The 55,330-nt window shown below is 70.4% G+C and carries 61 protein-coding genes and 3 tRNA genes (2 of these 64 cut by a window edge); 10 read left to right on the forward strand and 54 right to left on the reverse strand.

The annotated features are described in order from the left end of the window. The 28 genes from secY to ABD946_RS22325 all read right to left on the reverse strand — a co-directional run. Window positions 1–449: the 5' end (the start) of a preprotein translocase subunit SecY gene (gene secY, locus ABD946_RS22190; protein ID WP_345286212.1), read on the reverse strand. 862 nt of this gene lie to the left of the window's left edge; 449 of the gene's 1,311 nt are visible here — the first part of the coding sequence; it begins with the start codon at window positions 447–449; its stop codon lies beyond the left edge, outside the window. Between the two features lie 310 nt (window positions 450–759). Continuing rightward, window positions 760–1,215, reverse strand: coding sequence for a 50S ribosomal protein L15 (gene rplO / locus ABD946_RS22195; RefSeq protein WP_345286214.1), 456 nt, complete (start codon window positions 1,213–1,215; stop codon window positions 760–762). 1 nt (window position 1,216) lies between these two features. Continuing rightward, complete coding sequence (gene rpmD / locus ABD946_RS22200) at window positions 1,217–1,399, reverse strand: 50S ribosomal protein L30 (protein ID WP_014136270.1); 183 nt, start codon at window positions 1,397–1,399, stop codon at window positions 1,217–1,219. Beyond that, a complete protein-coding gene (rpsE, locus tag ABD946_RS22205; RefSeq protein ID WP_345286217.1) occupies window positions 1,399–2,034 on the reverse strand; it encodes a 30S ribosomal protein S5 in 636 nt (211 codons plus the stop codon). Before rpsE ends, rpmD begins: the two co-directional genes overlap by 1 nt. 48 nt (window positions 2,035–2,082) lie before the next feature. Continuing rightward, window positions 2,083–2,466, reverse strand: coding sequence for a 50S ribosomal protein L18 (gene rplR / locus ABD946_RS22210; RefSeq protein WP_345286219.1), 384 nt, complete (start codon window positions 2,464–2,466; stop codon window positions 2,083–2,085). Window positions 2,467–2,469: 3 nt separating this feature from the next. After that, on the reverse strand, window positions 2,470–3,009 hold the full coding sequence (gene rplF / locus ABD946_RS22215) for a 50S ribosomal protein L6 (RefSeq protein ID WP_345286221.1): 540 nt from the start codon (window positions 3,007–3,009) through the stop codon (window positions 2,470–2,472). A gap of 22 nt (window positions 3,010–3,031) precedes the next feature. Next, window positions 3,032–3,439 carry a 30S ribosomal protein S8 gene (gene rpsH, locus ABD946_RS22220; protein WP_345286223.1) on the reverse strand — a complete coding sequence of 136 codons (408 nt, stop codon included), beginning with the start codon at window positions 3,437–3,439 and terminating at the stop codon, window positions 3,032–3,034. 269 nt (window positions 3,440–3,708) lie between these two features. Continuing rightward, on the reverse strand, window positions 3,709–3,894 hold the full coding sequence (locus tag ABD946_RS22225; protein ID WP_030055830.1) for a type Z 30S ribosomal protein S14: 186 nt from the start codon (window positions 3,892–3,894) through the stop codon (window positions 3,709–3,711). A gap of 4 nt (window positions 3,895–3,898) precedes the next feature. Continuing rightward, a complete protein-coding gene (gene rplE / locus ABD946_RS22230) occupies window positions 3,899–4,468 on the reverse strand; it encodes a 50S ribosomal protein L5 (RefSeq protein ID WP_345286227.1) in 570 nt (189 codons plus the stop codon). After that, window positions 4,468–4,779: a 50S ribosomal protein L24 gene (gene rplX / locus ABD946_RS22235; RefSeq protein WP_345286354.1), complete on the reverse strand. Its 312-nt coding sequence runs from the start codon at window positions 4,777–4,779 to the stop codon at window positions 4,468–4,470. Before rplX ends, rplE begins: the two co-directional genes overlap by 1 nt. Before the next feature lie 15 nt (window positions 4,780–4,794). Beyond that, the gene (gene rplN / locus ABD946_RS22240) at window positions 4,795–5,166 is read right to left on the reverse strand and encodes a 50S ribosomal protein L14 (RefSeq protein ID WP_014136277.1); all 372 of its coding nucleotides are present in this window, start codon (window positions 5,164–5,166) and stop codon (window positions 4,795–4,797) included. A 99-nt stretch (window positions 5,167–5,265) separates the two neighbouring features. Then, the gene (rpsQ, locus tag ABD946_RS22245; RefSeq protein ID WP_345286229.1) at window positions 5,266–5,538 is read right to left on the reverse strand and encodes a 30S ribosomal protein S17; all 273 of its coding nucleotides are present in this window, start codon (window positions 5,536–5,538) and stop codon (window positions 5,266–5,268) included. Next, window positions 5,538–5,762 (reverse strand): 50S ribosomal protein L29, encoded by a 225-nt coding sequence (gene rpmC / locus ABD946_RS22250; protein ID WP_345286356.1) that lies wholly within the window; start codon window positions 5,760–5,762, stop codon window positions 5,538–5,540. The genes rpsQ and rpmC overlap by 1 nt, the downstream gene beginning before the upstream one ends. Further along, window positions 5,759–6,178, reverse strand: a complete 420-nt coding sequence (gene rplP / locus ABD946_RS22255) for a 50S ribosomal protein L16 (protein ID WP_030232476.1) — start codon at window positions 6,176–6,178, stop codon at window positions 5,759–5,761. Before rplP ends, rpmC begins: the two co-directional genes overlap by 4 nt. A 4-nt stretch (window positions 6,179–6,182) precedes the next feature. After that, entirely contained in the window at window positions 6,183–7,010 is an 828-nt protein-coding gene (rpsC, locus tag ABD946_RS22260; protein WP_345286233.1) for a 30S ribosomal protein S3, read from the reverse strand. Continuing rightward, window positions 7,010–7,357: a 50S ribosomal protein L22 gene (rplV, locus tag ABD946_RS22265; RefSeq protein ID WP_057231334.1), complete on the reverse strand. Its 348-nt coding sequence runs from the start codon at window positions 7,355–7,357 to the stop codon at window positions 7,010–7,012. Before rplV ends, rpsC begins: the two co-directional genes overlap by 1 nt. A 61-nt stretch (window positions 7,358–7,418) precedes the next feature. Further along, window positions 7,419–7,700 (reverse strand): 30S ribosomal protein S19, encoded by a 282-nt coding sequence (rpsS, locus tag ABD946_RS22270; RefSeq protein ID WP_345286236.1) that lies wholly within the window; start codon window positions 7,698–7,700, stop codon window positions 7,419–7,421. An 11-nt stretch (window positions 7,701–7,711) separates the two neighbouring features. After that, complete coding sequence (gene rplB, locus ABD946_RS22275) at window positions 7,712–8,548, reverse strand: 50S ribosomal protein L2 (protein WP_345286238.1); 837 nt, start codon at window positions 8,546–8,548, stop codon at window positions 7,712–7,714. A gap of 37 nt (window positions 8,549–8,585) precedes the next feature. Beyond that, window positions 8,586–8,906: a 50S ribosomal protein L23 gene (gene rplW / locus ABD946_RS22280; RefSeq protein WP_380149358.1), complete on the reverse strand. Its 321-nt coding sequence runs from the start codon at window positions 8,904–8,906 to the stop codon at window positions 8,586–8,588. After that, a complete protein-coding gene (gene rplD / locus ABD946_RS22285) occupies window positions 8,906–9,583 on the reverse strand; it encodes a 50S ribosomal protein L4 (RefSeq protein ID WP_345286240.1) in 678 nt (225 codons plus the stop codon). Before rplD ends, rplW begins: the two co-directional genes overlap by 1 nt. Window position 9,584: 1 nt before the next feature. Beyond that, on the reverse strand, window positions 9,585–10,229 hold the full coding sequence (rplC, locus tag ABD946_RS22290; protein WP_345286242.1) for a 50S ribosomal protein L3: 645 nt from the start codon (window positions 10,227–10,229) through the stop codon (window positions 9,585–9,587). 14 nt (window positions 10,230–10,243) lie between these two features. Then, the gene (gene rpsJ / locus ABD946_RS22295; RefSeq protein WP_012785157.1) at window positions 10,244–10,552 is read right to left on the reverse strand and encodes a 30S ribosomal protein S10; all 309 of its coding nucleotides are present in this window, start codon (window positions 10,550–10,552) and stop codon (window positions 10,244–10,246) included. A 488-nt stretch (window positions 10,553–11,040) separates the two neighbouring features. Beyond that, window positions 11,041–12,021, reverse strand: coding sequence for a dTDP-glucose 4,6-dehydratase (gene rfbB / locus ABD946_RS22300; RefSeq protein WP_345286360.1), 981 nt, complete (start codon window positions 12,019–12,021; stop codon window positions 11,041–11,043). Between the two features lie 99 nt (window positions 12,022–12,120). After that, a complete protein-coding gene (gene tuf / locus ABD946_RS22305; RefSeq protein ID WP_345286245.1) occupies window positions 12,121–13,314 on the reverse strand; it encodes an elongation factor Tu in 1,194 nt (397 codons plus the stop codon). Between the two features lie 188 nt (window positions 13,315–13,502). Then, entirely contained in the window at window positions 13,503–15,608 is a 2,106-nt protein-coding gene (gene fusA / locus ABD946_RS22310; RefSeq protein WP_345286247.1) for an elongation factor G, read from the reverse strand. A 39-nt stretch (window positions 15,609–15,647) separates the two neighbouring features. Beyond that, complete coding sequence (rpsG, locus tag ABD946_RS22315; protein ID WP_030457432.1) at window positions 15,648–16,118, reverse strand: 30S ribosomal protein S7; 471 nt, start codon at window positions 16,116–16,118, stop codon at window positions 15,648–15,650. A 2-nt stretch (window positions 16,119–16,120) separates the two neighbouring features. Next, the gene (gene rpsL, locus ABD946_RS22320; RefSeq protein WP_014144289.1) at window positions 16,121–16,492 is read right to left on the reverse strand and encodes a 30S ribosomal protein S12; all 372 of its coding nucleotides are present in this window, start codon (window positions 16,490–16,492) and stop codon (window positions 16,121–16,123) included. Window positions 16,493–16,815: 323 nt separating this feature from the next. Beyond that, entirely contained in the window at window positions 16,816–17,355 is a 540-nt protein-coding gene (locus ABD946_RS22325) for a DUF1707 and DUF4190 domain-containing protein (protein ID WP_345286250.1), read from the reverse strand. 160 nt (window positions 17,356–17,515) lie between these two features. Here ABD946_RS22325 and ABD946_RS22330 point away from each other — a divergent pair, with 160 nt between their 5' ends. From ABD946_RS22330 to ABD946_RS22345, 4 genes are all read left to right on the forward strand, one after another. Continuing rightward, entirely contained in the window at window positions 17,516–18,277 is a 762-nt protein-coding gene (locus ABD946_RS22330; protein WP_345286251.1) for an ABC transporter ATP-binding protein, read from the forward strand. Then, window positions 18,274–19,863 carry a transporter gene (locus ABD946_RS22335; protein ID WP_345286253.1) on the forward strand — a complete coding sequence of 530 codons (1,590 nt, stop codon included), beginning with the start codon at window positions 18,274–18,276 and terminating at the stop codon, window positions 19,861–19,863. The genes ABD946_RS22330 and ABD946_RS22335 overlap by 4 nt, the downstream gene beginning before the upstream one ends. Before the next feature lie 126 nt (window positions 19,864–19,989). Further along, a complete protein-coding gene (locus tag ABD946_RS22340) occupies window positions 19,990–21,222 on the forward strand; it encodes a DUF2786 domain-containing protein (RefSeq protein WP_425558680.1) in 1,233 nt (410 codons plus the stop codon). A gap of 171 nt (window positions 21,223–21,393) precedes the next feature. After that, on the forward strand, window positions 21,394–21,669 hold the full coding sequence (locus ABD946_RS22345) for a hypothetical protein (protein ID WP_345286257.1): 276 nt from the start codon (window positions 21,394–21,396) through the stop codon (window positions 21,667–21,669). 13 nt (window positions 21,670–21,682) lie between these two features. Here the strand turns inward: ABD946_RS22345 and ABD946_RS22350 are convergent, their stop codons facing one another. From ABD946_RS22350 to ABD946_RS22365, 4 genes are all read right to left on the reverse strand, one after another. Then, window positions 21,683–22,570 (reverse strand): prohibitin family protein, encoded by an 888-nt coding sequence (locus ABD946_RS22350; protein ID WP_345286259.1) that lies wholly within the window; start codon window positions 22,568–22,570, stop codon window positions 21,683–21,685. A gap of 93 nt (window positions 22,571–22,663) precedes the next feature. Next, window positions 22,664–23,662, reverse strand: a complete 999-nt coding sequence (locus ABD946_RS22355) for an ADP-ribosylglycohydrolase family protein (protein WP_345286260.1) — start codon at window positions 23,660–23,662, stop codon at window positions 22,664–22,666. Window positions 23,663–23,676: 14 nt separating this feature from the next. Continuing rightward, window positions 23,677–24,912 (reverse strand): cytochrome P450, encoded by a 1,236-nt coding sequence (locus ABD946_RS22360; RefSeq protein WP_345286262.1) that lies wholly within the window; start codon window positions 24,910–24,912, stop codon window positions 23,677–23,679. 72 nt (window positions 24,913–24,984) lie between these two features. Further along, window positions 24,985–25,719 (reverse strand): SIR2 family NAD-dependent protein deacylase, encoded by a 735-nt coding sequence (locus ABD946_RS22365; protein WP_345286264.1) that lies wholly within the window; start codon window positions 25,717–25,719, stop codon window positions 24,985–24,987. 66 nt (window positions 25,720–25,785) lie between these two features. On the opposite strand from ABD946_RS22365, the gene ABD946_RS22370 reads away from it, so the two are divergent. Together ABD946_RS22370 and ABD946_RS22375 are read left to right on the forward strand one after the other, a co-directional pair. Then, the gene (locus ABD946_RS22370; RefSeq protein WP_345286265.1) at window positions 25,786–27,483 is read left to right on the forward strand and encodes a hypothetical protein; all 1,698 of its coding nucleotides are present in this window, start codon (window positions 25,786–25,788) and stop codon (window positions 27,481–27,483) included. Then, on the forward strand, window positions 27,483–28,352 hold the full coding sequence (locus ABD946_RS22375) for a helicase-associated domain-containing protein (protein WP_345286267.1): 870 nt from the start codon (window positions 27,483–27,485) through the stop codon (window positions 28,350–28,352). The genes ABD946_RS22370 and ABD946_RS22375 overlap by 1 nt, the downstream gene beginning before the upstream one ends. Here the strand turns inward: ABD946_RS22375 and ABD946_RS22380 are convergent. From ABD946_RS22380 to ABD946_RS22455, 16 genes are all read right to left on the reverse strand, one after another. Beyond that, window positions 28,336–29,772 carry a WGR domain-containing protein gene (locus ABD946_RS22380; protein WP_345286269.1) on the reverse strand — a complete coding sequence of 479 codons (1,437 nt, stop codon included), beginning with the start codon at window positions 29,770–29,772 and terminating at the stop codon, window positions 28,336–28,338. The genes ABD946_RS22375 and ABD946_RS22380 overlap by 17 nt on opposite strands. Window positions 29,773–29,820: 48 nt before the next feature. Beyond that, complete coding sequence (locus ABD946_RS22385; RefSeq protein ID WP_345286271.1) at window positions 29,821–30,372, reverse strand: hypothetical protein; 552 nt, start codon at window positions 30,370–30,372, stop codon at window positions 29,821–29,823. A gap of 122 nt (window positions 30,373–30,494) precedes the next feature. Next, window positions 30,495–31,169: a response regulator gene (locus ABD946_RS22390; RefSeq protein WP_345286273.1), complete on the reverse strand. Its 675-nt coding sequence runs from the start codon at window positions 31,167–31,169 to the stop codon at window positions 30,495–30,497. A gap of 13 nt (window positions 31,170–31,182) precedes the next feature. Further along, entirely contained in the window at window positions 31,183–32,385 is a 1,203-nt protein-coding gene (locus tag ABD946_RS22395) for a sensor histidine kinase (protein ID WP_345286275.1), read from the reverse strand. Window positions 32,386–32,395: 10 nt separating this feature from the next. Then, window positions 32,396–33,010, reverse strand: a complete 615-nt coding sequence (locus ABD946_RS22400; RefSeq protein WP_345286278.1) for a DUF4097 family beta strand repeat-containing protein — start codon at window positions 33,008–33,010, stop codon at window positions 32,396–32,398. Window positions 33,011–33,177: 167 nt separating this feature from the next. After that, the gene (locus ABD946_RS22405) at window positions 33,178–37,071 is read right to left on the reverse strand and encodes a DNA-directed RNA polymerase subunit beta' (protein ID WP_345286280.1); all 3,894 of its coding nucleotides are present in this window, start codon (window positions 37,069–37,071) and stop codon (window positions 33,178–33,180) included. A gap of 101 nt (window positions 37,072–37,172) precedes the next feature. Next, window positions 37,173–40,646: a DNA-directed RNA polymerase subunit beta gene (gene rpoB / locus ABD946_RS22410; protein ID WP_345286282.1), complete on the reverse strand. Its 3,474-nt coding sequence runs from the start codon at window positions 40,644–40,646 to the stop codon at window positions 37,173–37,175. Between the two features lie 602 nt (window positions 40,647–41,248). Continuing rightward, the gene (gene rplL / locus ABD946_RS22415; protein ID WP_345286284.1) at window positions 41,249–41,632 is read right to left on the reverse strand and encodes a 50S ribosomal protein L7/L12; all 384 of its coding nucleotides are present in this window, start codon (window positions 41,630–41,632) and stop codon (window positions 41,249–41,251) included. A gap of 90 nt (window positions 41,633–41,722) precedes the next feature. Further along, window positions 41,723–42,286 carry a 50S ribosomal protein L10 gene (gene rplJ / locus ABD946_RS22420; RefSeq protein WP_345286286.1) on the reverse strand — a complete coding sequence of 188 codons (564 nt, stop codon included), beginning with the start codon at window positions 42,284–42,286 and terminating at the stop codon, window positions 41,723–41,725. A gap of 288 nt (window positions 42,287–42,574) precedes the next feature. Then, window positions 42,575–43,393: an SCO4651 family lipoprotein gene (locus tag ABD946_RS22425; RefSeq protein WP_345286288.1), complete on the reverse strand. Its 819-nt coding sequence runs from the start codon at window positions 43,391–43,393 to the stop codon at window positions 42,575–42,577. A gap of 54 nt (window positions 43,394–43,447) precedes the next feature. Next, window positions 43,448–44,410: an SCO4651 family lipoprotein gene (locus ABD946_RS22430; RefSeq protein ID WP_345286290.1), complete on the reverse strand. Its 963-nt coding sequence runs from the start codon at window positions 44,408–44,410 to the stop codon at window positions 43,448–43,450. A gap of 131 nt (window positions 44,411–44,541) precedes the next feature. After that, complete coding sequence (gene rplA / locus ABD946_RS22435) at window positions 44,542–45,264, reverse strand: 50S ribosomal protein L1 (protein WP_345286292.1); 723 nt, start codon at window positions 45,262–45,264, stop codon at window positions 44,542–44,544. A gap of 76 nt (window positions 45,265–45,340) precedes the next feature. Next, window positions 45,341–45,775 carry a 50S ribosomal protein L11 gene (gene rplK / locus ABD946_RS22440; protein WP_345286294.1) on the reverse strand — a complete coding sequence of 145 codons (435 nt, stop codon included), beginning with the start codon at window positions 45,773–45,775 and terminating at the stop codon, window positions 45,341–45,343. Between the two features lie 162 nt (window positions 45,776–45,937). Beyond that, complete coding sequence (nusG, locus tag ABD946_RS22445; RefSeq protein ID WP_380149370.1) at window positions 45,938–46,888, reverse strand: transcription termination/antitermination protein NusG; 951 nt, start codon at window positions 46,886–46,888, stop codon at window positions 45,938–45,940. Between the two features lie 197 nt (window positions 46,889–47,085). Then, window positions 47,086–47,433, reverse strand: coding sequence for a preprotein translocase subunit SecE (secE, locus tag ABD946_RS22450; protein ID WP_380149372.1), 348 nt, complete (start codon window positions 47,431–47,433; stop codon window positions 47,086–47,088). A gap of 142 nt (window positions 47,434–47,575) precedes the next feature. Continuing rightward, window positions 47,576–47,648 (reverse strand) — tRNA-Trp (locus ABD946_RS22455). A gap of 241 nt (window positions 47,649–47,889) precedes the next feature. Here ABD946_RS22455 and ABD946_RS22460 point away from each other — a divergent pair. Together ABD946_RS22460 and ABD946_RS22465 are read left to right on the forward strand one after the other, a co-directional pair. Next, window positions 47,890–49,125 (forward strand): pyridoxal phosphate-dependent aminotransferase, encoded by a 1,236-nt coding sequence (locus tag ABD946_RS22460; protein ID WP_345286296.1) that lies wholly within the window; start codon window positions 47,890–47,892, stop codon window positions 49,123–49,125. Between the two features lie 96 nt (window positions 49,126–49,221). Continuing rightward, the gene (locus ABD946_RS22465; protein ID WP_345286298.1) at window positions 49,222–50,250 is read left to right on the forward strand and encodes an adenosine deaminase; all 1,029 of its coding nucleotides are present in this window, start codon (window positions 49,222–49,224) and stop codon (window positions 50,248–50,250) included. Window positions 50,251–50,328: 78 nt separating this feature from the next. Here ABD946_RS22465 and ABD946_RS22470 read toward each other — a convergent pair whose 3' ends face one another. From ABD946_RS22470 to ABD946_RS22495, 6 genes are all read right to left on the reverse strand, one after another. Continuing rightward, entirely contained in the window at window positions 50,329–51,369 is a 1,041-nt protein-coding gene (locus ABD946_RS22470) for a UDP-N-acetylmuramate dehydrogenase (protein ID WP_345286300.1), read from the reverse strand. Between the two features lie 21 nt (window positions 51,370–51,390). Continuing rightward, complete coding sequence (locus ABD946_RS22475; RefSeq protein ID WP_345286305.1) at window positions 51,391–51,813, reverse strand: MaoC family dehydratase; 423 nt, start codon at window positions 51,811–51,813, stop codon at window positions 51,391–51,393. A 5-nt stretch (window positions 51,814–51,818) separates the two neighbouring features. Then, window positions 51,819–52,289 carry an FAS1-like dehydratase domain-containing protein gene (locus tag ABD946_RS22480; protein ID WP_345286306.1) on the reverse strand — a complete coding sequence of 157 codons (471 nt, stop codon included), beginning with the start codon at window positions 52,287–52,289 and terminating at the stop codon, window positions 51,819–51,821. A 139-nt stretch (window positions 52,290–52,428) separates the two neighbouring features. Continuing rightward, on the reverse strand, window positions 52,429–52,593 hold the full coding sequence (gene rpmG / locus ABD946_RS22485; RefSeq protein ID WP_014144273.1) for a 50S ribosomal protein L33: 165 nt from the start codon (window positions 52,591–52,593) through the stop codon (window positions 52,429–52,431). An 82-nt stretch (window positions 52,594–52,675) separates the two neighbouring features. Continuing rightward, window positions 52,676–52,748: transfer RNA gene (locus tag ABD946_RS22490), tRNA-Met, on the reverse strand. A 46-nt stretch (window positions 52,749–52,794) separates the two neighbouring features. Further along, window positions 52,795–52,867 (reverse strand) — tRNA-Thr (locus tag ABD946_RS22495). A gap of 323 nt (window positions 52,868–53,190) precedes the next feature. Between ABD946_RS22495 and ABD946_RS22500 the strand changes: the two genes are divergently transcribed. Then, entirely contained in the window at window positions 53,191–54,552 is a 1,362-nt protein-coding gene (locus ABD946_RS22500) for an amidohydrolase family protein (RefSeq protein WP_345286308.1), read from the forward strand. Between the two features lie 319 nt (window positions 54,553–54,871). Continuing rightward, window positions 54,872–55,330: the 5' portion of a superoxide dismutase gene (locus ABD946_RS22505; RefSeq protein ID WP_345286309.1), read on the forward strand. Its footprint extends 144 nt past the window's final position; 459 of the gene's 603 nt are visible here — the first part of the coding sequence; its start codon is at window positions 54,872–54,874; its stop codon lies off the right edge, out of view.

The raw sequence follows: 55,330 nt of genomic DNA on the forward strand, positions 1-55,330 counted from the left end.
ACCTGGTTGGCGAGCGAGCAGCCCGAGAACAGGGCGCCGCTGGAGGCCGTCGCGACGATGCCGGTGCCCTGGAGCACGGCGAGCGCGATGGTCAGGTAGCGGGTGTACTGGGTGATCTTCGCGGTGCCGGCCTGGCCCTCCTTCTTCAGCGCCTCGAGCCGCGGGATGACCACGGTGAGGAGCTGGAGGATGATGCTGGCCGTGATGTACGGCATGATGCCGAGCGCGAAGATCGTCAGCTGGAGCAGCGCGCCACCGCTGAAGAGGTTCACCAGGCCGAACAGACCACTCTGCGACTGGTCCTTCAGACACTGGTTGACCGCGACGAAGTCGACGCCCGGTACGGGAACGTGGGCGCCCAGCCGGAACAGCACCATGATGCCCAGCGTGAACAGCAGCTTCTTGCGCAGGTCGGGCGTCTGGAACGCCCGCGCGAACGCACTGAGCACGGTGCCTCCTGCGCCTCCCGCACGTCGTCGGCGGAAGGGTCGGTCCTGAATGGGTGTGTGGGGATTGCAGCCCCCGTGGGCCCCGGGTTTCTCCGGACGGCACAGGCAAGCCTGGGCGCAGCCTACAAGGGAACTCCACGGACTCTAACAGTGCTCGGCCACCCGAAAGAAGCGCGTACCACCCCTCCCCCACGCACGGGGGACGGGATGCCCGTTTTGACACACAAAAGTCAGCGGAAAATCGGCCGGGAAAGCACGGAACCCCGTCCCTCCCGAAGGAGGAACGGGGTTCCGAGGAACGTCAGCGGGCTCAGATGAGCTCGGTGACCGAACCGCCGGCGGCGGTGATCTTCTCGGCGGCGGAGCCGGAGACGGCGTCGACCGTCACCTGCAGCGCGACCGCGATGTCGCCCTGGCCGAGGACCTTGACGAGCTCGTTCTTGCGAACGGCGCCCTTCGCGATCAGGTCGGCCACGGTGACCTCGCCACCGTTCGGGTAGAGCTCGGCCAGCTTGTCCAGGTTCACGACCTGGAACTGCTTGTGGGCCGGGTTCTTGAAGCCCTTCAGCTTCGGCAGGCGCATGTGGAGGGGCATCTGGCCACCCTCGAAGCGCTGCGGAACCTGGTAGCGGGCCTTGGTGCCCTTGGTGCCACGACCTGCGGTCTTACCCTTGGAACCCTCACCACGACCGACGCGGATCTTGTCGGTCTTGGCACCGGGGGCCGGGCGCAGGTTGTGGATCTTGATCGGCGAGTTGTCTGCCATTTCAGTCCACCTCCTCGACCGTGACGAGGTGACGAACGGTGTGGACCATGCCGCGGATCTCCGGGCGGTCCTCCTTCACCACGGTGTCGTTCAGCCGCTTGAGGCCGAGCGAGCGCAGGGTGTCACGGTGGTTCTGCTTGCTGCCGATGTACGACTTGGTCTGAGTGACCTTCAGGCGAGCCATCAGGCGCTCACCGCCGCAGCGGTACCGGCGGCACGGGCGCGCAGCAGCGCGGCCGGGGCCACGTCCTCCAGCGGCAGGCCACGACGGGCCGCGATCTCCTCGGGGCGCACGAGGCCCTTCAGAGCGGCAACCGTGGCGTGCACGATGTTGATGGCGTTGTCCGAGCCGAGCGACTTCGACAGGATGTCGTGAACGCCGGCGCACTCCAGGACGGCACGCACCGGGCCACCGGCGATAACACCGGTACCGGGGGACGCCGGCTTCAGGAGCACGACGCCGGCGGCCTTCTCACCCTGGATCGGGTGCGGGATGGTGCCCTGGATACGGGGGACCTTGAAGAAGTTCTTCTTGGCCTCCTCAACACCCTTGGCGATGGCGGCCGGAACCTCCTTCGCCTTCCCGTAACCGACACCCACGGTGCCGTCACCGTCGCCCACCACGACCAGCGCGGTGAAGCTGAAACGACGACCACCCTTGACAACCTTGGCGACACGGTTGATCGCGACGACGCGCTCGACGTAAGCAGTCTTCTCGACGGCGGGGGCGTTGCCCCGGTCGTCGCGCTTACGGTCACGCCGCTCGCCACCGCCGGTGCCGCCGCCGGCGCCGCTGCCGCGGCGCTGGGGTCCAGCCATTGGTATTACCTCTCTCGTTTACGTCCGTCGACTGGGTCGACGAGCGGCTTAGAAGTCGAGCCCGGCCTCGCGGGCCGCGTCCGCCAGGGCGGCGATGCGGCCGGCGTACCGGTTGCCCGCGCGGTCGAAGACGACCGACTCGATGCCGGCGGCCTTGGCGCGCTCGGCGACCAGGCTCCCGACCTTCTTGGCCAGCTCGGTCTTGTCGCCCTCGTTGCCCTTGATGGACACGTCGAGGGTGGACGCCGACGCCAGGGTGTGACCCTTGGCGTCGTCGATGACCTGGGCGACCATGTGACGGTTCGAGCGCGTCACAACGAGGCGCGGACGCACCTCGGTGCCGACGACGCGCTTGCGAACGCGGATCGCGCGGCGCTTGCGGGCGGCGTTCTTGTAGCCGTTGCCCTTGCCGATCTTGACAGAGACAGTCATGGCTTACTTACCACTCTTTCCGACCTTGCGGCGGATGACCTCGCCCGCGTACTTGACACCCTTGGCCTTGTACGGGTCGGGCTTCCGCAGCTTGCGGATCTTCGCGGCGACCTCGCCGACCTTCTGCTTGTCGGTGCCGTCCACGTGGAACTTGGTGGGCGACTCGACGACGAAGGAGATGCCCTCCGGCGCCTCGACCAGGATCGGGTGGCTGTAGCCGAGCTGGAACTCCATGTCGGAGCCCTTCGCGGCGACACGGTAACCAACACCGCTGATCTCGAGCGACTTGCGGTAGCCCGCGGTCACGCCGGTGATCATGTTCGCCACCAGCGTGCGGGAAAGGCCGTGGAGGGCCTTCGACTGACGCTCGTCGTTCGGGCGGGTGACGAGCAGCGTGCCGTCCTCGCCCTTGCCGATCTCGATCGGCGCGGCGACGACGTGGGTGAGGGTGCCCTTGGGGCCCTTCACCGAGACCGCCTGGCCATCGATGGTGACGTCCACGCCGGCGGGAACCGGGATGGGCAGCCGTCCAATGCGAGACATTGCTGTACCTCCGTTTCCCGAATTACCAGACGTAGGCGAGAACTTCTCCGCCTACGCCCTTCTTGGCAGCCTGCTTGTCCGTGAGGAGACCCGAGGACGTGGAGATGATCGCCACGCCCAGGCCGCCGAGGACCTTCGGCAGGTTGGTGGACTTTGCGTAAACGCGCAGACCCGGCTTGCTGATGCGCTTGATGCCGGCGATGGAGCGCTCACGGTTGGGGCCGAACTTGAGCTCGATGGTCAGCTTCTTGCTGACCTCGCCCTCAACCGGCTCCTCAACCTTGTAGGAGGAGATGTACCCCTCCTGCTGCAGGATCTCGGCGACGTGCGCCTTGAGCTTGCTGGCCGGCATCGCCACGGTGTCGTGGTACGCCGAGTTCGCGTTACGCAGACGCGTGAGCATGTCTGCGATGGGGTCGGTCATGGTCATGATGGCCTCAGGCCTCTCTCGCCGTGGTTTCTCCGCGCCAGGTCCCCCCGACGCACTCGTGGAGTGCGGCGGGGGCACAGACGCAGGGGACCTGCGACGTAGTAAGACTGGGTGCGAGCCCTCTCACAGAGGGTCGCGGACAGCACACAACTGACCGCGACAGGGGGCCCGACCCCACTACCTTACGGGATTCCGTACGGCTCCCCCAAAACGGGGGCGTGTGGGGTCGGGCACTCCTGCTGATTCGCTGGTGCGACTAAGGCTCTGGCTTACCAGGAGCTCTTGGTCACGCCCGGCAGCTCGCCGCGGTGCGCCATCTCACGGAGGCACACACGGCACAGGCCGAACTTGCGGTACACCGAGTGCGGACGGCCGCAGCGCTGGCAGCGGGTGTACGCACGCACGCCGAACTTCGGCTTGCGCTCGGACTTCGCGATGAGGGACTTCTTCGCCATTGGCTCACGCCTCCTTGAACGGGAAGCCCAGAGCGCGCAGGAGCGCCCGGCCCTCGTCGTCGTTCTGAGCGGTGGTCACGACGGTGATGTCCATACCGCGCTGACGGTCGACCTTGTCCTGGTCGATCTCGTGGAACATGACCTGCTCGGTCAGACCGAACGTGTAGTTGCCACGGCCGTCGAACTGCTTCGGCGAGAGGCCGCGGAAGTCACGGATACGCGGCAGGGCCAGCGACACCAGACGGTCCACGAACTCCCACATGCGGTCACCACGGAGGGTGACGTGGGTGCCGATCGGCTGGCCCTCGCGCAGCTTGAACTGCGCGATGGACTTACGGGCCTTCGTCACCGCCGGCTTCTGGCCGGTGATGGCGGTGAGGTCGCGGATCGCGCCCTCGATCAGCTTGCTGTCACGGGCAGCCTCGCCGACACCCATGTTGACCACGACCTTGACCAGGCCGGGGATCAGCATGACGTTCTCGTACTTGAACTGCTCCTGCAGCTGGCCCTTCACCTCGGAGTTGTAACGCTCCTTGAGGCGGGGGGCCACCTTCTCAACAGTCGTCTCAGACATCAGATGTCCTCACCGGTTCGCTTGGCAACGCGGATCTTGTTGCCCTCGTCGTCGAAGCGGTAACCAACGCGGGTGACGACCTTCTTGCCGTCCTTCTCCACGACCAGCTGGACGTTGGAGACGTGAACGGGAGCCTCGACGGTGACAATGCCACCCTGGGTGCCCGGACCCGGCTTGGTGTGCTTCTTGACCCGGTTCACACCCTCGACCAGGACCTTGTTCTCGGCGGGGATGGCCTGGATGACCTTGCCCTGCTTGCCCTTGTCCTTGCCGGTGATGACCTGAACCAGGTCACCCTTCTTGATCTTCATGCTGTTCGCCATGGGTTAGAGCACCTCCGGCGCCAGCGAGATGATCTTCATGAACTTCTTGTCGCGCAGCTCGCGGCCCACCGGGCCGAAGATGCGGGTGCCACGGGGGTCACCATCGGCGTTCTTCAGAACGACGGCGGCGTTCTCGTCGAAGCGGATGTACGAGCCATCCGGACGACGACGCTCCTTGACGGTGCGGACGACGACGCACTTGACGACGTCACCCTTCTTCACCGAACCGCCGGGGATCGCGTCCTTGACGGTGGCGACGATGACGTCCCCGATACCGGCGTAGCGGCGACCGGAGCCACCGAGAACACGGATGCAAAGGATCTCCTTGGCACCGGTGTTGTCGGCGACGCGCAGTCGCGACTCCTGCTGGATCACAGCTTTCTCCTGATCGTCAACGAAGGTCGACGGGCCGGCCGCTGCTCACCCGGTCGTCTTGCGACACCAGGCACATACGGCCGTACCACATCGGCTTCGTTACTTGGCCTTCTCGAGGATCTCGACGACGCGCCAGCGCTTCGTCGCGGACAGCGGGCGGGTCTCCATGAGGAGGACCCGGTCGCCGATGCCGCAGGCGTTCGCCTCGTCGTGCGCCTTCAGCTTGTTCGTACGGCGGATGACCTTGCCGTACAGCGCGTGCTTGACGCGGTCCTCGACGGCGACGACGACGGTCTTGTCCATCTTGTCGCTGACGACGAGACCCTCACGGGTCTTGCGGAAGCTGCGCGTCTCGTTGGTGTTCTCAGTCATCAGGCGTTCTCCACCGTCTCGATGCCCAGCTCGCGCTCGCGCATCAGGGTGTAGATCCGCGCGATGTCCTTACGGACGAGCTTGAGCCGTCCGTGGTTGTCGAGCTGCCCGGTCGCCGCCTGGAAGCGGAGGTTGAACAGCTCCTCCTTCGCCTCACGGAGCTTGGCGACGAGAGCCTCGTTGTCCAGCTCGCGAAGCTCTGCAGCCTTCGTGGCCGACATCAGCTCTCACCGTCCTCGCGCCGGACGATCCGGCACTTCATCGGCAGCTTGTGCGCGGCGCGGGTGAGCGCCTCGCGAGCCACCTTCTCGTTCGGGTACGACAGCTCGAACATGACCCGACCCGGGTGCACGTTCGCGATCCACCACTCCGGCGAACCCTTACCGGAACCCATGCGGGTCTCGGCCGGCTTCTTGGTCAGCGGACGGTCCGGGTAGATGTTGATCCAGACCTTGCCGCCACGGCGGATGTGACGGGTGATCGCGATACGAGCGGACTCGATCTGACGGTTCGTCACGTAGGCCGGGGTGACGGCCTGGATGCCGAACTGGCCGAACGCCAGCTCGGTGCCACCCTTGGCAGCGCCACGGCGCTTCGGGTGGTGCTGCTTGCGGTGCTTGACCCGACGGGGGATCAGCATGAGGTCAGGCCTCCGTTCCGGTGCTCTCGGCAGCCGGCGCCTCGGTCACCGCGGCCGGAGCCTCGGTGTTCGCGGGACGACGACCGCCACGGGCGCCACGCTCGCCGCCACGGCCACCGCGCTCGCCGCCACGCGCGGGGCGGGCGTCGTTGCGGGCCGGACGGTTGCCCGAGCGGGCAGCGGCGTTCTCAGCGCGGACCTCGGCGATGTTCTTGACGTCGCCCTTGTAGATCCAGACCTTCACGCCGATGCGGCCGAAGGTGGTCTTGGCCTCGAAGAAGCCGTAGTCGACGTTCGCACGGAGGGTGTGCAGCGGCACGCGACCCTCGCGGTAGAACTCCGAACGGCTCATCTCGGCGCCGCCGAGACGACCGGAGCACTGGACCTTGATGCCCTTGGCGCCGGACTTCATGGTGCCCTGCATCGACTTGCGCATGGCACGGCGGAACGACACGCGGGAGGACAGCTGCTCCGCGACGCCCTGAGCCACGAGCTGGGCGTCCAGCTCGGGGTTCTTGACCTCGAGGATGTTCAGCTGGACCTGCTTGCCGGTCAGCTTCTCGAGGTCACCGCGGATGCGGTCGGCCTCGGTGCCACGGCGGCCGATGACGATGCCGGGGCGAGCGGTGTGGATGTCGACGCGGACGCGGTCGCGGGTGCGCTCGATCTCGACCTTGGAGATGCCGGCGCGCTCCATGCCCTTCGTCATCATGCGACGAATGGCGACGTCTTCCTTGACGTAGTCCTTGTACAGCTTGTCGGCGTACCAGCGGGACTTGAAGTCCGTGCTGATGCCGAGGCGGAACCCGTGCGGGTTAACCTTCTGGCCCATTACCGGGTCCCTTCCTTGCTGCTGACGACCACGGTGATGTGGCTGGTCCGCTTGCGGATCCGGTAGGCACGGCCCTGGGCGCGCGGACGGAACCGCTTCAGGGTCGGGCCCTCGTCAACGTACGCCTCGCTGATGACGAGGTCGTCCACGTTGGAGTGGTTGTAGTTGTGCGCGGCGTTGGCGATGGCGCTGTTGAGCACCTTGCCGACCGGCACGGTGGCAGCCTGCGGAGCGAAACGCAGGACCGCCTGGGCCTCCGTGGCACTCATGCCACGGATGAGGTCCACCACGCGGCGGGCCTTCATGGGCGTGACGCGGATGTACCGCGCCTGGGCCCTGGCTTCCATGGTTGTCCCCTTAATGGAGTAAGTCACTTGAGTCGTGCTGGCGCTGAAGCTCGCGGAGCGACTAGCGGCGCTTCGACTTGCGGTCGTCCTTCACGTGCCCCTTGAAGGTGCGCGTGGGGGCGAACTCGCCGAGCTTGTGGCCGACCATCGACTCGGTGACGAACACCGGGACGTGCTTGCGGCCATCGTGGACCGCGATCGTGTGACCGAGCATGCTCGGGGCGATCACGGAGCGACGGGACCAGGTCTTGATGACGTTCTGGGTGCCCGCCTCGTTCTGCGCGTCCACCTTCTTGAGAAGGTGGCCGTCGATGAAGGGGCCCTTCTTGAGACTGCGCGGCATCTGACCTGCTCCTAGCGCTTCTTGTTGGTCTTGCGGCGGCGCACGATGAGCTTGTCCGACGCCTTGTTCGGGCGACGGGTACGGCCCTCGGGCTTACCCCACGGCGAGACCGGGTGGCGACCACCGGAGGTCTTACCCTCACCACCACCGTGCGGGTGGTCGATCGGGTTCATGGCCACACCACGCACGGTCGGGCGGACGCCCTTCCAGCGCATACGGCCGGCCTTGCCCCAGTTGATGTTCGACTGCTCGGCGTTGCCGACCTCGCCGACAGTGGCGCGGCAGCGGGCGTCGACCAGACGGATCTCACCGGAGGGCATGCGCAGGTGCGCCATCTTGCCCTCACGCGCCAGCAGCTGGATGCCGGAGCCGGCGGAGCGGGCCATCTTGGCACCGCCGCCGGGACGCAGCTCCACCGCGTGGATGGTGGTACCGACCGGGATGTTGCGCAGCGGCAGGTTGTTGCCCGGCTTGATGTCGGCCGCGGGGCCGTTCTCGATCCGGTCACCCTGGGCGATGCCGCGCGGGGCGATGATGTAGCGCTTCTCGCCGTCCGCGTAGTGCAGGAGCGCGATGCGCGCGGTGCGGTTGGGGTCGTACTCGATGTGAGCGACCTTGGCCGGCACGCCGTCCTTGTCGTGACGACGGAAGTCGATCACGCGGTAGGCGCGCTTGTGGCCGCCACCCTGGTGGCGAGCGGTGACACGACCGGCGTTGTTACGGCCGCCCTTGCTGTGCAGCGGGCGAACCAGCGACTTCTCCGGCGTGGACCGCGTGATCTCGACGAAGTCGGCCACGCTCGAGCCACGACGGCCCGGCGTAGTCGGCTTGTACTTGCGGATACCCATTTTCGTCCTCGTCCTTAACGACGATCCGAGTCCTCCGTCAGGAGGTCGGACCACCGAAGATGTCGATGCGGTTGCCCTCGGCCAGCGTCACGATGGCGCGCTTGGTGTCCTTGCGCTTGCCGAAACCGGTCTTGGAGCGCTTGCGCTTGCCCTGACGGTTGATCGTGTTGACAGCCTCGACCTTGACCGAGAAGACCGCCTCGACGGCCTGCTTGATCTGGGTCTTGTTGGACCCCGGCGACACGATGAACGTGTACTTGTTCTCGTCGAGGAGCGAGTAGCTCTTCTCGGAGATGACCGGCTTCACCAGGACGTCACGGGGGTCCGTGAACGTCTTGCTCGTGATCTCTGCAGCCATCAGGCGGCGCTCCCTTCGAGCTCGCCCTCAGCAGCCACGGCCTTGGCGGACGCGGCCGGACCGGCCACGAAACGCTCGAAGGCGGCCTGGGTGAAGACCACGTCGTCGGAGACGAGCACGTCGTAGGTGTTCAGCTGACCCGCGTCCAGGATGTGCACGTTCGGCAGGTTGCGAGCGGACTTGATGCCCAGCTCGTCCTCGCGCTCGACGACCAGGAGGACGTTCTTGCGCTCGGAGATCTTGCCGAACAGGCCCTTGGCGGCCTTGGTCGACGGCGCCTCGGCCGCAACGACGCCGGTGACGACGTGGATGCGGTTGTGGCGGGCCCGGTCGGTGAGCGCGCCACGCAGAGCGGCGGCGATCATCTTCTTCGGGGTCCGCTGCGAGTAGTCGCGCGGCACGGGACCGTGCACGACGCCACCGCCGGCGAACTGCGGCGCACGGGTCGAGCCCTGACGGGCGCGACCGGTGCCCTTCTGGCGGTACGGCTTCTTGCCGCCGCCACGGACCTCGCCGCGGGTCTTGGTCTTGTGGGTGCCCTGACGGGCGGCAGCGAGCTGCGCCACGACGACCTGGTGCATCAGCGGGATGCTGACCTTGGCGTCGAAGATCTCGGCGGGCAGCTCGAGGCTGCCGGCCTTGTCGCCAGCCGGCGACAGGATGTCAATGGTGCTCATTTCACAGCCCCTTCGCCGCGGTGCGGACGAGGACGAGGCCGCCGTTCGGGCCCGGGACCGCACCCTTGATGAGGAGCAGGCCCTTCTCCGCGTCGACCGCGTGCACGGTCAGGTTCTGGGTGGTCACACGCTCGTGGCCCATCCGACCAGCCATGCGCATGCCCTTGAACACGCGACCCGGGGTGGCGCAGCCACCGATCGAGCCGGGCGAACGGTGCTTGCGCTGGGTGCCGTGACCGGCGCCGAGGCCCTTGAAGTTGTGACGCTTCATGACACCGGCGAAGCCCTTGCCCTTGGAGGTGCCGGTCACGTCGACCTTGACACCCGCCTCGAACAGCTCTGCGGTGATCTCCTGGCCGAGGGTGTACTCGGAAGCATCCGCGGTGCGGAGCTCGACCAGGAAGCGGCGCGGGGTGACACCGGCCTTGGCGAAGTGACCCGCGAGGGGCTTGTTCACCTTGCGGGGGTCGATCTCGCCGAAGCCGATCTGCACGGCGTCGTAGCCGATGCCGTCAGCGGTGTGGACCTGGGTCACGACATTGGGCCCGGCCTTGACGACGGTCACCGGAACGATCCGGTTGTTCTCGTCCCAGACCTGGGTCATGCCGAGCTTCTCGCCCAGGATGCCCTTAATCTGCTTTGCCATCTTCGTCGCGCCTCTCAGAGCTTGATCTCGATGTCGACGCCGGCCGGAAGGTCGAGGCGCATCAGCGAGTCAACGGTCTTCGGGGTCGGGTCGAGGATGTCGATCAGACGCTTGTGAGTGCGCATCTCGAAGTGCTCGCGCGAGTCCTTGTACTTGTGCGGCGAGCGGATGACGCAGTAAACGTTCTTCTCAGTGGGCAGCGGCACCGGGCCCGCGACCTGCGCACCAGTGCGAATGACGGTCTCGACGATCTTCTTCGCCGAGGAGTCAATCACCTCGTGGTCGTAGGCCTTGAGCCGGATGCGGATCTTCTGTCCCGCCATGGCTACTCAGTAGTCCTTTGTGTCGTCTGTTGCTTCTGCAGCCGGATTCGGCCGGGTGGCTTGGTCCGGTGGCGCCCCCGGGTGGTTACCTTCTCCGACCCCCGCGCTCGGGCGTGTCGCCCTCTCGCTTGCAAGAAACCGGGAAGGTCACGCCTTCTCGGTCTCGGTACATCGGGGTCGGCGAGGTCTTGCACCCGCCAGGCGCCGGGTCGAGGCCCTGCCCACGCTTCCCGGAAGATTCCCGTACGTCCGCCCCGCAGCTGCCGCGGTGTCGACTACACACCACTACGCCCACATACAGCACGTGGGAATATGAACGGCCATCACGGGAACGACGAGTACCTGGGACTCGCTTCCAGTCCTCCCGGCGGGAGGCGCGCAGCATCGGCAACTCAACCGAGCAACTAGGACATCCTGCCACAATCGGCAGGTCGGATGCCAATCGGAGCAGCGCGTGATCCGCACCACGCGCCCCCGCGGGCTCCAACTCAGGCCCGCTGTACGACAGTTCGGTCTCCGACCCGCAGCGGCTGCCACCAGTCGCGGTGCTCGCGGTACCAGCGGACGGTGTCGGCCAGGCCGGCCCGGAACTCCACCCGCGGCTGGTAGCCGAGCTCGGCGCGGGCCCGGGCGCCGTCCAGCGAGTACCGCCGGTCGTGGCCCTTGCGGTCGGGGGCGCGGCGGACCGCCTCCCAACCGCGGCCGGTGGCGGCCAGCAGCAGGCCGGTGAGCTCACGGTTGGTCAACTCGGTTCCCCCGCCCAGGTGGTAGACCCGGCCGGCCCGGCCGCGGGCCAGCGCCAGTTCGATGCCCCGGCAGTGGTCGTCCACGTGCAGCCAGTCCCGGACGTGACCGCCGTCGCCGTAGAGCGGGACGGTCCGGCCGTCCAGCAGCTCGGTGGCGAAGAGCGGGATCAGCTTCTCCGGGAACTGGTACGGCCCGTAGGTGTTGGAGGAGCGGGTGACCACCACGTCCAGGCCGTGGGTGCGGTGGTAGGAGAGGGCGAGCAGGTCGGCGGCGGCCTTGGAGGCGGCGTACGGGGAGTTCGGCGCGAGCGGCTCGTCCTCGGTCCAGGAGCCCTCGGCGATCGAGCCGTAGACCTCGTCGGTGGAGACGTGCAGGAAGCGGCCGACACCGTGCTCCAGCGCCGCGTCCAGCAGGACCTGGGTGCCGAGCACGTTGGTGCGCACGAAGGGGGCCGCTCCGGCGATCGAGCGGTCCACGTGGGTCTCGGCGGCGAAGTGCACCACCGCGTCGTGGCCGGGGAGCACCCGCTCCACCAGCTCGTGGTCGCAGACGTCGCCCCGGACGAAGGCGTAGCCGGGGTGGCCGGTCACCGGGGCGAGGTTGGCCTCGACGCCCGCGTAGGTGAGCGCGTCGAGCACGGTGACCCGGGCCGCGGGGTCGGCCGCCAATCGGGCCCGGACGTACGCGGAGCCGACGAAGCCGGCCCCGCCGGTGACGAGGATGCGCCTGGTGGTGCCTTGCTGTGGAACGGCGGAGGGCCCGCCCTCCGTCCTCGCGGACGGGGGGCGGGCCCTCCGGCTGACCAGTGGTCAGATCGGCAATTACTTGACGATCTGGGTGACCTGGCCGGCGCCGACGGTGCGGCCACCCTCACGGATGGCGAACTTCAGGCCCTCCTCCATGGCGATCGGCTGGATCAGCACGACGTCCATGGCGGTGTTGTCGCCCGGCATGACCATCTCGGTGCCCTCGGGGAGGGTCACGACGCCGGTCACGTCCGTGGTACGGAAGTAGAACTGCGGGCGGTAGTTGTTGAAGAACGGGGTGTGACGGCCACCCTCGTCCTTCGACAGGATGTAGGCCTGGGCCTTGAACTCGGTGTGCGGGGTGACCGAGCCCGGCTTGATGATGACCTGGCCGCGCTCGACGTCCTCGCGCTTGATGCCACGGAGGAGCAGACCGACGTTCTCACCGGCCTGGCCCTCGTCGAGCAGCTTGCGGAACATCTCGATGCCGGTGACCGTGGTGGTGGTCTTGGTCTCCTTGATGCCGATGATGTCGACAGTCTCGTTGACCTTGAGGACACCGCGCTCGATGCGGCCGGTGACGACGGTGCCACGACCGGTGATCGTGAAGACGTCCTCGATCGGCATCAGGAACGGCTGGTCCACGGCACGGGCCGGGGTCGGGATGGCCTCGTCCACGGCCTCCATCAGGCCGAGGAGCTTCTGGCCCCACTCGGCGTCGCCCTCGAGCGCCTTCAGCGCCGAGACGCGGACGACCGGCAGGTCGTCGCCCGGGAAGTCGTACTCGGAGAGCAGCTCGCGGACCTCGAGCTCGACGAGCTCCAGGATCTCCTCGTCGTCCACCATGTCGGACTTGTTCAGCGCGACGACGATGTAGGGGACGCCGACCTGGCGGGCCAGGAGGACGTGCTCCTTGGTCTGCGGCATCGGGCCGTCGGTGGCGGCGACGACGAGGATCGCACCGTCCATCTGGGCCGCACCGGTGATCATGTTCTTGATGTAGTCCGCGTGACCCGGGCAGTCGACGTGGGCGTAGTGACGCGCCTCGGTCTGGTACTCGACGTGCGCGATCGAGATGGTGATACCGCGCTGCCGCTCCTCCGGCGCCTTGTCGATCTGGTCGAACGGCGTGAAGGGGTTGATCTCCGGGTACGCGTCGTGCAGCACCTTGGTGATGGCCGCGGTAAGAGTGGTCTTACCGTGGTCGATGTGACCGATGGTGCCGATGTTGACGTGGGGCTTCGTCCGCTCGAACTTCGCCTTCGCCACTGCAGTCCTCCTGAGGACAGTTCTGTACGCCGTGCTGACGTCAGTTGGTCTTTGATCGGGTTTGGTCCGGGCCTGGGCCCGTGCCGTCCCGCGGGTGGGGGCGGAGGGGACCTGGGGAATCCGGGTGGATTCCCCAGGTTCACCTCCTAATAGCCTAAGGGGTTACGAACATCCCGAATGTCGGGACGTCACTCACCCTTGGCCTTGGCGATGATGTCGTCCGCCACGTTCCGCGGAACCTCGGCGTACGAGTCGAACTGCATCGAGTAGCTCGCGCGACCAGAGGTCTTGCTGCGCAGGTCACCGACGTAGCCGAACATCTCGGAGAGCGGCACCAGCGCCGAAACGACGCGGGCACCGTGACGCTCGTCCATGGACCGGATCTGGCCACGGCGAGAGTTGATGTCGCCGATCACGTCGCCCATGTAGTCCTCGGGCGTGGTGACCTCGACGGCCATCATCGGCTCCAGCAGAGCCGGGCCGGCCTTCTTCGCACCCTCCTTGAACGCCATGGAACCGGCGATCTTGAAGGCGAGCTCGGAGGAGTCGACGTCGTGCGAGGCACCGTCGAGCAGGGTCACGCGGACACCCTGGAGCGGGTAGCCGGCGAGGACACCGAACTCCATGGCCTCCTGGCAACCGGCGTCGACCGAGGGGATGTACTCCTTCGGAACGCGGCCACCGGTGACCTTGTTCACGAACTCGTAGCCCTCGCCGGACTCGATCGGCTCGATCGCGATCTGGATCTTCGCGAACTGGCCGGAGCCACCGGTCTGCTTCTTGTGCGTGTAGTCGATGCGCTCGACGGCCTTGCGGATCGTCTCGCGGTACGCGACCTGCGGCTTGCCGACGTTGGCCTCGACCTTGAACTCACGGCGCATACGGTCGACGAGCACCTCGAGGTGCAGCTCGCCCATACCCGCGATGATGGTCTGGCCGGTCTCCTCGTCCGTGTTGACCTGGAAGGACGGGTCCTCCTCGGCGAGACGCTGGATGGCGACACCCAGCTTCTCCTGGTCACCCTTGGACTTGGGCTCGATCGCGACGCGGATGACCGGGGCCGGGAAGTCCATGGACTCCAGGATGACCGGGTTCTTCTCGTCGGACAGCGTCTCACCGGTGGTGGTCTGCTTGAGGCCCATGACGGCGATGATGTCGCCGGCGCCCACCGAGTCGATCTCCTCACGCTTGTTCGCGTGCATGCGGTAGATCTTGCCGATGCGCTCCTTCTTGCCCTTGACGGAGTTCAGCACCGAGGTGCCGGACTCCAGGCGGCCGGAGTACACGCGGACGAAGGTGAGCTTGCCCAGGTGCGGGTCAGACATGATCTTGAACGCGAGCGCGGCGAGCGGCTCGTCGTCCGAGGCCTGACGGACGATCTTCTCGTCGGGGTTGTTCGGCTTCGTGCCCTCGATGCCCTCGATGTCGAGGGGCGACGGCAGGTACTTCACAACCGCGTCGAGCAGGGGCTGGACGCCCTTGTTCTTGAACGCCGAGCCGCAGAAGATCGGGGTGAAGTCCGAGTTCAGCGTGCCCTTGCGGATCGCGGCGACCAGGACGTCCTCGGGGATGTCCTCGCCCTCGAGGGCGAGCTCCATGACCTCGTCGGAGACGTTGGACACGGTGTCGAGGAGCTGCTCGCGGTACTCGGCAGCCTTGTCCGCCAGGTCGGCCGGGATGTCGACGGTGTCGTACATCTCGCCCTTGGGCGCGTCCGCGGACCAGACCAGGGCCTTCATCTTCACCAGGTCGACGACACCGGTGAAGTCACCCTCGGCGCCGATCGGGAGCTGCATGACCAGCGGGGTCGCGCCGAGGCGGTCCACGATGGTCTTGACGCAGAAGTAGAAGTCCGCGCCCGTGCGGTCCAGCTTGTTGATGAAGCAGATGCGCGGGACGCCGTAACGGTCGGCCTGACGCCAGACCGTCTCGGACTGGGGCTCGACACCGGCAACGCCGTCGAACACCGTCACGCCGCCGTCGAGGACGCGGAGCGAACGCTCCACCTCGACGGTGAAGTCGACGTGACCCGGGGTGTCGATGATGTTGATGGTGTTGTCGACACCGTCGAGGGTCCAGTGACAGGTCGTCGCGGCCGACGTGATCGTGATGCCGCGCTCCTGCTCCTGCTCCATCCAGTCCATGGTGGCAGCGCCATCGTGGACCTCACCGATCTTGTACGACACACCGGTGTAGAACAGGATCCGCTCGGTGGTGGTGGTCTTGCCCGCGTCGATGTGGGCCATGATCCCGATGTTCCGGGTCTTGGCCAGGTCAAGGGAGGTTGCAGCCATGGTGGCTCGTTCTCTCTCTGTCTAGTGACGGGGTTCGGACTACCAGCGGTAGTGCGCGAAGGCCTTGTTGGACTCGGCCATCTTGTGGGTGTCCTCACGACGCTTCACGGAAGCACCGAGGCCGTTGGAGGCGTCGAGGATCTCGTTGAGCAGACGCTCGGTCATGGTCTTCTCACGACGGGCGCGGGAGTACCCGACCAGCCAGCGAAGGGCCAGGGTGTTGGCGCGGCCCGGGCGGACCTCGACCGGCACCTGGTAGGTGGCGCCACCGACGCGGCGGGACTTCACCTCAAGGGTGGGCTTGACGTTCTCAAGCGCACGCTTGAGGGCGACCACGGGGTCGGCACCGGTCTTCTCACGGACGCCCTCGAGGGCGCCGTAGACGATCCGCTCGGCGGTGGAGCGCTTGCCGTGCAGCAGGATCTTGTTGACCAGCGAGGTCACCAGCGGGGAGCCGTAGACCGGGTCAATGATGACCGGGCGCTTCGGGGCGGGGCCCTTACGAGGCATTCTTACTTCTCCTTCTTGGCGCCGTAGCGGCTGCGAGCCTGCTTGCGGTTCTTGACACCCTGGGTGTCAAGCGAACCGCGGATGATCTTGTAGCGGACACCAGGAAGGTCCTTCACACGGCCACCGCGAACCAGCACGATGGAGTGCTCCTGCAGGTTGTGGCCCTCGCCCGGAATGTAGGCGGTGACCTCGATCCCGCTGGTGAGGCGCACACGGGCCACCTTGCGAAGCGCGGAGTTCGGCTTCTTCGGGGTGGTGGTGTACACACGCGTGCAGACGCCACGGCGCTGGGGGGAACCCTTCAGCGCGGGCGTCTTGTTCTTCTCGACCTTGTCCTGCCGGCCCTTTCGGACCAGCTGCTGGATCGTAGGCACCGTTTCTCCGTTTTCTGTGTGCCAAGGCTGCGTAAAACTAACCTGCGATGTCCTCAACTCTCCGACCCACGCGGTCGGGTGTGTTGAGCCTCGTCCGAGGAACGGAATCCATGGATGTGCAGTGACGCCGCTCACGGAGCGGTGAACCGCTCCGGCACTGCGGCCGGTCTGCTGGCACGCACAAGGACCCGGGGACACCCCAGGCACAAGGTCAGAGCGTACCTAGCGCATCCGCGCCGGTCAAAACAAATGCAACGCCGCAGCTCCGCCCGCGACCGGGCCGGTCACGGGCGGTGGCCGGGGCGGCACCGGGGCCCGGCGGCTCAGCCCGAGGCGGCCAGGCTGATCATCGCCAGCACCCAGAACGACACCGCCATCCAGCCGAACACCAGGCCGGCGGTGGCCATCCCGTCGCCCTCCTCGCGGCTCTGCCGGATCTGACCCTTCGCCAGGTGCCCGGTCACCACGGCCGGCACGCCCGTCATGCCGAGGCTCGGCAGGCACAACAGCCCGAGCACCAGGGAGGTCACGGCCAGCGGGTTGGTCCGGGCCTTGGGCGGCGGGAAGTACGGCGGCGGCAGCGGGGCGACGGCGGCCATCGGCACCACCATCGGCGTCGGTGCCGGGCCGACGGGCAGGTCCGAGACCAGGTAGGCGAGTTGGCCGTACGTCTTGGCCCGCTGCACCGCCTCGAAGCGCTGGCCGTACTCGTCGGCGGACAGCCGACCCTCCGCGTACGCGGCCTTCAGCACGTCTACCGCGCGCTCGCGGTCGGTGTGGCCGGCCCGCATGGCCAGCTGGGCGTCCTGCTGACGCGCCGGCTGCTGCTGCGGGTACTGCGGACCCCACGGCTGGACGTTCATCGGTCCTCCTCGTGTCCCCCAGTCAGCATGACGAAGGACACCGCCCGGCAGTTGCAACTTCACCCGGAAGGACCATGATCACTTCCCGCCGTTCGAAGGGTGCCGCCGTCCGGGGTTCCTCTGAAAAGCTGACGGTAGACCCGTACCTAGGAGTGCGCACATGACACCTGCCGTCAGCATCCACGACCTGTGGAAGCGCTTCGGCGACCACGCCGCCGTGGCCGGACTCACCCTCGACCTGCCCGCCGGCTCCTTCATCGGCCTGGTCGGACCCAACGGGGCCGGCAAGACCACCACCCTCTCGATGGTCACCGGCCTGCTCAGGCCCGACCACGGCACCGTGCGGGTGCACGGCGCCGACGTCTGGGCCGACCCGGTGAGCGTGAAGGCCCGGATCGGCATCCTGCCCGAGGGCCTGCGCATGTTCGAGCGGCTCAGCGGCCGCGAGCTCCTCCAGTACAACGGGCGGCTGCGGGGGCTGCCCGGTGCCGAGGTGGACCGCCGCGCCGAGGAACTGCTCACCGTGCTGGACCTGCAGGCCGCCGCCGACAAGCTGGTGGCCGACTACTCCACCGGCATGCGGAAGAAGATCGGGCTGGCCGCCGCGCTGCTGCACAACCCGGACGTGCTCTTCCTCGACGAGCCCTTCGAGGGCGTCGACCCGGTCTCCGCCCAGACCATCCGCGGGGTGCTCAAGCGGTACGCCGCCAGCGGCTCCACCGTGGTCTTCTCCAGCCACGTGATGGAGCTGGTGGAGCAACTCTGCGACTGGGTCGCGGTGGTGAACGCGGGTCAGGTGATCGCCCAGGGCCCGCTGGACGACGTCCGCGGCGAGCGCTCGCTGCACACCGCCTTCCTGGAACTGATCGGCGTCCGCGAGGACGAGGGCCAGGGCCTGGACTGGCTGGGCGAGGCGAAGTGAGCGCCGCCGTCACCCCGGACGCGGTGGTCGTCCGCACCCTGGTCCGGCTCAAGCTCCGGCTGCTCGCCAACGGGCTCAGGCGCAGCCCGGGCCGGCGGGCGCTGTACGTGATCGGCTCGCTGGCCGGCCTCCTGCTCACCGCGCTGATCGCCACCGCCTTCGCCTTCCTGCACGGCCACGCCGGGGCCGGCGACGCCGCCGTGATGCTCACCACCTCGATGGCGATCGGCTGGGGCGCACTCCCCCTCTTCTTGTTCAGCAGCGACGAGGCCGCCGACCCCACCCGGCTGACCATGCTGCCGCTGCGTCCCGCCGCGATGCTGCGCGGCACCCTGCTGGGTGCGCTGATCGGGCCCGGCCCGGTGATCGCCCTGGTGATGCTGAGCGGCGCCGCGGTGGCCGGCTCGGCGGGCGCGGTCTCGGTGCCGTTCGCGGTGCTCGGGGTGCCGCTGACGGTGCTCACCCTGGTGACGCTCTCCCGGGCGGTGGCGGCGGGCAACGCCAAGCTGCTCTCCAGCCGCCGGGGCAAGGACTTCGCGATCTTCGGCGGCCTGCTGTTCGCGCTGCTGATCCAGGTCGGCAACCTGGTCTCGCAGTCGATCCTCGGCAAGTCCGGCGAGAAGGGCCTGGACCTCTCGCCGCTGGAGCCGTTCGCCGCGGTGCTGCGCTGGATCCCGCCGGTCAGCGCGCTGGACGCGGGCCGGACGGCCGGCGAGTCCGTGCCGCTGGCGCTGCTCCAGCTGGCGGCCACCGCCGCACTGCTGGTGCTGCTGCTGCGCTGGTGGCGTCGGAGCCTGGTGGACCTGATGGTCACCGCGGACTCCTCCACCCTGATCACCACCCGCCAGGTCGGCCGCTCCACCCGGGACTTCTTCCCGGAGGGCCGGGTCGGCGCGGTGATGCAGCGTCACCTGCGCTACGCCTGGCGCGAGCCGCGGGCCAAGGCGGCCGTCTTCACCAGCATCGGCATGACGCTGGTGATGTGCGTGCTGTCGATGGTGCAGGGCTGGGCCACGGTCTACCTGGTCTCCTTCACCGGCATGATGCTCGGGCTGCAGATGGTCAACCTGTTCGGCATGGACGGCTCGGCGTTCTGGATGGTCTCGGCCACCCTGGCCGGCCCGGCCGACGCCCGGGACGAGCTGCGCGGCCGCGCCTACGGGGTGCTCTCGTACGCGGTGCCGGTGACGGTGGTGCTGTCGCTGGTGCTGGCGGTGGTCACCGGGAAGTGGTCCGAGTGGCCGCCGGCGCTCGGCCTGGCCCTCGCCGGCCTCGGCGCCGGGGTCGGTGCCGGGGCGCTGCTCAGCGTGCTGGCCCCGTTCGCGCTGCCGGCCGACTCCAACCCGATGCGCAACGCCGCACCGGGCCAGGGCGGACTGGTGATGCTGAACACCTTCGGCTCGATGCTGCTGGCCGCGCTGATCGCCTCGCCGGTCGCCCTGCTGATGCTGGTGCTGCCCGAGTGGACGGTGCTGCCGGGCGGGCTGCTGTACGGCGCGCTGTTCGCGGTGCTCGGCACCCGGCTGGCGGCCGCCCGGCTGCTGGAGCGGCTGCCGGAGATCCTGGCGACGGCGATCGAGCGCTGACCGCGTCCGTGTGAGGACGACGATGCCGGGGCGGCGCTGCCGCTCCGGCATCATTGCTGTGGTCCCCCCTCTTCCTTCTCCTGTGCGAGGCAGATCACCGTGCCCCAGCAGTCCACCGCCGAAGCCCTGGTCGCGCAGGCCGTCGCCCAGGTGACGGGCGCCGAGCCGGAGCGCCTCGACCTCGCCCTCGACACCGGGGCCTCGCTGCTCGCCGCCGCCGACTGGACCGAGGTCAGCCGGGCCCTGGTGGCCCAGGCCGAACGGACCGTCAGCCGCGCCTGGACGGTCGGCTGGCGCCCCGCCGACCTGGCCCGGATGGTCCGCCGCGAGCTCGGCCCCGTCCACCAGGAGCTCGGGGTCGACCTGATCGCCGCCGAGCAGCGCCGGCACCCGGCCGCCGCGCTGGACCGGCGCTGGCACGAGCAGCTGCGCGAACTCGCCACCGAGGTGTGGTGGGACGGCGACGGCGCCTACCTCGCCGCCTACGCCGCCAAACACCGCTTGGACCGCTTCGCGCTGGCCACCGCCGCGCTGGAGCTGATCCGGCTCTGGGCGCTCCTGCCCCCCGTCACGCCGGTCGGGCCGGCCCCGGGCGCCGCCGCCCCGGTGGAGCACCGCGCGGTGGGGCCGGTGCCGGGCGAGCCGAAGATGCTCTCCCGGATCCGGGCGCTGCTGGCCAAGGCCGAGTCCACCGAGTACCCGGAGGAGGCGGAGGCGCTCACCGCGAAGGCGCAGCAGCTGATCGCCCAGCACAGCATCGACGAGGCCCTGCTGACGGCCGGTCAGGACTCCTCCAGCACGCCGGGTGCGGTGCGGATCGGGGTGGACAACCCGTACGAGAGCCCGAAGGCGATGCTGCTGGACGCGGTGGCGACGGCCAACCGGTGCCGGACGGTGTGGGCCAAGGAGTTCGGCTTCTGCACGGTGATCGGCTTCGACTCGGACCTGGACGCGGTGGAGCTGCTCTACACCTCGCTGCTGGTGCAGGCGACCGCCGCCATGCAGCGGGCCGGCAGCCGGCACCACAAGGAAGGCGCCTCGCGCACCAAGTCCTTCCGGCAGTCCTTCCTGATCGCCTACGCCGCGCGGATCCGCGAGCGGCTCACCACCGCCACGGCGGAGGCGGTCGCGGGGCACCGGGTCGGCGAGGACGGGACGGCCGAGCGGCTGGCGCCGGACGAGCGGCTGCTGCCCGCGCTGGCGGCCCGCGAGGAGGCGGTCGACCACACGGTGGACCGGATGTTCCCCCGGCTCACCTCCCAGCGGGTCCGGGTCTCCAACGCGGACGGCTGGTACGAGGGGCGCGCCGCGGCGGACCGTGCGGCTTTGAACGGCCGCTCGGGGTCCATCACACGCTAGTGGTCACCCCGGGGGCGCGAGGAACTGCGCGCGGGGGAACGGCAACACGTGCAACTGGCTGACGTGCCCCGATCCCACGCTGGGCCGCCTTCCGGACTCGCGCCCGCGCGGCGGAGCCGCAGATCAGCAGAGCCCCGCGCCCCCGGCAGCACCATCTGCCAGGCTGGCGGCATGGCCGAACCGAGGACCGTGCCGACCGACGAGGATCCCGCCGTGTTCCTGGCCGCCGTGCCGGACGGGTGCCGGAGGGCGGACGCGCAGGCGCTGACGCTCTACGTCGCGGAGGGCTTCGAGCGGCACGCGGAGCTGCTGGCCCGGCTGGGGCCGGTGACCGTCGGCAAGGGGTGCCTCTACGTGAAGCGGCTGGACGCCGTGGACGGCGAGGCGCTGCGCGAGCTGGTCGGCAGTGCCTTCGCCGCCTTCGACGGACGGGTCGTCACCCCGTGAGTCGGCGCTCGGTTCAGCGCTTGGTGGAGTCGACGATGACCGGGTTGCCGGTGCCGCCGCAGGGGCTGGCGTAGACCGGGTTCTTCTCGGCGGCGGCCTTGAAGGCCTCGATGCACTGGCTGAGCAGGATCTTGTCGGTCAGCGAGTTGGCGAGCAGCTGGTTGGCGTTGGCCTGGGCCTCGGCCTCGATCTTCTTCTTCTCGGCCTCGGCCTTGGCGGTGGCGACGGAGGCCTGGGCCTGGGCGGTGGCCTGGTCCTGCTGGATCTTGGCCTCGATGGCCTTCTGCAGGGAGTCGCTGGGCTTGACGTTGCGCAGGTTGACGCCGTTGACGACGATGCCGCGCGGGGTGAGGCGCTCGACGACCAGCTTGTCGATCTCGGAGCTGATGGCCTCGCGCTTGGAGCTGTAGCCCTCGACGTTGGTGTACCGGGCGAAGACGTTGCGGATGATCTCGCGGCTGTCGGAGTAGACCAGCCGCTGCTGCACCGACTCCTCGCTGCCGGCCAGCTTGTAGAGGTCGACGGCGTGCTTGGGGTCGATGGACCACTTCAGCGTGACGTCGGCGAAGAGGACTCCGCCCTCGGAGGAGCGGACCTCGACGGTGGTGTCGCCGGTGAGGTTGAGGTCGACCGGGCGGGTGGAGAAGGTGGTGACGTCGGTGAGCGGGGACTTGAGGTGGAGGCCGGGCTGCCAGGCGGAGCCGACCTTGCCGAGGGTGGTGGGGACGCCGACCTCGGTGGGCTCGACCACGTGGACGAAGGTGGTCAGGCCGAGGCCGAGGCCGAGCAGCAGCGAGGCCAGGCCGCCGAAGATCGAAGCCCGGCCGTCGAAGGCCCCGCGCCAGCGGAGGACGAGCAGGACCACGCCGACGACCAGCAGGATGACGGATATCAGCAGCATGGCCGCAGCCTAGGGGCGCGGCGATCTTCCTGACAGTGCGTCACCCAGTGTTCGCCGAACCGTGGGTGTCCGTTCAGCCCCGGCGCGCGCCGTTCAGTCCCAGAGGGCGCCGAAGGCCAGCAACTCCTCGCGGTACTCGATCCGTTGGACCCAGTCGGCCGGCCAGGCGTCCAGGCCGTGGTGGGCGCCGGCGAAGGCGCCGGCCAGGCAGGCGATGGAGTCGGAGTCGCCGCCGGAGACGGCGCCGCGCCGGACGGCCGCGACCGGGTCGTCGGGGAAGAGCAGGAAGCAGAGCAGGCCGGTGCCGAAGGCCTCCTCGGCGATCCAGCCCTCGCCGGTGACGGCGCACGGGTCGCCCTCGGGCTCGGGGTGGGCGAGGGCCGCGTCCAGCCGGTCGAGCTGGTGCAGGCACTCGTCCCAGCCGCGCAGGGCGAAGTGCTCGGGCGAGGGGTCCTGGGCGCCGTCGGCCAGGTCGCCGAGCCAGAGCGCGTCGTAGCCGCGCGCGCGGACGGCGAGCGCGTACTCCCGGAGCAGGCCGGGCAGTTCGGCCGGGGCGGCGCCGTTCACCAGCAGGTGGACGGTGTGCGCGGTGAGGTCGCTGGCGGCCAGCGCGGTGGGGTGGCCGTGGGTGAGGCCGGACTGCAGCTGCGCGGCGCCCGAGCGCTGGCGGTCCGTCAGGCCGGGGACCAGGCCGACCGGGGCGACCCGCATGTTGGCGCCGCAGCCCTTGGAGCCGAGGTCGCTGGCCTGCTGCCAGGTGGTGTCGGGCTTCCGCAGGCGGTTGCAGGACTGCAGGCAGGTGGTACCGGGGGCCCGGTTGTTGTCCGGGTCGTGGTACCAGTGGACGAACTCCTCGCGGACCCGGTTGGCGAGGCGCAGCGGAGCCAGCGGGCCGCGCTCCAGGGCGGCCCGCAGGCCGGTGGCCAGGGCGAGCGTCATCTGGGTGTCGTCGGTGACCAACGCCCGCTTGGGGAGCTGGCGTTCGCGCCACGGCGTGCCGCGCAGCAGCTCCTCGTACGGAGTGAACTCGGTCTCCTTGCCCAGCGCGTCACCGATCGCCAGGCCCACCATGGTGCCGCTCGCCCGTCGCATGCCCATCCCCCCTGTCAGATCTCCACCAGCAGCTCTTCGAGCCCCCGGATCACGTACCCCGGCCGCCAGCGCGGCTCGGTGACCAGCCGCAGACCGGGCGCCCGCCGCAGCAGCGCCCCGTAGGACTCGGTCAGCTCCAGTCTGGCCAAGGGGGCGCCGAGACAGAAGTGGATTCCGGCGCCGAAGGTGATGTGCGCGTTGTCGGTGCGGCCGAGGTCGAGCCGGTCGGGGTCGGGGAAGCGCTCGGGGTCGCGGTTGGCGGAGCCGAAGAGCAGGGCGATCTCGGCGCCGCGCGGGATCGTGGTGCCGTGCAGCTCGACGTCGTCCAGCACCCAGCGCTCGAACATCTGGAGCGGGGTGTCCCAGCGCATCAGCTCCTCGACGGCGGTGGGCAGCAGGGCCTCGGGCTCGGCGCGCAGCCGGGCCAGCTCGGCCTCGTTGCGGAACAGTGCCCACCAGCCGTTGCCGGTGGTGTTGACGGTGGCCTCGTGGCCGGCGTTGAGCAGCAGGACGCAGGTGGAGACCATCTCCTGCTCGGTCAGCGCGTCGCCGCCGTCGGCGGCGGCGACCAGGGCGCTGATCAGGTCCTCGCCGGGCTCGGCGCGGCGGGCCCGGATCAGGCCGCGCAGGTAGTCGGAGAACTCGGTGGAGGCGGTGACGGCCCGTCGGGCGGTCTCGTCGGAGGGGTTGAGCTCGAACATCGCGGTGATGTCGGCCGACCAGGGGCGCAGCAGCTGCCGGTCCTCGGCCGGGAAGCCGAGCATCTCGGCGATCACCGCGACCGGCAGCGGCTCGGCCACCTTCGCGATCAGGTCGCCGCCGCCGTCCCGGAGCAGCCCGTCGACCAGCTCGCCGGCCAGCTTCTCCACGGTCGGCCGCAGCCCGGCCACCATGCGCGGGGTGAAGGCCTTGGACACCAGCCGGCGGATCCGGGTGTGGTCGACGCCCTCCAGGTCGAGCAGGCCGTGCTCGTTGAGGGTGTGGAAGGCCTCGTGCGCCGGGTCCGGCTCGGGGCGGCCGAACTCGGCGTGGGTGAAGCGGTGGGTGTAGGTGCGGCCGAGCCGGCGGTCCCGCAGCAGCGCGTTGACGTCGGCGTAGCGGGAGACCAGCCACTGCCCGCTGTGCTCGTGGAAGACGACCGGCGCCTCGGTGCGCAGCCGGGCGTACGCCTCGTAGGGGTGCGCGACGAACTCCGGCGACCACGGGTCGTACGCGGCGGCCACGGCGGCCCTGCTGTCCTGCTCGGCCATGCTGGTGCCCTCCCAGACTGTGCGGGGAGGGCCATCGTACGCAGACGGCCGAACGGACCGTCAGGTCGGTCGTCAGACGGCCAGCAGGCGTTCGACCAGGGCGGGCAGGGCGGTGGAGATCGGCTCGCGGATCACCTCGTGGGCCATCTCGTCGTACGGGGTGGGCTCGCCGTTCACCACGATCAGCCGCGCCCCGTTCGTCACGGCCACCTCGGCCAGGCCGGCCGCCGGGTGGACCTGGAGGCTGGTGCCGACCGCGACGAACACCTCGCAGGCGATCGAGACGGCCTCGGCCTGGTCCAGCACCGTGAGGTCCAGGCTCTCGCCGAACATCACGGTGCACGGCCGCAGGATCCCGCCGCAGACCAGGCAGGCCGGGTCGGGCTCGCCGGCCTCGACCCGGGCCAGCGCCCCGGTCATCGGCCCCCGGTCGCCGCAGGAGGCGCAGCGCACGTCCCGGGCGGTGCCGTGCAGTTCGAGCACCTTGCGCGGGGTCTGCCCGGCGGCCTGGTGCAGGCCGTCGACGTTCTGGGTGAGCACCCGCATCGGCACCCCGGCCCGCTCCAGCTCGACCAGGGCGCGGTGGCCCGCGTTCGGCTCGGCGTGCAGGGCCCCGGCGTCGCGGCGCATCAGCCAGGCCCGGCGGCGGATCTCGGTGTCGGCCAGGTAGGGACCGATGGTGACCAGCTGCTGAGCGCTCGGGTCGCGCTGCCAGAGGCCCTTGGGGCCCCGGTAGTCGGGGATGCCGGAGTCGGTGGAGATCCCTGCTCCGGTGAGGACGGCGGTGAGCGGACGCTTGGTGGTCATGCCGGTGACGTTACGGTCCGTCAGGCACCGCCCGCGAGTGGGTTTCCGGGCCGCTACGGTGGTGCGGTGAACAGCACGAAGGCGCTGGCGACCTGGCTGACGCGGCGCACCCCGGAGCAGCTGACCGTCCTGCTGGAGGAGCGCGGCCTGCCGCACGGACGCTCCGACGCCGCCGATCCGCTCCGGCTGGCCGAGCTCCTGCTGACCGCCCCCTCGGTGCGGCTCGCCCTGACCGGCCTGGACCGGGCCCGGCTCCAGGTGCTCGCCGCGGTGGCCGTCCTGGCCGAGCGCCGGTACGGGCCGGTCGCCGACGCCGCCGGGCCCGCACTGACCGGCTTCGCGGGGCGTCGCCCGGGCGGCTGGGCCGGTGCGGACGGCCTGGAACCGTCCGAGCGGGCCGTCGAGCGGGCCGACCTCGCGGCCGCGCTCGGCCCGCTCGGCGCCCGGGCCCTGACGCTGCTCGACGACCTGGCCGCGCGTGCGCTGCTGCTGCCGCCGCACGGCTCGTCACTGGTCCTCCCGGCCGTGCTGTACCGGCCGTCCGGCGGCCTGCTGGGGTACGGGCGGCCGGCCGAGGTGCTGTACTCCGACGCCTACCTGGCGGCCCAGGTCCGGCTGGTGGAGGACTCGTTGGGGCTGGGTCCGGCGCGCAGCCGGGAGGAGGCGCAGCGGGGTGTGGTCGCGCTGCTGCGGGATCCGGCGACCGTGCGGGAGGTGGTGGCGGGGGCACCGGAGGCGGTGGTCCGGCTGCTGGGCTCGCTGGCCGCGCCCGGGCTCGGTTCACCGCGACTGAGCAGCGGGTACTTCCGCTCGGAGGACACCGGGCCGTTCGCCAAGTACCGCTTCCCGCCCGATGGTTCGGGGGATCCGACGGTGGCGTGGGCGGCCGCGCGCGGGCTGCTGGCACCGGCGGGGCCGGGCGTCGTGGAGTTGCCGTACGAGGTGGGGCTGGCCCTGCGCGACCCGTCGTGGCCGCTGCCCTTCGAGCCGGATCCGCCGACCGCCGTCGCCGAGCGGGACGGGGACACGGGCGGCGACGCGAGCACGGGCCACGCACTGGCCGAGGCCCAGGCGGCCGCGACGGCCTCGGCCTCCCGGGTGGAGGTACTGCTGCGGGCGGTCGCGGCCCGGCCGCTGACGCTCCGCAAGGCGGGCGGGATCGCCGTACGGGACACCGCCCGGCTGGCCAAGGAGATCGGGGCCGGGGAGGCGCAGACCCGCCTGTGGCTGGACCTGGCCGCCAACGCCGGCCTGCTCGCCCCGCACCGCGAGCCGTCGCCCGCGCCCGCCCGGGGCCGCCGCCCCGCACCCGCTCCGGCCGCGCAGCTGCTGCCGACCGCCCGCTACGACACCTGGCTGGCCGCCTCCCCCGCGGCGCGCCTGCTGCCGCTGGTCGCGGCCTGGGCGGTGACGCCCGAGGTCTTCACCCGTGAGCACGGCGGCCCGGAGGTCGCCCTGACGACCCCTCAGGACCGGACGGCGGTGCCGCTCCGCCGCTCCTTGCTCGCCGCACTGGCCTCCCGCGCGGGGGACGCAGGCGCTGGCTCTGCGGAAGGTGGTCACCCCGGGGGCGCGGGGAACTGCGCGAAGGGGAACGCAACGACCCGTGTGCCGGGTACGGACACTCACGTGCAGGTGGATCCCCGTACCCGGCAGACGGACCCGCTTCTTCCGCAGCGCGCAGTTCCTCGCGCCCCCGGTGTGACCACCACCCTCGCTGCCCCCCCCGAGGAACCGCTGCCCCCGGGGGAACCGCCGCCCTAGTGGAGTCGGCCGCCTGGTACGCCCCGTTGGTGGTCGAGGTCAACACCGCCACCCAAGACTCCGCCCGGGCCACGCTGGACGAGGCCGCGCTGCTCGGAGTGGTCGGGCACGGCGTGCTCACCCCCGTGGGACACGCCGTGCTCGACCTGCTCCGGGCCGGTGCGGACCGTTGCTTCCCCGCCGTCCCCGGTGCCGGGCCCTCCCTCGACCGGCACCCCGCGCTGGCCACCGCCGTGGCCGGGCTCCGCGACGCCCTGGCCGGCCTCGTCCCCGAGCCGGCCCGGACCGCCCGGTTCCAGGCCGACCTCACCGCTGTGGTGACCGGACCCGCCTCCCCCGAGCTGGCCGAGCTGCTGGCCGGAGCCGCCGACCGGGAGTCCGAGGGCCACGCCACCGTCTGGCGGTTCGGCCCCGCCTCCGTCCGCCGGGCGCTGGACGCCGGCCAGGACGCCACCGAACTGATCGACCGGCTGCGGGAGTTCAGCACCGCCGCGGCCCCGCTCCCGCAGCCGCTGGAGTACCTGGTCCGGGACACCGCCCGCACCCACGGCCGGATCCGGGTGGCCGCCGCCGGCAGCTGCCTGCGCTCCGACGACGAAGCGCTGGTGCTGGAGCTCGCCCACAGCCGCCCGCTGGCCAAGCTCGGGCTGCGCCGGGTCGCACCGACGGTGCTGATCGCCGCGGCCGCTCCCGAGGCCACCCTGGCGGCGCTGCGCGCGGCGGGCTACGCCCCCGTGCTGGAGGCGAGCACCGGCGTCACCGTGGTGGAGCGCGCCCCGGCCCTGCGCGCCGACCAGCCCATGCCGGAACTTCCCACCACAGCAGCCGAGTTGGCATCGGCGCTGAGTAAGGTCAGAGCACCCGCTTGATCTCGCCCCGAGCGCGGTAGAAGCCGCCCCGGCCGGACTCCAGCACCTCCGACACCCAGTAGCGGGCGCCCGGCACCCGGACCTCCTTCGGGAACTGCACCCGCCAGTCCGCACGGAAGCCGGGCGTCACCACCCGCACCCTGGTCCGGGCGCCCTCCTGCACGCACTCGACCTCGACGCCGCCGTCCAGGGCTCCCGTCACCACCTCGACCTCGGCGCTCGGCACCACCCGCTCCCAGCCCGAGGCCTTCACGTCGGTGGTCCGCGGGAGGTGTCCGCCCTCCGCCGCCCGGACGGCCTCCTCGCTCGCGTCCAGGCAGGCCAGCGAGCCGTCGGTGGTGACCAGGTAGAGCCGGCCGTCCCGGTACTGCATGGAGTACGCCGAGCCGCAGCCGGTGCCCAGCTTCCAGAGCCGGGTGCCGTCGGCGGCGAAGCAGTAGACCGAGGAGTGGTTGTCCCCGGCGAAGACGTACCGGCCGTCCGGCGAGGCGGCGCAGGAGAACACCGCGGCGTCGCACCGGTAGAGCCCGGTCTGCGCCCCGTCGGACTTCCGCAGCCGGTGCACCACGCCGCGCGAGGTGCCCGCGAAGACCTCGTCCCGCTCCTGCCAGCCGAACAGCACCGCGCCGGTGGTCGGGGTGTGCCACTCCTGCTCGCCGCCGGCCGCGTAGCGCGTCACGCCCCGGTCGTAGCCGTGGTAGACCGCGTCCCCGTCGCAGCGCACCATCCAGCCGGCGCTGCCGCCCCGGGTGGCGCGGCGCCACTGGAACTCGTCCTCGTGGTCCACCGTGGTGATGCCGCCGACCGCGTCCGCCACACCGAGCAGGCCGTCGTGGATGTCCAGCCAGTAGATGTCCACGTCGGCGGCGATCTCGTACGCCACCCGGGGGACCTTGCCGCCCAGGTCGTAGACCTTGCCGTCGTCGCAGCCGGCGTAGATCCAGTACTCGTCCGCGACGATGCACTTCACGCCGTCGGGGAGGCCGTAACGGCCCGTCACCTCGCCGTCGTGGGTGAGGGTGTAGACGTCGCCCTGCTCGTTCCCCACCCAGGCGTGCTCCTGCCCGACGAAGACCCCGAAGGCCGGGGCGCCGGAGCGGAACCGCCAGAGCAACGGGGCCTGGTGCGCCGTGGAGCGGGAGCTGACGATCTGGCGGCGCGTCACCGAGCGGCGCTGCCGCACCCCGCGCACCGCCGGGGCGTAGCCCTTGCGGACCTTCTCCCCGACCTTCTTCGCCGCCGCGGCGGCCGCCTTCTCCGGCGTCGGGTAGACGGTGGCCTTGCGCTGGCCCGGCTCGCCGATCCGGCCGTAGGTGACGGTCAACTCGGCCCCGTCCAGCCGGACTTCGTAGAACTTGTGGGCGCTCCCGGCATCCTCGGAGAGCTCCAGGTAGGTGACCTGCTCGGTGGCGACGGACATGGCTGGGGAGCCCTCTCGGGACGGTGGGGTGGGGTGACGGGAACGAATCTACGCGGCCCCACCGACAGCCACCGGCCGCCGCTCCAGCGGGCTGAGCGCCAGCACCCAGAGCACGGCGGCCACCGGCAGCAGGTCCAGGCTCACCGCCGACAGCGCCACTCCGGCGGCCGCCACCAGCGGGCTCCACCAGGCGGTGCGGCGGGCCGCCGCGACGAGCAGCGCGACCAGGCCGAGGTGGAACAGCAGCGGCCCCACCTGGTAGAACGCCGGCAGCACCCCGGGCACGTCCTGCACCCGCTGGAACAGCTCCCGCATCGCGGCCTTGTCCTCCGCCACCAGGCCCACCCAGAGGTCCACCAGCACCTGCCCGACCGAGGCGGCCAGCCCCAGGTACGCCAGCGGGCCCAGCACCCGGCCGAACCCCCGGGCCCGGCGCGCCAGTTCGGCCAGCACCGGGACGAACAGCAGCAGCCCGAGCAGCAGCAGTGCATGGCCGATCAGCCAGCTCGGTCCCGGCTCCCGCGACTCCGGCAGCAGCCGGACCGCTCCGTAGAGGCCGAACAGCAGCGGCGCGACCAGCGCCGGACGGTCCCAGGTCATCGTCGAACTCCCTTGGTGGTGACGGCTTCTCGATGACCACCAGCCTGCCGTCCGGGCGCCGCCCGGGGATCGCCCGCGCCGGTGAACCGGTGGCCTCCCCCGCGCGGGGGAGGCCACCGGGATCAGTCCTCCCCGGCCACCACCGCGCCGGACTCGTACGCGAAGACCACCGCGTGCACCCGGTCCCGGAGCTGCAGCTTGGCCAGCACGTTGGAGACGTGCGTCTTCACGGTGTGCTCGCTCACCACCAGGGCCCCGGCGATCTCCGCGTTGGAGAGCCCGCGCGCGAGCAGCCGCAGGGTCTCCGCCTCACGGGCCGTCAGCTGCTCCAGCAGCCGCGACGGCGGCCGCTGCGGCCCCGGGCCGGAGCCCCGGCGGGCGGTGAACTCGCCGATCAGCCGGCGGGTCACCGAGGGCGCCAGCAGCGCCTCGCCGGAGGCCACCATCCGCACCCCGTGGGCCAGGTCGTCCCGGCGGACGTCCTTGAGCAGGAAGCCGCTGGCCCCGGCGTACAGGGCGTCGTAGACGTAGTCGTCCACGTCGAAGGTGGTCAGCATGATCACCTTGGTGGCCGGGTGCTCCGCACAGACCCGGCGGGCCGCCTCCAGGCCGTCCATCACCGGCATCCGGACGTCCAGCAGCAGGACGTCCGGGGCGAGTTCGCGCACCCGCTCGACCGCCTCCGCACCGTTGGCCGCCTCCGCCACCACCTCGATGTCCGGCTGCGCGTCCAGGATCATCCCGAACCCGGCCCGCACCAGCTCCTGGTCGTCGGCGACCACCACCCGGATCGTCATGCTGCTCCCCTTCTCAACTCGCCAACGGCAGGCGGGCGCTGACCACGAAGCCGCGCCCCTCGGGGCCGGGCCCCGCCTCCGCCCGGCCGCCCACGGCGGCCGCCCGTTCCCGGATGCCGACCAGCCCACGGCCGCCCGACCACTCCCCCGCCCGCGGGGCACCGACCCCGCGCCCGTCGTCCGCCACCCGCACCAGCAGCTCCCGGCCGGTACGGGTGACGCTCACCTCGGCGGAGGTCGCCCCGGCGTGCTTCACCGTGTTGGTGAGCGCCTCCTGCACGATCCGGTACGCCGCGGCCTGCACCTCCGGCGGACCGGCCTCGGCGCATTCCAGCTCCACCCGCAGCCCCGACTCCCGGACCCGCTCCACCACCGCCGGCAGCTCCGTCAGGGTCGGCTGCGGGGCCAGCTCGGGGCCGGCCCCCTGCTCCTTCAACACTCCCAGCACCCGACGGAGTTGGACCATCGCGTCCCGGCCGGAGTCGGCGATCGTGTCGAAGGTGCGCACCGCCCGGTCCGGATCGCTGCGCACCACCAGCGGGCCCGCCTCGGCCTGGATCACCATCAGCGAGACCGCGTGCGCCAGGATGTCGTGCATCTCCCGGGCGATCCGGGCCCGCTCCTCGGCCACCGCGCGGGCCGCGTCCACCTCGGCCCGGCGGGCCAGCTCACCGGCCCGGTCCGCGGCGTCCGCCGCCTTGCGGCGCAACTCCCGCACCAGCGAACCGAAGACGAACGCCCCGACGGAGGTCAGCAGGCTGAACAGCGCCCCGTTCAGCGAGCGGGTGCCCGCCACGTTGCCCCAGACCAGGCCGGTCAGCATCAGCCAGCGCTGCCAGTCCCGGCCCCGGTCCGCGACGGTGTAGACCGTCACCACCGCCGCCAGTGGCACCTGCGGCATCGCCGAGTGCGCCGCCACCGTCACCCCGATCGAGGCCACCGCGTTCAGCAGGAAGACCGTGAACGGGGCGCGCCGCCGCCACACCACCGGCAGCGCGGTGGCCACCGCCAGGGCGTAGACCCACCACTCCCAGGCCGGCTCGTCGTGCCAGACCGTCCAGACCGCGATGGCCGCCGAGGCCACCGCCAGCCCGACGTCCAGCACGTACGGATCCACCCCGGCCCACCGGGCCCGCCACCACGCCCCGGCCCGCTCCGCGCACGCCCGCCACCGCTCCACCCCGACCTCACCCCCGTGAAGTCGATCATCCCGCACGGCGCCTCCCTCAGCCACCGACCACCGTCACGTCACCCGTCGCCGCCCGCGCCGTGACCTTCCACTCCGACGCGATGCGCACCGGCACGTCCACCCGCACCGACCCGGTGCCCGCCTCGGCGTCCACCGCGTACTCCTCGCCCTTCGGCAGCTCCAGCCGCACGTCGCCGGTGCCGGCCACGGCCCGCACGCTCCTCGGCGCCACCGCGAAGGCCCCCCGGACGTCCCCCGTCCCGGCCTCCGCCGTGACCACCCCGGTCAGCCCCGCCAGCCGCACGTCACCGGTGCCCGCCTTCACCTTCACCTCGGTCCCGGTCGGCACCCGCACCACGTACCCCACCGAGCAGTCGTGGCCCGGGCACCGGTACGACAGCGTCAGCGTCCCGTCCACCAGCTCGTGCCGGACCTCCGGCGCCTTCCCCCGCCACTCCTGACGCTCCGTCACCGCCACCCCCGACCCCTCCCCCGTGACCTGCACGTCCCCCGTCCCCGAGTCCACCACCAGCACCCGCACCGGCCCGTCCACCGCGTACGCGGCCTCCCGGCGCTCCGGCTCCGCGGCACACCCGCCCGCCCCCGCCAGCACACCCGCCACGACCACGCCCGCCACCAGTACCCGCTTCACGACCAAGCCCTCCGCAGTCCGAACCAACTGCCCCCAGCCTGGCCCGCTCCCCCGCCCCGCACCTCCCTCCCCGGAGCGGTCCTGCGCACTCCCCCGGGCGGGGGAGGAAACGCCGCAGGGCGGCCACCCCGTGTGGGGTGACCGCCCTGCGATCAGGTGACTGACCGTCAGCCCGTGTACGGGCCGTAGTCGTAGTCGTCCAGCGGAACGGCCTGGCCGGAGCCGGCGCCGAAGGGCGACAGGTCGTAGTCGTCGTAGCCGACGGCCGAGTACATGGCGGCCTTGGCCTCCTCGGTCGGCTCGACCCGGATGTTGCGGTAGCGGGGCAGACCCGTACCGGCCGGGATGAGCTTACCGAGGATGACGTTCTCCTTGAGGCCCAGCAGCGGGTCCGACTTGGCGTGGATCGCCGCGTCGGTGAGGACCCGGGTCGTCTCCTGGAAGGAGGCGGCCGACAGCCAGGACTCGGTGGCCAGCGAGGCCTTGGTGATACCCATCAGCTGCGGACGGCCGGAGGCGGGGTGACCGCCCTCGGAGACCACGCGACGGTTCTCCTGCTCGAAGCGGCCGCGCTCGACGAGCTCGCCCGGGAGCAGCTCGGCGTCGCCCGACTCGATGATCGTCACGCGGCGGAGCATCTGCCGGATGATGATCTCGATGTGCTTGTCGTGGATCGACACACCCTGCGAGTTGTAGACCTTCTGGACCTCGGCCACCAGGTGGACCTGGACGGCACGCTGGCCCATGATGCGCAGGACGTCGTGCGGGTTGGTCGCACCGACGGTCAGCTTCTGGCCGACCTCGACCGCCTCGCCCTCGGAGACCAGCAGCTTGACGCGCTTGGAGACCGGGTAGGCGATCTCGTCGCTGCCGTCGTCGGGGGTGACGACCAGCTTGCGGGTCTTCTCGGTGTCCTCGACCCGGACCCGGCCCTGGGCCTCCGAGATCGGGGCGACACCCTTGGGGGTGCGCGCCTCGAAGAGCTCGACGACACGGGGCAGACCCTGGGTGATGTCGTCACCGGCCACACCACCGGTGTGGAAGGTACGCATCGTCAGCTGGGTGCCGGGCTCACCGATGGACTGGGCGGCGATGATGCCGACCGCCTCACCGATGTCGACCAGCTTGCCGGTGGCCAGCGAACGGCCGTAGCACATGGCGCAGGTGCCGACCGCCGACTCACAGGTGAGGATCGAGCGGGTCTTGACCTCGCCGATGCCGTGACGGATCAGCTCGTCGATCAGGACGTCGCCGAGGTCCGTGTTGGCGGTGGCCAGCAGCTTGCCGTCGACGGTGATGTCCTCGGCGAGCATGCGGGCGTAGACGCTGGTCTCGACGTCGTCCGTCTTGCGCAGCGAGCCGTCCTCGCCGCGGACGCCGATCGCCAGCTTGAGGCCGCGCTCGGTGCCGCAGTCCTCCTCGCGGATGATGACGTCCTGCGAGACGTCCACCAGACGACGGGTCAGGTAACCCGAGTCGGCGGTGCGCAGCGCGGTGTCGGCCAGACCCTTACGGGCACCGTGGGTGGAGATGAAGTACTCCAGCACGGACAGGCCCTCACGGAACGAGGCCTTGATGGGACGCGGGATGGTCTCGTTCTTCGCGTTCGACACCAGACCACGCATACCGGCGATCTGACGCATCTGCATCATGTTTCCACGAGCACCCGAGTCCACCATCATGAAGATGGGGTTGGTCTTCGGGAAGTTCGCGTTCATCGCCTCGGCGACCTCGTTGGTCGCGCGGGTCCAGATGCCGATGAGCTCGCTCTTGCGCTCCTCGTTGGTGATCAGGCCGCGCTCGTACTGGCGCTGCACCTTCTCGGCCTGGGCCTCGTAGCCCTCGAGGATCTGCGGCTTGCTCGGCGGGACGACGACGTCCGAGATCGAGACGGTGACGCCGGACCGGGTCGACCAGTGGAAGCCGGCCGACTTGAGGTTGTCCAGGGTCGCCGCGACGACGACCTTGGGGTAGCGCTCCGCCAGGTCGTTGACGATCGCGGAGAGCTGCTTCTTGCCCACCTCGTAGTCGACGAACGGGTAGTCCTCGGGCAGCAGCTCGTTGAAGAGCGCGCGGCCCAGGGTGGTGCTCAGGCGGAAGGACTCGCCCTCGAACCAGGAGGTCTGACCCTCCTCGTCCACCGGCGGGGTCCAGCCGCGCGGCGGCACGGTGCCGACCGGCAGGCGCAGGTCGATCGGGGCCTGGACGTCCAGCTCGCGGGCGTCGAAGGCCATGATCGCCTCGGCGGTGGAGGAGAAGGAGCGGCCACCGCCCTTCACCTCCTCGCGGTCCGAGGTGAGGAAGAACAGACCGAGCACCATGTCCTGGGTCGGCATGGTGACGGGGCGACCGTCGGCCGGCTTCAGGATGTTGTTCGAGGACAGCATCAGGATGCGGGCCTCGGCCTGCGCCTCCGCGGAGAGCGGCAGGTGGACGGCCATCTGGTCACCGTCGAAGTCCGCGTTGAACGCGGTGCAGACGAGCGGGTGGATCTGGATGGCCTTGCCCTCGACCAGCTGGGGCTCGAAGGCCTGGATGCCGAGGCGGTGCAGGGTGGGCGCACGGTTCAGCAGCACCGGGTGCTCGGCGATGACCTCTTCGAGGACGTCCCACACCACGGGGCGGGCGCGCTCGACCATGCGCTTGGCCGACTTGATGTTCTGCGCGTGGTTCAGGTCCACCAGGCGCTTCATCACGAACGGCTTGAAGAGTTCCAGCGCCATGGCCTTGGGCAGACCGCACTGGTGCAGCTTGAGCTGCGGGCCGACGACGATGACCGAACGGGCCGAGTAGTCGACGCGCTTGCCGAGCAGGTTCTGACGGAAACGACCCTGCTTGCCCTTGAGCATGTCGCTCAGGGACTTCAGCGGACGGTTGCCCGGGCCGGTGACCGGCCGGCCACGACGGCCGTTGTCGAACAGGGCGTCGACCGCCTCCTGGAGCATGCGCTTCTCGTTGTTCACGATGATCTCGGGCGCGCCGAGGTCGAGAAGCCGCTTCAGGCGGTTGTTGCGGTTGATGACGCGGCGGTACAGGTCGTTCAGGTCGGAGGTGGCGAAGCGGCCACCGTCGAGCTGGACCATCGGACGCAGGTCCGGCGGGATCACCGGGACGCAGTCCAGCACCATGCCGTTGGGCTTGTTGGTGGTCTGCAGGAAGGCGGAGACGACCTTGAGGCGCTTGAGCGCACGGGTCTTCTTCTGGCCCTTGCCGGTCCGGATGATCTCGCGCAGGCGCTCGGACTCCTCGGCCAGGTCGAAGGTCTCGAGGCGGTCCTTGAGGGCCGCCGCGCCCATCGAGCCGGAGAAGTAGGTGCCGAAGCGGTCGCGCAGCTCGCGGTAGAGCAGCTCGTCGCCCTCGAGGTCCTGGACCTTGAGGTTCTTGAAGCGGGCCCAGACCTCGTCGAGGCGGTCGATCTCGCGCTGCGCGCGGTCGCGCAGCTGCTTCATCTCGCGCTCGGCACCCTCGCGCACCTTGCGGCGCACGTCGGCCTTGGCACCCTCGGCCTCGAGCTCGGCGAGGTCGGTCTCGGCCTTCTTCGCGCGGTTCTCGAGGTCGGAGTCGCGACGGTTCTCGATCTGCTGGCGCTCGACGGAGACGTGCGCCTCCAGCGACGGCAGGTCGCGCTGACGGCGCTCGTCGTCGACCCAGGTGATCATGTAGGCGGCGAAGTAGATGACCTTCTCGAGGTCCTTCGGCGCCAGGTCCAGCAGGTAGCCCAGGCGGGACGGGACACCCTTGAAGTACCAGATGTGGGTGACCGGGGCGGCCAGCTCGATGTGGCCCATCCGCTCGCGGCGCACCTTGGCGCGGGTCACCTCGACGCCGCAGCGCTCACAGATGATGCCCTTGAAGCGGACGCGCTTGTACTTGCCGCAGTAGCACTCCCAGTCCCGGGTGGGGCCGAAGATCTTCTCGCAGAAGAGCCCGTCCTTTTCCGGCTTCAGGGTGCGGTAGTTGATGGTCTCCGGCTTCTTGACCTCGCCGTGGGACCACTGGCGGATGTCGTCGGCGGTGGCCAGGCCGATGCGGAGCTCGTCGAAGAAGTTGACGTCAAGCACTGGTCGTCAAGCCCTCTTTCGTGAATCGAGGTTCTGTCTGTTGGTCTGAGGGGGGCCTGGGGGCGGGCCGGCTGATGCAGCATCAGCCGGCCCGGCCTCAATCAGACCTCTTCGACGCTGCTCGGCTCGCGCCGGGACAGGTCAATGCCGAGCTCCTCGGCGGCGCGGAACACGTCCTCGTCGGAGTCACGCATCTCGATGGACGAGCCGTCCGAGGACAGCACCTCCACGTTGAGGCAGAGCGACTGCATTTCCTTGATGAGGACCTTGAAGGACTCGGGAATGCCGGGCTCGGGGATGTTCTCGCCCTTGACGATCGCCTCGTAGACCTTCACGCGGCCCAGGACGTCGTCGGACTTGATGGTGAGCAGCTCCTGCAGCGCGTAGGCCGCGCCGTACGCCTCGAGGGCCCACACCTCCATCTCACCGAATCGCTGACCACCGAACTGCGCCTTACCACCGAGCGGCTGCTGGGTGATCATCGAGTACGGACCGGTCGAACGGGCGTGCAGCTTGTCGTCGACCAGGTGGTGCAGCTTCAGGATGTACATGTAGCCGACCGACACCGGCATCGGGAACGGCTCGCCGGAGCGGCCGTCGAAGAGCCGGGCCTTACCGGTGGAGTTCACCAGGCGCTCACCGTCACGGGTGAGGGTGGTGTGGTCCAGCAGGCCGGTGATCTCGTCCTCGCGGGCGCCGTCGAAGACCGGGGTGGCGAGGTTGGTGCCGCCCTGGACGGTGTCGGCGCCGATCGCCTGCAGGCGCTGGGCCCACTCGTCGGCGAGGCCGGAGACGTCCCAGCCCTGCTTGGCGAGCCACCCGAGGTGGATCTCCAGGACCTGTCCCGGGTTCATTCGGGACGGGACGCCCAGCGGGTTGAGGATGATGTCGACCGGGGTGCCGTCCTCCAGGAACGGCATGTCCTCGACCGGCAGGATCTTCGAAATGACGCCCTTGTTGCCGTGACGGCCGGCGAGCTTGTCACCGTGGGTGATCTTGCGCTTCTGGGCGACGTAGACGCGGACCAGCTGGTTCACGCCCGGGGGAAGCTCGTCCCCCTCCTCGCGGTCGAAGACGCGGACGCCGATGACCTTGCCGGACTCGCCGTGCGGCACCTTCAGCGAGGTGTCGCGGACCTCACGGGCCTTCTCACCGAAGATCGCGCGGAGCAGGCGCTCCTCCGGGGTCAGCTCGGTCTCGCCCTTCGGGGTGACCTTGCCGACCAGGATGTCGCCGGTGACGACGTCCGCACCGATCCGGATGATGCCGCGCTCGTCGAGGTCGGCGAGGACCTCCTCGGAGACGTTCGGGATGTCCCGGGTGATCTCCTCGGGGCCGAGCTTGGTGTCACGGGCGTCGACCTCGTGCTCCTCGATGTGGATCGAGGAGAGGACGTCGTCCTGGACGAGGCGCTGCGACAGGATGATCGCGTCCTCGTAGTTGTGACCCTCCCACGACATGAACGCCACGAGCAGGTTCTTGCCGAGCGCCATCTCGCCCTGGTCGGTGCAGGGGCCGTCGGCCAGCACCTGGTTGACCTCGACGCGGGAGCCCTCGTCGACGAGCACCTTCTGGTTGAAGGAGGTGCCCTGGTTGGAGCGGGTGAACTTGGCGGCGCGGTACGTGTTGTACGTGCCGTCGTCGTTGGCCACGGTGACGTAGTCGGCCGAGACCTCCTGGACGACACCGGCCTTCTCGGCGGTGATCACGTCGGCGGCGTCGACGGCGCAGCGGTACTCCATGCCGGTGCCGACCACGGGTGCCTCGCTCTTCAGCAGCGGCACCGCCTGACGCATCATGTTGGAGCCCATGAGCGCGCGGTTGGCGTCGTCGTGCTCGAGGAACGGGATCATGGCGGTCGCGACCGACACCATCTGGCGCGGCGAGACGTCCATGTAGTCGATCTCGGAGCCCGGGATGTAGTCGATCTCGCCGCCGCGGCGGCGGACCAGGACACGCGGCTCGGCGAAGTGCAGGTCGTCCGTCAGCGGGGCGTTGGCCTGCGCGATGACGAAGCGGTCCTCCTCGTCGGCGGTCAGGTAGTCCACGGCCTCGGTGACGACACCGTCGACGACCTTGCGGTACGGGGTCTCGATGAAGCCGAAGGCGTTGACCCGGCCGTAGGACGCGAGCGAGCCGATCAGACCGATGTTCGGGCCTTCGGGGGTCTCGATCGGACACATGCGGCCGTAGTGCGAGGGGTGCACGTCACGGACCTCGAAGCCGGCCCGCTCACGGGACAGACCACCGGGGCCGAGTGCGGACAGACGACGCTTGTGGGTCAGGCCCGACAGCGGGTTCGTCTGGTCCATGAACTGCGACAGCTGGCTGGTGCCGAAGAACTCCTTGATGGAGGCGACGACCGGCCGGATGTTGATCAGGGTCTGCGGCGTGATCGCCTCGACGTCCTGGGTGGTCATGCGCTCGCGCACGACGCGCTCCATGCGGGCGAGACCCGTACGGACCTGGTTCTGGATCAGCTCGCCCACGTTGCGCAGGCGACGGTTGCCGAAGTGGTCGATGTCGTCGACCTCGACCACGATGTCGCGGCCCTCGTCGTCACGCCACTCGACCTCGCCGGCGTGCAGCTTCACCAGGTACTTGATCGCACCGATGATGTCGGGCTCGGTGAGGACGCCGGAGTCCAGGGACTCCGCGTTGCCCAGCTTGCGGTTCACCTTGTACCGGCCGACCTTCGCGAGGTCGTACCGCTTCGGGTTGAAGTACAGGTTCTCCAGCAGCGTCTGGGCGGCCTCGCGGGTCGGCGGCTCGCCGGGGCGCAGCTTGCGGTAGATGTCGAGGAGCGCGTCGTCCTGGCCCTGGGTGTGGTCCTTCTCCAGGGTGGCGCGCATCGACTCGTACTCGCCGAACTCCTCGAGAATCATCTCGTTGGTCCAGCCGAGGGCCTTCAGCAGCACGGTGACCGACTGCTTGCGCTTGCGGTCGATGCGGACACCGACCATGTCGCGCTTGTCGATCTCCATCTCCAGCCAGGCACCGCGGGAGGGGATGATCTTGCAGGAGTAGATGTCCTTGTCGGACACCTTGTCCAGGCTCGAGTCGAAGTAGACGCCCGGGGAGCGCACCAGCTGCGAGACCACGACACGCTCGGTGCCGTTGATCACGAAGGTGCCCTTGTGGGTCATGAGCGGGAAGTCGCCCATGAAGACCGTCTGAGACTTGATCTCACCGGTCTCGTTGTTGGTGAACTCGGCAGTGACGAAGAGCGGGGCCGCGAACGTGAAGTCGCGGTCCTTGCACTCGTCAATGGAGTTCTTCGGCGGCTCGAAACGGTGGTCGCGGAAGGTCAGCGACATCGACCCGCTGAAGTCCTCGATCGGGGAGATCTCCTCGAAGATCTCCTCCAGACCGGACTTGGTGGGGACGTCCTGACCGTTCTCCAACGCCTCCTCGACCCGCGACCTCCAGGCCGCGTTGCCGAGCAGCCAGTCGAAGCTCTCGGTCTGCAGGGCCAGGAGGTTGGGGACCTCGAGGGGCTCCTTGATCTTCGCGAACGAGACGCGGAGCGGGGCGGTGGATGCGGAATTGTTCGAGGCGTTGCGCGGCGCGGCCAAGAGGGGGGTCCTTCCGAGGGCTCGGAGCTCACTACGCGCGTACCGGCCGGGCCTTGCCGAGGCGGAAAACCCCAGGTCAGGACAGGGGCCACTCCGGGCGACGAGTCACGGAGCAGCTAACAGGCAGCGCAAAGGGACAGTGTAGCCAAAAGGCACACTGCTGACAAGCCCTGATTCGGAGACCGAATCGGAGACCCCTCTCCTACCACTCACCAATGGCCCGGACGCCCCGGGCCACCGCACCTCACGATGAGTCAGTTCCCGTCGGAGCCACGGAATATGCATCCGGAACCGCTCCGACCGCCTGGACCCACCACGCGGGGCGCGCCTTGAGAATCGCGCGCCCGGTGCGGTTCGTCAAGGGCCGCACCGGAGTGCGGACCTCACGCCGTACATCGTCCCAGCAGGCCACCGCGTTACAGACCCCGTGGCGGGCCCTCCGGAGACGACAGCGATCACCATACCCGGACCCGCCGACAGTGGCCGAGCCCACAGTCGGCCAGGACGGTGAACGTCAGGTCCCCGGGAGTGCAAAAAAGGCCGGGCCGACCACCACAGGGGTGATCGGCCCGGCCTCGCGCCCTCTCAGGGAGGGCACTGAGTCACTTGACGGTGACCTTGGCGCCGGCGCCCTCGAGCTGGGCCTTGGCCTTCTCGGCAACGTCCTTGGCGACCTTCTCGAGAACCTTCGCACCGGCGGTGTCGACGAGGTCCTTGGCCTCCTTCAGGCCGAGGGAGGTGAGGGCGCGCACCTCCTTGATGACCTGGATCTTCTTGTCGCCGGCACCGTCGAGGATGACGTCGAACTCGTCCTGCTCCTCGACAGCCTCGCCGCCACCGGCCGGGCCGGCAACGACGACAGCGGCGGCCGGGGCGGCAGCGGTGACGTCGAACTTGTCCTCGAAGGCCTTCACGAAGGCAGCGAGCTCGATGAGGGTGAGCTCCTCGAACTGCGCGAGCAGCTCGTCCTGGGTCAGCTTCGCCATGATTGGCGTCCTTCCACTAGTTCGGCAGGTAGGTGCCGTATGTACGGGTGAAGCGGGCACTGGCCCGCAGCGAGGCGTGAGCCTGCGGAATTACTCCGCGGCCTCGTCCTCAGCGGCGGGAGCCGGCGCGCCGGCACCGCCCTGCTCGACCTTGTCGCGAAGAGCGTCCACGGTGCGGACGAGCTTCGACGGCAGGGCCTGGAAGAGCGCGGCAGCCTGGGACTGCTTGGCCTTCAGGGCACCCGCGAACTTGGCGAGCAGCACCTCGCGGGACTCGAGGTCCGCGAGCTTCTTGATGTCATCGGCGGACAGCGCCTTGCCGTCAAGGACACCGCCCTTGATGATCAGAGCGGGGTTGTCCTTGGCGAAGTCACGCAGAGCCTTCGCCGACTCCACCGGGTCACCGGTGACGAAGGCGACGGCCGTCGGACCAGTGAACTGGTCGTCGAGCTCGGTGATCCCAGCCTCGTTGGCAGCGATCTTGGTCAGCGTGTTCTTCACCACGGCGTACTGGGCGTTCTCGCCCAGCGAGCGACGCAGGGTCTTGACCTGCTTCACCGAGAGACCGCGGTACTCGGTCAGCAGCGCGGCGCTGGAGGAACGGAACTTGTCCGTCAGCTCAGCGACGTCAGCAGCCTTGTCGGGCCTGGCCATAGGCTTACGCCTCCTTCCGTGATGTCGAAGTCAGGCCGACCATCGATCAGCCGACCATCCAAGCCTCGAACCACGGGTGACGAAAAAAGCCCCATGCGCAGGGGCATGGGGCTTGCAGACCTCGACGGCCCCGAAGGACCGGAAATCAAAGGCACCAGACACACCTGCGCGGGCCGCCCGCACGAAGCGGGACCTTCGGTGCCGGCTCCCCCGGAAGGGAAACGGCGACAACCAGCGGTCTTTGGCAGGCTCTACCGTACCCGAGCCTTGCTTTCGGACCAAATCCGGTCAGGAGGCCAGTGGTGGCAAGGGTGCCGTGCCCATGTCCGCGGTGTCCGCCGCGTCCGGGGCCTGCACCGAGAGGGCGCCGCCCCAGTCCTGGTACGTCACCGTGTCGTTGCCCTGGCCGCCCGAGCGGTGCAGGCGGACCAGCTGGTCCTTGCCGTCCAGCCACAGGTCGAGGGTGACGTCCCCGCTGCCGAGCCCGGCCCGGAGCGCCTCCTGGCGGCCGGCCGGCAGCTGGGTCTGGGCGGCGGCGTACCGCTCGGCGCTCAGCACCACCCGGTAGTGCTGGACGGTGAGCTCGTCGACGGTCTCCTCGCCGATGAGCTGCGGACCCTCGGCCGCGACGGCGGCGGTGAGCGCCACCATCGGGTTGAGCCGGTCGACCAGGGCGGCGTACGGGATGTCCCGGGCAGCGCCCTGGGCCGCGTACTTCTCCCAGTGCCGGCCGGCGTTCCGCTCGGCGGTGGCCTGGTCGCCGCCCCGGTAGGCGGTGGTGTCGAGTATCACCAGCTGCTCGGAGCTGCCGGGGCGCTTGAGCCTGAGCACCGTCTTGGGGGCCCAGAACAGCACCCCGGTGGCGGACTCGTCGCCGAGCCGGGCGGAGTACCCGGCCCGGCGGGCGGTGTCCATCGCCAGCTGGGCGGAGAGCAGCACCCCGTGCGGGGAGCGGTCGGTGGGGCTCGGCAGGCCGGTCGGGGTCCGGCTGGCGGAGGGGCTCGGGGTGGGCTTGCCGCCGCCCGAGCCGCCGGAGCCGCAGCTGGCCAGGCCGGCCAGCAGCAGGACGGCCAGTGCCGCGGCCGCGCTGCGCCGTGCCCTCGTCATCCCGTCACCCCGTCCTCGTGCCGCCGCTCCCCCGCCAACCTCTCACGCCGCGGGTCAGCCGCCGAAGCCCTTGAGCAGATCTGCGACCTCGAACACATCGGTGGCCAGCGGCGCGGCGACCTGCGGCGCCCGGCCCAGCTCGCCGTAACGGACCGTCATCTCACCGGCCCGGGACGGGGTCAGGTCAGCGGCCCGGAGCTGGACCAGCTCGTTCCTGCCGTTGATCCAGAGGTCCAGCGCGCCCCCGTTGCGGCCCAGGTCGGCCAGGGCCTGGCGCTTCTGGTCCTCCGTCAGACCGTTGACCAGCGCGTCGGCCACCCCGGTGGCGCGGAAGTGCACGGCCTCCTGGCCGTCCACCGACTCCACGCCGACCTTGGTCAGGCCCGGGCTGCCCGCGCCGGCGGCCAGCGCCACCGACGGGTCCAGCACCCTGGCGAGCACGACCAGCCCGCGGGCGTCCTCGCCGCCGGCCAGCACCTGGGTGCCGCCGGGCTTGGCGTTGGGGTCGACCTTCATCCAGGGCTTCCCGCCGACCAGCGCGGCGGTCTGCTCGGGGGCGCCGACCCAGACGGAGCCGCCGGTGGAGCGGAGCCGGGCCTGGGCGCCGTCCGGCTGGGCCAGCACCAGGTCGATGCCGCCCGGCTGGGCCCAGGCGAAGGAGCCGCCGCCGCCCTGCGCGACCGCGCCGGTGCCGACCGACAGCTTGGCGTTGCCGGCCTTGGCCATCACGCCGTTCGCCGCCAGCAGCACGTCCTTGGCGGCCCCGACCGGGGCCGGGACGGTGCCCGGGGCGGTGCCGCCGGAGCCCCCGGTACCGCCGCCCGCCGTCGGGCTCGCCGAGCCGGCGGCCTCCGAAGCGGCCCCCGAGGGAGCGGTGGAGCCGGTCGCGCCGGCGGAAGCGGTGGTGGACGGCGCGGCCGTGGCGGCGCTCTTCGCGTCGCCGGAGCCGCCGGCCCCGCAGGCCGTCAGCCCGGCCACCAGCAGCGCGGCCAGGGCGGTCACCCGTATCGTGCGCATTCGTGGAACCCCCTACGTCCCGGATCTCGGTAGGCGGACTCTAGTCGACCCGGACAAGCGGACGGGCCCGCACCCCCCGGTGAAGGGGAGTGCGGGCCCGTCGAACGCGGTTACCGCTGGAGCTCGGAGGCTCAGACGGCGGCCGGGTCCTCCTCGACGAGGAGGTTGCGGGTGCGGTTCGGGTCCACCTGGATGCCGGGGCCGATGGTGGTCGAGAACGCGGTCTTCTTGATGTAGCGGCCCTTGGCGGCGGCCGGCTTGGCCCGGAGGACCTCCTCGAGCGCGGCGGCGTAGTTCTCGACCAGCTGGTCATCGGAGAACGAGGTCTTGCCGATGATGAAGTGCAGGTTCGAGTGCTTGTCGACGCGGAACTCGATCTTGCCGCCCTTGATGTCGTTGACAGCCTTGGCGACATCGGGGGTGACGGTGCCGGTCTTCGGGTTCGGCATCAGGCCACGGGGACCGAGCACGCGGCCGAGGCGGCCGACCTTGCCCATGAGGTCCGGGGTGGCGACGACGGCGTCGAAGTCCAGCTTGCCCTTGGCGACCTCGTCGATCAGCTCGTCGGCACCGACGATGTCGGCGCCGGCAGCACGCGCGGCCTCGGCACGCTCGCCGGTCGCGAAGACCAGGACCCGAGCGGTCTTACCGGTGCCGTGCGGGAGGATCACGGTGCTGCGGACCATCTGGTCGGCCTTGCGCGGGTCGACGCCCAGACGCATGGCGACCTCAACGGTGCCGTCGAACTTGGAGGTGGAGGTCGCCTTGGCGAGGCGGACGGCCTCGAGGGGGGCGTAGATCTTGGTGCGGTCGACCTGGGCGTCCGCGGCCTTGAGGGCCTTGCTGCGCTTCACTGCTTCTCCTGAAAGTGATGGAGTTCGTGGTGTACGGGCCGCGCAGGCCCTACCACGGGGTGGACGAGAGGGGTGATCAGCCCTCGACGGTGATGCCCATCGACCGGGCGGTGCCGGCGATGATCTTCGACGCGGCGTCCAGGTCGTTGGCGTTCAGGTCGGGGAGCTTGACCGTGGCGATCTCGCGCACCTGAGCCGCGGTCAGCTTGGCGACCTTGGTCTTGTGCGGCTCGGCCGAGCCCTTGTCCACGCCGGCGGCCTTCAGGATGAGGCGCGCGGCCGGCGGCGTCTTCGTGATGAAGGTGAAGGTGCGGTCCTCGTAGACCGTGATCTCCACCGGCACGATCATGCCGCGCTGCGACTCGGTCGCGGCGTTGTAGGCCTTGCAGAACTCCATGATGTTCACGCCGTGCTGGCCCAGCGCGGGGCCGACCGGCGGGGCCGGGTTGGCCGCGCCGGCGTTGATCTGGAGCTTGATGAGCCCCGTGACCTTCTTCTTCTTGGGAGGCATGCTCTCCGGGTCCTTCCGAGAGTGGTTTGCTGGTGCGTCCGGCGGTCGGGGCGACACCCGTCCGGGTGGACACACATCGGACCAGGCTAACCGTTGTCGGCGCCTGGACCAAAACGAGTTCGGGGCGGGGCCGAAGCCCCGCCCCGAACTCGAAGCTCAGTGTCAGTTCTTCTGGATCTGGTCGAACGACAGCTCGACCGGGGTCTCGCGACCGAAGATCTCGACCAGGCCCTTGACCTTCTTCGAGTCCGGGTTGATCTCGTTGATGGTCGCCTGCAGGGTGGCGAACGGACCGTCGGTGACGGTGACCGAGTCGCCGACCTCGAAGTCGAGCACCTGGACCTCGACCGGACGGATCGGCGAGGCCTTGCCGGCCTCCTTGGCCGCCTGGCGCTCCACGTCGGGGGCGAGCATCTTGACGACCTCGTCCAGGGTCAGCGGGTACGGGTCGTAGGCGTTGCCGACGAAGCCGGTGACGCCGGGGGTGTTGCGCACGACGCCCCAGGACTCCGGGGTGAGGTCCATGCGGACCAGCACGTAGCCGGGGAGCTTGTTCTGCCGGATGGTCTTGCGGTCGCCGTTCTTGATCTGGACGACCTCCTCCTGCGGCACCTGCGAGTCGAAGATGTAGTCCTCGACGTTGAGCGAGACGGCGCGCTGCTCGAGGTTCTGCTTCACGCGGTTCTCGTAGCCGGCGTAGGTGTGGATGACGTACCACTCGCCCGGCGCGGTGCGCAGCTCCTCGCGGAAGGCGGCCACCGGGTCGACCTCGACCTCGGGCTCCTCGACCTCGACCTCGACCTCGGCCTCCGCCTCGGCGGCCTCGTCCTCGTCCTCGTCCTCGGCGTCGGAGCCGACGGCCTGGAGGGCGGCGGCGAAGGCGTCGTCCTCGTCGAGCTCGTCCTCGTCCACCTCGTGCACGGCGGCCTCCTCGGCGGGCTCGCCCGCCTCGGCCTCGTCCGCAGCCTCGACCTCGTCCTCGTCCGAGTCGACCGCGTCCACGATCTGCTCGGCGTCCTCGACGTCGGCAGCCTCGACGTCGGCGGCCTCGGCGGCGAGGTCATCCGCCTCGCGGACGGTCTCGTCGGCGTCGTACAGGGGGGAGTCAGACACGGTGGCTGCTTCTTTCCTGGAAGTGAGATGGAACGGCTCCGGGCCTTCCGGCGCCACGGCGGGCGCGCTGCGGGAACGACTCGGACCTCCAACAGTACCGAGTCAACGGTAGCGGGAACGCCCGGAGTGCGCCGACAGCTCGACCCGGACCGTCAGGACGGCCCGGGTCGGGGAGTGGAGCGGGAGGTGACGGCGGATCAGCCGAACACCCACAGGCTGAGCTTGGAGAAGCCGTAGTCGAGACCGGAGACGAGGCCCATCACCACGACCACGAAGACCACCACGACGATGGTGTACTGGGTCAGCTGGTTGCGGGAGGGCCAGACCACCTTGCGGAGCTCGGCGATGATCTGCCGGTAGAACAGCGCGGCGCGGGCGAAGACGCCCTTCTTGGCGCGCTTGCCGGCCTTCTTGTCGCCACCCTCGGCCTTCTTGGCGCGCTTGCGGTCGCGGCGCGACAGCGCCTCGTCGGCAGGCGTGGCCTCCGCGGCACCCTCGGGGTTGCCGCTCTCAGGCGTTGCGGTGGAGCCCGTGGTCTCCGTCACTCGTCCTCACCTGAATCCGGGTCCTGCCGAGCGTCGCGTCGCGGGTGCGGGCGATCCGGCGAATGCAGTGCTGAAAGGTGCCCTCTCCGCATCAAGCCCGCTCGCTCCAGTGGAGCGAACGGGCTGAGTACGGTTCAAGCAGCAGGGCAAGAGGGACTTGAACCCCCAACCGCCGGTTTTGGAGACCGGTGCTCTACCAATTGAGCTATTGCCCTACGGGGCCTTGTGGGCTCCGGAGATGTCTCACAACCTACCGCATCCTGGCCGCTGCGTTCACTACGCCTCGGTGTGGAGCTGCACTTCGGGAGCCATCGAGCAGTGAGTGTACGTGTTCCGGGCCGTCAGGTCGAACCCCATTCACCAAGGTGGGGCGCAAGCCGTACGCAATGCGGACCGATCGGTACGCATCCTGGACCCTCGTGCCCCCGGAGCACCCTCTCTGCGACGATGGCGGGCATGAGCGCTCCCACCCCCAGCAACCGCCCCTCGGACCGCCGTGTCTCCGCCCGGATCGGCGCCATCGCCGAGTCCGCCACCCTCGCGGTGGACGCCAAGGCGAAGGCCCTCAAGGCGGCCGGCCGCCCCGTGATCGGCTTCGGCGCCGGCGAGCCCGACTTCCCGACCCCGGACTACATCGTCGCGGCGGCCGTCGAGGCCTGCCAGGACCCGAAGAACCACCGCTACACCCCGGCCGGCGGTCTGCCGGAGCTCAAGGCCGCCATCGCCGCCAAGACGCTGCGCGACTCGCGGTACGAGGTGGACGCCTCCCAGGTGCTGGTCACCAACGGCGGCAAGCAGGCGATCTACGAGGCCTTCGCCGCGATCCTCGACCCGGGCGACGAGGTGATCATCCCGGCCCCGTACTGGACCACCTACCCCGAGGCCGTGAAGCTGGCCGGCGGCGTGCCGGTCGACGTCGTCTCCGACGAGACCACCGGCTACAAGGTCTCGGTGGAGCAGCTGGAGGCGGCCCGGACCGAGCAGACCAAGGTGGTCCTGTTCGTCTCGCCGTCCAACCCGACCGGCGCGGTCTACACCGAGGCCGAGGCCGAGGCGATCGGCCGCTGGGCGCTGGAGCACGGCCTCTGGGTGCTCACCGACGAGATCTACGAGCACCTGGTCTACGGCGACGCGACCTTCACCTCGCTGCCGGCCCTGCTGCCCGAGCTGGCCGACAAGTGCATCGTGGTCAACGGCGTGGCCAAGACCTACGCGATGACCGGCTGGCGGGTGGGCTGGCTGATCGGCCCCAAGGACGTCGTCAACGCGGCCGCCAACCTGCAGTCGCACGCCACCTCCAACGTCTCCAACGTGGCGCAGCGCGCCGCGCTGGCCGCCGTCTCGGGCGACCTGTCGGCCGTGGACGAGATGAAGGAGGCGTTCGACCGCCGCCGCAAGACCATCGTCCGGATGCTCAACGAGATCGAGGGCGTGCTCTGCCCCGAGCCCGAGGGCGCGTTCTACGCGTACCCCTCGGTCAAGGAGCTGCTGGGCAAGGAGATCCGCGGCAAGCGTCCGGCCACCTCCGCCGAGCTGGCCGCGCTGATCCTGGACGAGGCCGAGGTCGCGGTCGTCCCGGGCGAGGCCTTCGGCACCCCGGGCTACCTGCGCCTGTCGTACGCGCTCGGCGACGCCGACCTGGTCGAGGGCATCAGCCGGATGCAGAAGCTGCTGGGCGAGGCCCGCGACTGACGCTCCGTCACCCCGCGCGCACCGCCCCTTTCACTCCTTCGGAGGACGTGAGAGGGGCGGTTCCCGTTCGGGGGTGTCATGCGGCAGGATCGGTGAATGGATCAGCCTCGCGACGTACGGGCCCTGCCGAAGGCCCACCTGCACCTGCACTTCACCGGTTCGATGCGGCCCGCCACCCTGCTGGAGCTGGCCGAGAAGCACCGGGTCCGGCTGCCGGAGGCGCTCAGCTCGGGCGAGCCGCCCAGGCTTCGGGCCACCGACGAGCGCGGGTGGTTCCGCTTCCAGCGGCTGTACGACACAGCGCGCTCGGTGCTGCGGGACGAGTCGGACATCCGGCGGCTGGTGCGGGAGACGGCCGAGGACGAGGCCCTGGACGGCTCGCGCTGGCTGGAGATCCAGGTCGACCCGACCTCGTACGCGCCCCGGCTCGGCGGGCTGATCCCCGCGCTGGAGCTGATCCTGGACGCCACCCGGGAGGCCTCCGCGGCCACCGGCGTCGGGATCCGGGTGCTGGTCGCGGCGAACCGGATGAAGTCCCCCATGGACGCCCGGACGCTGGCCCGCCTGGCCGTCCGGTACGCCGACCAGGGGGTGGTCGGCTTCGGGCTCTCCAACGACGAACGGCGCGGCCTGGCACGGGACTTCGACCGGGCCTTCACCATCGCCCGCAAGGGCGGCCTGCTGGCCGCCCCGCACGGCGGAGAGCTCTCCGGGCCGGAGTCGGTCCGGGACTGCCTGGACGACCTCGGGGCCGGCCGGATCGGGCACGGGGTGCGGGCCGCCGAGGACCCGCGGCTGATGCAGCGGCTGGCGGACCGTCAGGTGACCTGCGAGGTCTGCCCGTCCTCCAACGTCTCGCTCGGGGTCTACGAGGAGCCCGGGCTGGTGCCACTGCGCGCCCTCTTCGAGGCCGGGGTGCCGCTCGCGCTCGGCGCGGACGACCCGCTGCTGTTCGGCTCCCGGCTGGCCGCCCAGTACGACCTGGCGCGGGACGTGCACGGCTTCTCGGACGCCGAACTCGCCGAGCTGGCACGGCAGTCGATCAGGGGATCGGTCGCGCCGGAGGACGTCCGCAAGGTGCTGCTGGCGGACGTGGACGCCTGGCTGGCCGCGGACCCGGCGTGACCGACGGGCCGGCGGACCCGGCGGGCTGACGGGCTGACGGGCTGACGGGCTGACGGGCTGACGGGCTGACGGGCTGACCTACAGGCTGACGCCCACCATCACCGGCTCGTTCACCAGCTCCACCCCGAAGGCGGCCCGGACGCCGTCCCGGATCTCCCGGGCCAGCGCGAGCAGGTCCTCGGTGGAGGCGGCGCCCCGGTTGGTGAGGGCCAGGGTGTGCTTGGTGGAGAGGGTGGCCGGCCCGGAGCCGTAGCCCTTGCCGAAGCCGGCCCGGTCGATCAGCCAGGCCGCGGAGGTCTTGGTGCAGCCGTCCGGCGCGGGGTAGGCCGGGGCGGTGAGCTCCCCCAGCCGGGCCTGGAAGTCGGCGTACTGAGCGGCCGTCAGGACCGGGTTGGTGAAGAAGGAGCCGGCCGACCAGGTGTCGTGGTCCGCCGGGTCGAGCACCATGCCCTTGCCGGCCCGCAGGCCGAGCACGGTCTCGTACGCCTGCCGCAGGCCGATCCGCTCGTCCTGGCCGACGCCGAGCGCCTTGGCGACCTCGGCGTAGCGGACGGGGGTGGAGAGGCCGCCGGCGTCCTCCAGCCGGAAGCGGACCCGCAGGACCACGTAGCGCTCCGGGTCGGCCTTGAAGCGGCTGTGCCGGTAGGAGAACGCGCAGTCGGCGTTGGCCAGGGTGACGGTCTCGCCGGCCCGGCGGTCGTACGCGACCACCTCGGTGATGCCGGTGGACACCTCCTGGCCGTAGGCGCCGACGTTCTGCACGGGGGTGGCCCCGGCCGAGCCGGGGATGCCGGCCAGGAACTCGATCCCGGCCAGGCCCGCGTCCACGGTGCGGGCCACCGCGTCCGCCCAGACCTCGCCGGCGGCGAGCTCCAGCAGGGTGCCGTCCAGGGCGAAGCCGGTGGTGGCGATCCGCAGCACGGTGCCCTCGAAGCCGGCGTCGCCGATCACCAGGTTGGAGCCGCCGCCGATCACCAGCAGCGGCTCCCCGGTCTCGTCGGCCTTGCGGACGGTCTCGACCACCTCGGCGTCGGTGGTCGCGGTGACCAGCCGGCGGGCCGGGCCGCCGAGGCGCAGCGTGGTCAGCGGGGCGAGGGGGGCGTCCAGTTCAACGAGCACGCCCCCCAGCCTAGCCGCGGCTCACTTCAGCCTGACGACCGCGCGGGACATGCCGAGCACCTTGTTGTCGCCGTTCTTGGCGAGCAGGTCGACCCGGACCTTGTTGTCGTCCAGCAGGGCGGCCACCTTGGCGGACACCTCGATGGTGGTGCCGACGCCGTCGTTGGGGACGGGGACCGGCTTGGTGAAGCGGACGCCGTACTCGACCACCGCGCCCGGGTCGCCGACCCAGTCGGTGACCACCCGGATCGCCTCGGCCATGGTGAACATGCCGTGGGCGATGACGTCGGGGAGGCCGACCTCCAGGGCGAACTTCTCGTTCCAGTGGATCGGGTTGAAGTCGCCGGAGGCGCCCGCGTACTGGACCAGTGTGGCGCGGGTCACCGGGAAGGACTGGGCGGGCAGTTCGGTGCCGACCTCGACCGAGTCGTAGGTGATGCTCATCTCGTTCACTCCCCCTGCGCGGTGTCGGCGGTGTCGGCGGCGCGGGCGACGAGGGTCATGACCGCGGTGACCACGTGCTCGCCGCTCTCGTCGTGCACGGCGCCGCTGACGGTCAGCACGTCGTTGCCGGCCAGCGACTTGATGGCGTCGATCACGATGGCGACGCTCAGCCTGTCCCCCGCCTGCACCGGCCGGGAGTAGAGGAACTTCTGGTCCCCGTGCACCACCCGGCTGTAGTCCAGGCCGAGTTCCGGGTCGTTCACCACCTGGGCGGCCGCCTGGAAGGCGATCGCGAACGGGAAGGTGGGGGGCGCGATCACGTCCGGGTAGCCGAGCGCCTTCGCCGCCTCCACGTCGGTGTACGCCGGATTGGCGTCCCCGACCGCGACCGCGAACTCGCGGATCTTCTCGCGGCCGACCTCGTAGGGTGCGGTGGGCGGGTAGGTCCGCCCGATGAACGAGGGGTCGAGAGCCATGGGCCACTCCTCTGACGGTGGGTCACGCTGTGCGGTGGTACGGGAGATGCAGAAAAAGCTCCAGGCCGTGCCCCCTTGCGGGAGACACGGCCTGGAGCCAAGAGCCTGATCACACCAGGCCCGGTGACGCCCTACGGGGTCAGCGGGTCTCGCGGTGCGCGGTGTGCGAGTTGCAGCGGGGGCAGTGCTTCTTCAGCTCAAGACGGTCCGGGTCGTTACGCCGGTTCTTCTTGGTGATGTAGTTCCGCTCCTTGCACTCCACGCAGGCCAGCGTGATCTTCGGGCGGACGTCGGTGGCAGCCACGGGAGTGCCTTCCTTGGACAACGATTGATGACACGACAAGAGTAGCCGATCGGGAGTTGATCCCCCCGATCGACTACGCGGGTAGCGGTGACCGGACTTGAACCGGTGACACAGCGATTATGAGCCGCTTGCTCTACCAACTGAGCTACACCGCTGAGATGATCGAGCTTCGGATCCGGAGATCCTCGGCTTCCTCACCAGAGCCCCCATGCGGAATCGAACCGCAGACCTTCTCCTTACCATGGAGACGCTCTACCGACTGAGCTATAGGGGCGAACGAGGAAGAGATTACACGTTTCCCGGCCAGAGGTGAAATCCGTTCCCCGACCGGAAGATCGCAGGTGGACGGCTCGTACGGGCACTCCCCCGCAGGACCGCCGTTCGATCGCGCCGTGGAACCCACGGAACGGCCGGCGGCCTCCCGGAGCCGCCGGCCGCGACCGTGCGACAGCGGCGACCACCGCGACCGCGGCCCGACCCGATACGACTTATGCCAGCCTCCGAGCACCTCGCACCCGGGCCCCATAGGCTCGACGCTCACTGATCTTGCGGCTCCCGGACCGCCCGGCGGGCCGCCGGGCAACGAGGAGCCGGCCGATGACCGCGGACAGCGCACCCGCCGACGGGCCGCACCAGGGCGAGGAACCCGCACGCAGCGGCAACCCGCTGGGCCACGGCCCCGTCCTGCTGCTCACCAACGCCCGGCTGACCGACGGCCGACTGGTGGACGTGCGGATCAGCGGCGACCGGATCCAGGCCGTCGGCACCTGCGGCTCCCTGGGCCCGCTGCCCGCCCTGCCCGGCGCCCCGACCACCACCACCGGCGCCAAGATCGACCTCAGCGGCTACCTGCTGCTGCCCGCGCCCGCCGAACCGCACGCCCACTACGACGTCGCCTTCTCCGCCGCCCTGCAGACCCCGCCCCCGGAGACCCCGGCTGAGCTGGTCCGCCGGGTCACCGAGGCCGCGCTCACCGCACTCGGGTACGGCGCCACCGCGCAGCGCACCCACGTCCGGATCGGCGACGTGCACGGGCTGCGCCGGCTGGAGGCCGTACTGACCGCCCGTCAGGCCCTGCGCGGACTGGCCGACCTCCAGGCGGTGGCCGTACCCCGCCTGCTCACCGGCCGGGCCGGGGCGGACGGCCGGGCCCAGCTGCGGGAGGCCCTCAAGCTCGGCGCCACCGCCGCCGGCGGCTGCCCCGACCTCGACCCGGACCCGGTCGGCTACGTCCAGGTGCTGCTGGAGGCCGCCCGGGAGGCCGACTGCCCCGTGGACCTGCACACGGCCGGCGCGGATCCGGCCCAACTCGCGCGGCTGGTGGCGGCGTTGGCGCCGCTGCGGCCGCGGGTGACGATCGGGCCGCTGTCCGCGATGGCGGTCGGCGGCGGGGCGGGCGGGGCGGGCGGTTCGGGCGGTTCGGGCGGTTCGGGCGGGCCAGGTTCGGGCGGGGCAGGCGGTTCGGGTGGTGGGGCCGCCGCCGCGCTGGCCGCGGCCGGGCTGCGGGTGGTCTGCCTCCCGCAGAACGGCCACTGCGTCGGGCTGGAAGGGCCAGCTCATGCCCTCCGGGCTTCCCTGGTACGGGAGTTGAGCGAGGCCGGGGTGATCCTCGCCGCCGGTGGCGGCGCTCTCCGGGACACCGGCAACCCGGTCGGCCGGGCCGACCCGCTGGAAGCCGCCTACCTGCTCGCGGGCGGCGGCGGACTCAGCCCCGAGGCCGCGTACGAGGCGGTCTCCAACCAGGCCAGGATCGCGCTCGGGCTGCCGCCGGTCCGGGTGGACGCCGGGTTCCCGGCGGAGCTGCTGGCCGTCCGGGGCGACTCGGTGGCCGGGGTACTGGCGGGCGGGCACAGCCGGCTGGTGATCCACAGCGGGCGGGTGGTGTCGCGGACCAGCGCGGTGCGGGAGTTCGCCGACACGGTGGCACTGGCGCTCCCCCGGCAGAACACGCCCGGATAGCGGGGACGAGCCCCGCCGAGCTGCGGGCGGCCCTCTCAGGCGCCGGCCCGAGCCGGGCTCCGCCCTGCCCATCGGCACCCGACGGCGTGGGTGGGGGTGGCCGGCCCGACGTCCCGGCGGTCGCCGGTTGGGAAGACGATCAGCTCTGACGGAGGACTCCCGGCGCGGTGGCCGAGACGCTTCAGCAGACGACTGGCGGGCCCACCACCCCCACAACACACTCTCCTGGCTCGCAGATGTAATTGCAAGTCATACGCAATAAGCTGGCGACGGCACGCCGACACACCGTCAGCACAGCGAACTAGGAGCCCTTTTACCCATGGGTCAGTACACGCTCCCCGATCTTCCGTACGACTACTCGGCTCTGGAGAAGGCGATGTCCGCCGAGATCCTCGAGCTGCACCACTCCAAGCACCACGCCGCCTACGTCGCCGGCGCCAACACCACCCTCGAGCAGCTCGCCGAAGCCCGCGAGAAGGAGAACTACGGCGGCCTCGTCGGCCTCCAGAAGACCCTCGGCTTCCACCTCTCCGGCCACGTCCTGCACTCCCTCTTCTGGGAGAACCTCTCCCCCGAAGGCGGCGGCGAACCCGAAGGCGACCTCGCCGACGCCATCGGCGAACACTTCGGCTCCTTCACCGCCTTCAAGAAGCAGCTCACCGCCGCCACCACCGGCGTCCAGGGCTCCGGCTGGGGCATCCTCTCCTGGGAACCCCTCGGACAGCGCCTCATCGTCGAACAGGTCTACGACCACCACGGCAACGTCGGCCAGGGCACC

Source organism: Kitasatospora albolonga, assembly GCF_039535905.1.
GTDB lineage: Bacteria > Actinomycetota > Actinomycetes > Streptomycetales > Streptomycetaceae > Kitasatospora > Kitasatospora albolonga.

Coding starts and splice junctions, on each gene's coding strand:
- rpsJ (WP_012785157.1), bottom strand. CDS start 10,552: ATGGCGGGACAGAAGATCCGCATCCGGCTCAAGGCCTACGACCACGAG.
- rpmD (WP_014136270.1), bottom strand. CDS start 1,399: ATGGCTCGCCTGAAGGTCACTCAGACCAAGTCGTACATCGGCAGCAAG.
- ABD946_RS22460 (WP_345286296.1), top strand. CDS start 47,890: ATGAGCGCTCCCACCCCCAGCAACCGCCCCTCGGACCGCCGTGTCTCC.
- rplE (WP_345286227.1), bottom strand. CDS start 4,468: ATGTCTGAGACGACTGTTGAGAAGGTGGCCCCCCGCCTCAAGGAGCGT.
- rplR (WP_345286219.1), bottom strand. CDS start 2,466: ATGACTGTCTCTGTCAAGATCGGCAAGGGCAACGGCTACAAGAACGCC.
- ABD946_RS22500 (WP_345286308.1), top strand. CDS start 53,191: ATGACCGCGGACAGCGCACCCGCCGACGGGCCGCACCAGGGCGAGGAA.
- rpsS (WP_345286236.1), bottom strand. CDS start 7,700: ATGCCGCGCAGTCTCAAGAAGGGCCCCTTCATCGACGGCCACCTTCTC.
- rplD (WP_345286240.1), bottom strand. CDS start 9,583: ATGAGCACCATTGACATCCTGTCGCCGGCTGGCGACAAGGCCGGCAGC.
- rpsQ (WP_345286229.1), bottom strand. CDS start 5,538: ATGACTGAGAACACCAACGAGACGCGCAGCTTCCGCAAGACCCGTGAG.
- rplJ (WP_345286286.1), bottom strand. CDS start 42,286: ATGGCCAGGCCCGACAAGGCTGCTGACGTCGCTGAGCTGACGGACAAG.
- fusA (WP_345286247.1), bottom strand. CDS start 15,608: ATGGCTGCAACCTCCCTTGACCTGGCCAAGACCCGGAACATCGGGATC.
- rplB (WP_345286238.1), bottom strand. CDS start 8,548: ATGGGTATCCGCAAGTACAAGCCGACTACGCCGGGCCGTCGTGGCTCG.
- ABD946_RS22330 (WP_345286251.1), top strand. CDS start 17,516: ATGACACCTGCCGTCAGCATCCACGACCTGTGGAAGCGCTTCGGCGAC.
- rplV (WP_057231334.1), bottom strand. CDS start 7,357: ATGGAAGCCAGGGCCCAGGCGCGGTACATCCGCGTCACGCCCATGAAG.
- rpsC (WP_345286233.1), bottom strand. CDS start 7,010: ATGGGCCAGAAGGTTAACCCGCACGGGTTCCGCCTCGGCATCAGCACG.
- rplC (WP_345286242.1), bottom strand. CDS start 10,229: ATGGCAAAGCAGATTAAGGGCATCCTGGGCGAGAAGCTCGGCATGACC.
- rpsG (WP_030457432.1), bottom strand. CDS start 16,118: ATGCCTCGTAAGGGCCCCGCCCCGAAGCGCCCGGTCATCATTGACCCG.
- ABD946_RS22380 (WP_345286269.1), bottom strand. CDS start 29,772: ATGTCCGTCGCCACCGAGCAGGTCACCTACCTGGAGCTCTCCGAGGAT.
- rplW (WP_380149358.1), bottom strand. CDS start 8,906: ATGGCTGCAGAGATCACGAGCAAGACGTTCACGGACCCCCGTGACGTC.
- ABD946_RS22465 (WP_345286298.1), top strand. CDS start 49,222: ATGGATCAGCCTCGCGACGTACGGGCCCTGCCGAAGGCCCACCTGCAC.
- ABD946_RS22475 (WP_345286305.1), bottom strand. CDS start 51,813: ATGAGCATCACCTACGACTCGGTCGAGGTCGGCACCGAACTGCCCGCC.
- ABD946_RS22385 (WP_345286271.1), bottom strand. CDS start 30,372: ATGACCTGGGACCGTCCGGCGCTGGTCGCGCCGCTGCTGTTCGGCCTC.
- rpsE (WP_345286217.1), bottom strand. CDS start 2,034: ATGGCTGGACCCCAGCGCCGCGGCAGCGGCGCCGGCGGCGGCACCGGC.
- ABD946_RS22225 (WP_030055830.1), bottom strand. CDS start 3,894: ATGGCGAAGAAGTCCCTCATCGCGAAGTCCGAGCGCAAGCCGAAGTTC.
- rplF (WP_345286221.1), bottom strand. CDS start 3,009: ATGTCTCGCATTGGACGGCTGCCCATCCCGGTTCCCGCCGGCGTGGAC.
- ABD946_RS22345 (WP_345286257.1), top strand. CDS start 21,394: ATGGCCGAACCGAGGACCGTGCCGACCGACGAGGATCCCGCCGTGTTC.
- ABD946_RS22355 (WP_345286260.1), bottom strand. CDS start 23,662: ATGCGACGGGCGAGCGGCACCATGGTGGGCCTGGCGATCGGTGACGCG.
- ABD946_RS22365 (WP_345286264.1), bottom strand. CDS start 25,719: ATGACCACCAAGCGTCCGCTCACCGCCGTCCTCACCGGAGCAGGGATC.
- ABD946_RS22480 (WP_345286306.1), bottom strand. CDS start 52,289: ATGGCTCTCGACCCCTCGTTCATCGGGCGGACCTACCCGCCCACCGCA.
- rplL (WP_345286284.1), bottom strand. CDS start 41,632: ATGGCGAAGCTGACCCAGGACGAGCTGCTCGCGCAGTTCGAGGAGCTC.
- ABD946_RS22425 (WP_345286288.1), bottom strand. CDS start 43,393: ATGACGAGGGCACGGCGCAGCGCGGCCGCGGCACTGGCCGTCCTGCTG.
- rpsH (WP_345286223.1), bottom strand. CDS start 3,439: ATGACCATGACCGACCCCATCGCAGACATGCTCACGCGTCTGCGTAAC.
- ABD946_RS22350 (WP_345286259.1), bottom strand. CDS start 22,570: ATGCTGCTGATATCCGTCATCCTGCTGGTCGTCGGCGTGGTCCTGCTC.
- ABD946_RS22390 (WP_345286273.1), bottom strand. CDS start 31,169: ATGACGATCCGGGTGGTGGTCGCCGACGACCAGGAGCTGGTGCGGGCC.
- ABD946_RS22325 (WP_345286250.1), bottom strand. CDS start 17,355: ATGAACGTCCAGCCGTGGGGTCCGCAGTACCCGCAGCAGCAGCCGGCG.
- rplO (WP_345286214.1), bottom strand. CDS start 1,215: ATGGCAGACAACTCGCCGATCAAGATCCACAACCTGCGCCCGGCCCCC.
- rplP (WP_030232476.1), bottom strand. CDS start 6,178: ATGCTGATCCCCCGTCGGGTCAAGCACCGCAAGCAGCACCACCCGAAG.
- ABD946_RS22360 (WP_345286262.1), bottom strand. CDS start 24,912: ATGGCCGAGCAGGACAGCAGGGCCGCCGTGGCCGCCGCGTACGACCCG.
- ABD946_RS22430 (WP_345286290.1), bottom strand. CDS start 44,410: ATGCGCACGATACGGGTGACCGCCCTGGCCGCGCTGCTGGTGGCCGGG.
- rplK (WP_345286294.1), bottom strand. CDS start 45,775: ATGCCTCCCAAGAAGAAGAAGGTCACGGGGCTCATCAAGCTCCAGATC.
- rplX (WP_345286354.1), bottom strand. CDS start 4,779: ATGAAGATCAAGAAGGGTGACCTGGTTCAGGTCATCACCGGCAAGGAC.